Here is a 54,257-nt window from a genome sequence, read left to right on the forward strand (position 1 = left end):
CGCAAATTCCCAACCCGAAAGGGAGATAAAATGACCGCCATCGACCCGACACCCGGTGCATCAAAGCCCGTCACCCTGCGCGTGCTCTTCACTCTGAACGCGCTGAAAATCCTTTTGGCCTTTGGCTTCTTTGCCGCCTTCAAGTTCTACGGGCTGCAGGTCGGAGAGCTGGCCGGACCGCAAGCCGCCAACCTGATGCTCTATACGATGCTGGGGTACATGGTGACTTTTACCTGCATCATCACCTCCATCCTCAAGCGCAGCATGATTGGCATCCGCGCCGCGATAGCCGTTGATTTTCTGGTCTCGATCCCGGCGACCGCGGTCATCGGCTTTATCATCGCGATCATCAGCATGGGCCTGACCTTCACTGCCCCTGTCCGCGCGTATTTCGCGTATCGTGGTTAAGATGCGCGTCCCGCCCCGCGCGGCATGACGAGGCGCTGGGTTTGATCGAAGAAACAGGCAACGCAGAAAGGACGGCTCCATGACCACCGAACCGGGGATTTCAACCGACTTCCCGTTTGACTCGAAATATGTCGAGGTGAACGGCCAGCGCATCCACTATGTCGACGAAGGCGAAGGCGCGCCGGTTCTGTTTCTGCATGGCAATCCGACCTCGTCCTATCTGTGGCGCAACATCATCCCCTATGCTGCCAGGCAGGGCCGCGCCATCGCCCTGGATCTGATCGGCATGGGGAAATCGGACAAGCCCGACATTCCGTTTGGTACCTGACGAAGTTCACCCATCTCAAACCACTATGACGCATTCCTATGACGTCCCTAGCCGCCTTGTGCGCCAAACCTGCTTATTTTGCCACGACAAAACCCCAGTTTTGTTGATGTGAGGGCCTCGGTTTCTCGGCCATTATCCCCTTGGGAATTCGTTGATCGCAGCATATCACCGGATGCAGTGTGCGTTGTTTTGAGTGCAAAGCTTGTGACTGCGTTCATGAGTGGGAAGAGTTGAACTGATGCCGGCGGACCAAGGCAGAAACAGCGTTCAGGACAAGGGAAGAAAACGAATTCCCGGACATCAAGCTATAGTGGGTGCGTGAGGCGGTAAATCAATCACCGCCTCGCACAGAAGCTTAAGATTAGCTGGCAGTTTCGTGTGCCAGCGCGTCCATCAGCGTGCCGAGGTTGTGCTGGAACATCGCGAGATAGCTGGTCGCAGGGCCACCGCGTTCGGACAGGGCGTCCGAGAACAGACGACCGCCGATCACAATGCCGGTCTCCTCCGAGATTTGCTGCACCAGGGCCGGGCTGGTGATGTTCTCGACAAACAGCGCCGCCGCGCCTTCGGCCTTCAACTGATCGATCAGGACAGCGAGATCCTTGGCTGACGGCTCGGCCTCGGTGTCGATTCCAACCGGAGCCAGAAAGGTCAGGCCGTATGCGTCCGCCAGATAGCCGAACGCATCATGCGCGGTCACAACGGTGCGACGGTTCGCGGGCAGGTCGGCCAGTTTTGACTTGGTTTCGGCATCCAGCGATTCCAGCTCGGCGATGTAGGCGTCGGCGTTGGCGGCGATCTCGTCAGCGTGCTCGGGCATGGCCTCTTTCATCGCGGCGGCCACGTTGGTCACGTAGATCACGCCGTTTGATAAAGAGTTCCACGCGTGCGGGTCGGTTATCCCGTCAACCTTGACCGGCGTGATGCCGGCGGTGGCCACGTGGACGGTTGCTTCGGTTCCGGATTCCGAAATCAAAGTGTCGGACCACGTCTCGAAACCCAGGCCGTTGACGAAAATGATGTCCGCTTGAGCCACGGCGCGCGCATCCGCGACCGAGGGCTGATAGACATGCGCGTCCGCGTCAGGGCCCACGATGGTCGTCACAGTGGCCAGATCGCCCACGACCTCTTCGACCATGTCGCCCAGGATCGAAAAGCTGGCGACGATCTTGACGTCGTCTTCAGCAGCGGCCGGCAGTGCGGCCAGAGCAAAGGATGCCGTAGCAATACCGGCATAGAGGGATTTCACAAGAGTCATTTGGCTCTCTCTTCTTGATGGATTTGCGCAACGGTGAGGTCTTTTGAAACGGACGGTCTGCGCAGCCGTCTGCCAAAACCAAGGGGGCCAAAAATGGCCGAAACGAAGAAGAACCCGCCCGCGACCAGCACAATTGCCGGACCGGATGGGGTGTCCGGGAACAGGTACGACAGGGTCAGGCCAATCCAGCAACTGGACAGGGCAAAAAGGAAGCCCAGAACCAGTTGCCCCGTGATCGTGCTGGCCCAGTAGCGTGCCGCCGTTGCGGGCAGGATCATCAGGCCAACCGCCATCAGCGTGCCCAGCGTCTTGAAGGCCGCCAGCAGGTTCAGCACCAGAAGCAGCATAAAGCCCTGATCGATCAGCCACGGACGGCGCGTTTGGGTTTCAAAGAAAACGGGGTCACAGGTGCTGACGATCAAAGGCCGCAGCAAGAAGGCGAAAGCAACCAGTGTGACGGTGGCGACCCTGCCCACCAGCAGCATTGAAGCGTCGTCTATGCCGAGGATCGATCCGAACAGGAAGCTTTTCAACGGAACCGCAGACCCTGCGGCCGACAGGATGAAGATACCGACCGCAAGTGCGATCAGGTAAAGCGAGGCAAGGCTGGCATCGCTGCGCAGGATCGTCCGGCGCGCCAGAAAGGCCGTCAGAATGGCAACCCCCACGCCTGCGATCAGACCGCCAACCAGCAGCGACATGACCGACAGGCCCGCCGTGACAAACCCGATGACGATGCCGGGCGTGATGGCATGGGCCATGGCCTCGCCCGCCAGTGACAAGCGACGCAGGACAAGGAACGCGCCCACCGGCGCCACCGAGGCCGACAGGACCGTGGTCGCCACAAAGGCACGCCGCATGAAGGCAAAGCTCCACATTTCGCTGAGGAGGTCAAACATGAGCGTGCTCCGATGTTGAACGGTTGCCCCGGAACATCCAGGAGGCCTGGCTTTCCGAAAGATATCCTTGGGCCACCAGCCGGTCCGGGGTCAGCACGTCGCTGACCTTGCCGTAGGTTGCCTCTTGCCCGCCCAAAAGCAGGGCGTGGCTGCAATGATCCAGCACAGACGACAGATCATGCACCACCAACACAACGGCACGGCCCTCGCCGCGCCAGCGTTCGATGATCGACAGCAGATGCGCCTCGGTTTGTTGATCGACGGCCGCAAAGGGTTCATCCAGCAGGACAAGCGGAGCGTCCTGCATGATCACTCGGGCAAACAAGGCGCGCTGCAATTGCCCGCCGGACAGCATGTGCAAGGGCCGGTCCGCGATGTCCAGAACGCCGGCTTCATCCAGAGCAGCGGTCATCCGGTCACGCGCGGCATTGTCCAGCCCGGAACGGAGGCCAAAGCCGCGCCATGCGCCCATTGCAGCCAGATCCCGCACGCGGATGGGGAAACGCCGGTCAAACTCGGTCATCTGCGCCAGATAGCCGATTTCACGGGGGCGGCCTTGCGGCCAGTCAACGCTGCCCGAAAGCGGGTCGATCAGACCCAACAGCATCTTCACGAATGTGCTCTTGCCCGAACCGTTGGCCCCCAATACGGCCAAAGTCGTGCCGGCTTCGACATCCATGGACAAGCGGCGGAACAGGGTCAGGTCGCGGTAGCCAAGGGTCAGATCGCGGATTTGCAGAACAGCTGACATCAGATCACCGCGTAAATCGCAAGCCACAGAAGCGCCGACAGAGCCAGAGCGCCCGCAACCAGCACCGGTATGCTGTATTCCGTCAGGCAGCGGCCGCGGTGCGCAACGTCATAGTCGGTCGAACGGCGCGTCATCGGGCTGCCTCGCAGGACACAGAAATGCCAGACTGGGCCGAGGTGACATTCACCCCACGCGTTTTGCAGGGTCGGGATTCAGAATTCCGCAATGACAATGACTTCGCCTCCTCAGCTTGGACGAGGGCAAAGCGAGTGCAAGGTTCTGAACGGCAAAGGCCGCGTGAAACATTGTCATCTCCCTCTGGGACACCCCGCCCAGGTTAGTAATAATTCGGATGGCAGGTCTCCTGACTTGCGGGTCAACGCTATCCCGATCCTTCCCAGGCGTTTGCCCAGTGGCCGATCTCGGGTCGCTCACCGCCTACAGTTGCGGGGGCAGTCACGGAATTGGCCTTTTCAGTGCCGCACCGTATTCCCTTTTATCCCAAACCGCAGAACACGGTCGGGAACCATCCCGGTCACAAAACACAAATCAAGTTGATTCGACAATAGAGCGCGCTATCTACAGCGGTTGATCGCTTGAACTTCACAGGGCGTTTGAGCGGTTTTATGGCCGCCGCCATACGACCGCCAGCCCTATGCTATGCAGAGTTCTGAAGGCATTCGAAACCGCGCAGCCATGCTTTGGCCAAACGCGCCGCATCCGGCCCCGCCCGGTGCGGTGGCGGCCCCGCACTTTCCAACGTGTGATAGACGCATTCGATCGCTGCATGGTCGGTCAGGCTCATCCGGACATAGCTGTCAAAATCCAGAAGCTGGACTTTGGGAAATGGCATGTCCGTCTCCAGCAGCCGTATCAGCCACCGCCGCTCAAACTCTGGATTGTCTGTCACGGCAATTCCGGTGTTTTCTGCCTTGAACCATTGTGCGACTGCTTTGGGATCCTCGCCCTCTGCTTCAAGATATGCGCGGCTTAACCCGTGGATTCCGGCACTGACATCCGACCAGCCCGCCGCATCCCAGTCCGGATGGGGTTTGATAAGGCGTGATGCGGTGATCACCTTGCTCTGGACCACGCGCGAAATCCCGATCTCGATCGGCCAACTGATCGCGCTGAGAGAACTGGCTTCGAAATCGAGGAAATAGGCAGGCTGGGTTCGGACCAGATTCTGTGTTCGTTCAGTCAAAACGGGCTATCCAATCTTGTTGCGATAGGCTCAACGGGTAGGTGTCACGCATCAAATGTTACTTCGATTGTGTGGTGGCATGTTATTGCCATTGCGTTTCGGCGGATAGGCGTAGCATGGCTCAATCCCCGGATTTGAAAAGAACTTCCGGGTTTTCCCCTTTGCATCCGGTTAGATTTGACCCATCTCGGCGACACATTTTCCAAAGGAGAGACACATGTCGCGTACTATCGTATTAGCTGTAGCCATCGCCGCCATTGGCGCCGGCGCGTATTATTACCTTACTCAACCCGAACCCACGCCCGCCGAACAATTGCAATCGGCGGCGCAAGATGCTGGCGACGCGGTCAGCGAGGCAGCCCAGGACGCAACCGATGCGGTCAGCGAGGCTGCAAGCTCGGTCACGGAACAGGCAGCCGAAGGCGCCTCGTCCATTGCGGCACAGGCCACTGACGCGGCCGAGCAGGCCGGAGAAGCGGCCACGGACCTAGCCAATCAGGCCGGTGAGGAAGTCGCCGCATTGGCGACCCAGGGTCAGGACCTGCTGAACTCGTGGGTCGAGAACGGCGCGCTGAGCCTTGAGAATTTCGACTATGACACGATGGTGACCTCAATTCAGGAAAGCGATCTGGCGCAGGACCTGAAAACACAGGCCATTCAGATTCTGGATGACATCAAGGCTTCACCAGAAACGATCGCGGTTAAGTTCCAGGAACTTCGCGACCTGCTGTCGGGACAGTGAAGCAAACGGGTCGCCCGGTTCGGGCGGCCCCCTATTGGACGTGGCGTAGGCTCCATCCACGTCAGGGCGTCGGTCGATTGACGCGCACAGGCGCATTTGTTTGGCTGTCATCGAGTTAGAAATAAACCCAAATTCATCTGTTACACGGGGCGTCCTTATGGTGCCGCTAGTGACTGGGTTTTGGCAACGATACGCGCAGTTCAGAAACAAGGAACGACCATGACCACCCTGCCCCAGACCATGTTTGCAACCGTTCTTTTGCACGACGGTTATTCCGGTGAAGCCACCGGTCCATATATCGAAAACGCCGGAGATTGGCTGGCCGAAGCCGAACTGCCGGTTCCTGAACCCGGCCCCGGGCAGGTTCTGGTCAAGTTGCGCGCAGCCTCGGTGAACCCGTCCGATATCCATTTCATCAAGGGCGAATACGGGCAGCCCCGCGTCAAAGGGGCGGCCGCCGGGTTTGAGGGCTGTGGCGACGTCGTCGCGACCGGTCAAGGTTCCGAGGCGCTGATGGGTCAGCGCGTTGCTTTCATCACCGCCGGTTCCGGTGCCTGGGCCGATTACGTGCTGGCACCGGCGATGATGTGCATCCCCCTGCGCACCGAGATTTCCGACGAAGACGGCGCGGCGCAGATCGTGAACCCTCTGACCGCCATGGCGATGGTTGATATCGCCCGAGGCGCCGGGGACGCGTTCGTGGTTTCGGCGGCCACCAGCCAGTTGGGTAAACTGATGTGCGGCCTCGGGCGCGACCTTGGCCTGAAACCGATCGCTCTGGTCCGGCGCGGCGAAACGGTCGACATGTTGAAAGACCACGGAGCGGCAGAGGTTCTGGTGACCACCGATCCGGAGGTCGCCCAGAAATTTGCCAATGTCAGTCAGGCTCTGAAGCCCCGCGTGTTCCTGGACGCTGTGGCCGATCAACTGTCCGAGCAGGTGTTCTGCGCCATGCCCAATCAGGCGCGCTGGGTCTGCTATGGCAAGCTGAGCGCCGAACTGCCGAAACTGACGCAGATGGGCCAGCTGATCTTTATGGGCAAGCAGATCAAGGGCTTCTGGCTGACCAATTGGGTGACCTCCACCCCGCCGCAGGATCAGGCGCGTGTCGTGGCCGAGGTTCAGGCCCGCTTTGCCGATGGCCGCTGGAAAACCGATGTTTCCGAACGGCTTGCACTGAATGAGTTGGTGCCAAATCTGGCCGAAGCCCTGAAAAAGAGTGACGGAAAGGTGATTATCACGCCATAGTAGAACAAAGCCCCGGGTGACGGAGGATCTCCGGGGCGTTTAAAACGCCGGGCCCACCGGCTGGGAGGGTGAAATTGGACAATGCGCAGCTGCTGATCAGCGGGCTGGCAAATGGCTGTGTCTATGGCCTGATCGCGCTTGGTTTTGTGTTGATCTACAAAGCGACCGAGGCGGTGAATTTCGCTCAGGGCGACTTCATGATGCTGGGGGCCTTTGTCACCATCGGGCTTACCAATACCGAATACATGGGGCTGCCCTTCTGGCTGGCGCTTCCGATCTCGCTGGGGATCATGGGCGCGCTTGGGTATCTGCTGAACCGGCTGATCATCCGTCGTCTGTTTGGGGAAAGCCAGACTGCGGTGGTGATCCTGACGATCGCTCTGGGCTTTGTGATCCGCTTTGTGGCCGGGCTGATCTGGGGGCACGAGCCGCAAACCTTGCAGAGCCCTCTGGCCGGAAAGGAATTCCGGTTTGGAGGCATTGTCCTGGGCATGGAGGATGTGGCCGTCATCGTCGTCACCGTTTTGCTGACGTGGGGGATGTATGTGTTCTTCAACCGGACAAAACTTGGGTTGGCGATGCAGGGTGCTTCGCAGAACCAGTTGGCGGCTTATTACATGGGCATTCCGGTCAAACGCGTTCAGGGGTTCATCTGGGCCTTGGCCGGTGTGGTCGCCGGTATTGCGGGCGTGTTGTTCGCCGCCAAAGGCGCTGTTGATCCAACAACCGGCCTTTTGGGGATCAAAGCCTTCGCTGCTGCAGTGATCGGCGGGCTTGGCAGCTTACCGGGCGCACTGGCCGGAGGGTTGATCGTCGGCGTCATCGAACCCTTTGCCAGCCGTTACATCGCTGCGGGCTACAGTCAGATCGCGCCTTACGCGCTGTTGCTGGCGGTGCTGATCTTCCGCCCCAACGGCCTGTTCAGTCAGGTTCGGGTCAAGAAGGTCTAGGTCATGCGGATCGTGTTCAAAACCGACTATCTGCAGGATATCCGCCCCTGGAAGGATCGCTATCAGCTCAGCCTCTACCTGATCCTTCTGACCGTCGTGGCCGCCGCGCCGTGGTGGCTAGATGATTTCTATCTGGGAGAGCTGACAAACGTCCTGATCTGGGCCATCGCCGGGCTGGGCCTGATGGTCCTGACAGGCCATACAGGACAGGTCAGTCTGGGTCATGCCGCCTTTCTGGCCTTTGGGTGTTATGCCAACGTCATCCTGATCGAGGCTGGCGTGCCCTTTCTGGTCGCCTTCCCGCTGGCCGGTGTCCTGACGGGCATTGCCGGAGTGACGGTCGCCATCCCTGCCCTGCGCTTGCACGGTATCTACCTGGCGATCTTCACCATGGCCTTGTCGATCCTGATGGATGACGTGATCGTTCTGGCCGAGCCGATCACCGGCGGCGTGGCGGGTAAATATCTGGGCGGGGTCGAGGTTTTCGGCCATCTGGTTGATCGATGGGCCACGCCTGATCAGTTCTTCTGGTTGGTTCTTGGTGTGGCCGTTCTGGTCACCCTCGGCTATATCAACCTGCTGCGCGCACCATTGGGGCGGGCGTTCATCGCGGTGCGCGACTCCGAGATTTCGGCACAGGCGATGGGGATCGATATTGCCCGCACCAAGATGATCTCGTTCGCCTTATCTTGTGCCATCACCGGCTGGGCCGGAGCGCTGATGGGCATGTACGCAGGCGCGTTCAACAACGAGACCTTCAGCGTTCTGATCTCGATCCAGTTGCTGATGATGATCGTGATCGGTGGGTTGGGGTCGATCCACGGCGCATTTCTGGGCGCCATCGTGATCGGGTTCCTGCCGCAGTTCCTGTCGATCTCAAAGGAATACGTGAGTGCGCTGTTCGGTGGCAACACGGTGGCCATTCCGGGGTTGGAGTTCGGAATCTTCGGAATGATCCTGATCGCCTTCATCCTGTTCGAACCGATGGGCCTTTATGGTCGTTGGCTGAAGATCCGCACGTGGTTCGAGCTGTTCCCCTTTTATCGAAAGGACATGTTCAAGCGGCAGAAGTCCTACCTCAAGACGGAACGCCTGCGATGAGCCTGTTGGAGTTCGAAAACGTCACCCTCAAATTCGGCGGCCTGATCGCAGTCAACGATTTGTCCTTCTCGGTCGAACAAGGTGAGGTCTTTGCCATCGTCGGCCCGAACGGCGCGGGCAAGTCCACCGTCTTCAACCTGATATCGCGGTTCTATGATCCATTTGCCGGGGCGATCCGCTTTGACGGCCACGATCTTCTACAGGCCAAACCCTCGGCCGTGGCGGCCTACGGCGTGGCCCGAACGTTCCAGAATATCGAGCTGTTCGAACACGCAACCGTTCTGCAGAACCTTCTGGTCGGACGGCATCGGCATCGCCGCACCAACATGCTGTCCGAGGTGCTGTTCCTACCCTCCGCCCGGCGGCAAGAGGTCGAAAACCGCGAAAAGGTCGAAGAGATCATCGATTTCCTCGACCTGCAGGCTTACCGCGATAAGATGATCTCGGGCCTGCCGTATGGCGTGCGTAAGGTGGTCGAGGTTGCGCGCGCGCTGGCCACCGATCCCAAGCTGCTGTTGCTGGACGAACCGGCCTCGGGGCTGTCGGTCGAAGAGACCACGGATATGCGCTGGTGGATCGACGATATTCGGCGGCAGATGGGTATCACCGTGTTGATGGTCGAACATGACATGGGGCTGGTCTCGGGCGTATCCGACAGGGTTCTGGCCATGGCCGACGGCGCAAAACTGGCGCTTGGCACACCCGCAGAGGTTCAATCCCACCCCGCCGTGGTCGAAGCCTATCTGGGGAAAGCCTCATGAGCGATCCCGTCCTGACCATCCGCAATGTCGAAAGCTTTTATGGCCCGATCATGGCCATCCGCGGCGTGTCACTGGACGTGCATCGCGGTCAGATCGTCTCGATCCTCGGGGCGAATGGCGCGGGAAAGACGACCCTGATGAAAACCGTCTCGGGCGTGATGGACCCAGAAAAGGGTAAAATCACCTTTGATGGTGTCGAAATACAAGGGTCGGAGCCGCACAAGGTTGTTGAAATGGGCATCGTCCACGTCCCCGAAGGGCGCGAGGTTTTCCCCCTGATGACGGTTGATGAAAACCTCAACCTTGGCGCTTATACCTTGGCCGACAAGTCCCGGATCGATCACAACCGGGAACTGGTGTTTGCTTACTTTCCCATCCTGAAGGAACGGCGCAGCCAAGAGGCCGGCACCCTGTCGGGCGGTCAGCAACAGATGCTGGCCATCGGGCGCGGCCTGATGGCGGACCCCAAGATCATGCTGCTGGACGAGCCGTCTCTGGGCCTGTCCCCCCTGCTGGTGCAGGAGATCTTTGGCATCCTCAAGCGCCTGAACGACGAGCAGAACATGACCATGATGCTGGTTGAGCAGAACGCCAAGGCCGCCCTTGAACTGGCCCAGCACGGTTATGTGATGGAGGTCGGACGCATCGTCATGGATGGCGCCGCGGATGTGTTGATGCAGTCCGACGACATCCAGAACTTCTATCTGGGCGTGCAAGAGGAAGGCGCGCGGGAAACCCGCCGATGGAAACGTAAGAAGACGTGGAGGTGAGCGGTTGAATATCAGCACCCTGCCCCCTCAGACCAATATCAACGGCGTCTGGCTCAACGCCACTGCCGGACAGCGCCCGGTGCATGTGGATGAATGCACCACCGTCACTCAATTATTCCAGAAACGCTGCGCCGCGCTGGGGGACCGCACCGCCCATCGTGAAAAGGACCTTGGGATCTGGAAATCCTATTCGTGGTCTGACTATTGGCAACACGCCAAATGGATCGGGCTGGCGCTGCGGAAGCTGGGTCTGAAACGCGGTGAGGTCGTCTCGATCCTGTCCGAAGACCGTAAGGAATGGGCGTGGTTCGACATGGGCATTCAGGCCGTTGGTGGAATTGCATCGGGCGTCTACACAACGGACTCGGCCAACCAGTTGAAATACCTGGTCAATGACAGCGACAGCCGGTTCCTGATCGTCGAAAACGAAGAGCAGCTGGACAAGTATCTTGAGGTTGAGGTCGAGGTACCAAATCTGCTGAACGTCATCATTCTTGAGGATGAGGGTCTGCACGACCTGACCCATCCCCGCTGCATGATGATCGACGAATTGTACGCGCTGGGACAACATGTCGAGTCCGAGGACCCGACACGGTTCGAGGCTGAACTGGCGCTGGTATCGCCTCAAGACACGGCGCTGCTGATCTACACCTCTGGCACCACCGGCAAGCCCAAGGGGGCTATGCTGAGCCATGAAAACATTCTGGCCGCCATCGAAAGCGGGGCCCGCGCCCTGCCCGCCTTTGAAACCGACGAACAGCTGTGTTTCCTGCCGCTCTGCCATATCCTGGAACGCGCGGTCTCGATCTATTTCCCGCTGGCCGCCAAGTGCGTCGTGAATTTCGCCGAAAGCCCCGAGACCGTTTTCGCCAATCTGCAAGAGGTTTCCCCTACCACATTCGTTGCCGTGCCGCGCGTGTGGGAGAAGATTTACTCTCACGTCCAGATCATGGCGCAGGACGCGACCCCTGCAGGTCGGGCCGCGTATCGGATGGCGCTGAAAGCCGGGTACGCGCGGGCTGAGTACTTATGCGCAGGCCAACCCGTTCCGGCCGGTGTTTCGGCGCGGTTTTGGCTGTGGGATCGTCTGGTGCTGCGCAACCTGCGGCGAATGCTGGGGCTGGACAAAATGCGCCGGGGCGGCACCGGGGCGGCACCGATCTCGCCCGAGTTGCTAAGATGGTACTGGGCCATCGGCGCGCCGCTGATCGAAGGGTTCGGGATGACCGAAACCTCGGGGCTGGCGACCATAAACAGCATTGAGACCAACAAGATCGGCACCGTTGGCCCGGCTATTGCCAGCAATGACATCCGCATCTCAGACGAAGGTGAAATCCAACTGAAGGGGCTGAACATCTTTCAGGGCTATTGGCGCAACAACGCCAAGACGGCCGAGACCTTCACCGCCGATGGCTGGCTGCGGACCGGCGATCTGGGGCATATCGACGATCAAGGCTTTGTCACCATCACCGGACGGCTGAAAGACGTCATCATCACCGCGGGCGGCAAGAACATCACCCCGGCCGAGATCGAAAGCCGTTTGAAGTTCAGCCCCTATATCGCGGATGCGGTGATCATTGGCGATGCTCGAAAATACCTGACCGCCCTGATCATGATCGATCAGGAAAACGTCGAGAAATACGCGCAGGATCAGAAAATCCCGTTCTCGAACTTCGCCTCGCTGTGTGCCGCGCCCGAGGTCAGGGATCAGATCGGGGTCGAGGTCGCCACAGTCAACAAGGAATTCGCCCGCGTGGAACAGATCAAGGATTTCCGCCTGATCGACGTGCTGCTGACCGCTGATGACGACGAACTGACCGCGACGATGAAACTGAAGCGCAGCTTCGTGGAACAGAAACACGCCCATCTTATTGAAGACATGTATAAATAAGGAATTCACAGGGAGGAGAAGTTATGACCAAAGGGATCAAAGGCCTAGCCGCCGCAGCCGCTTTGACGGTGTCCGCGTCCTTGGCATCGGCGCAGACACAGGGCGTCACGGATGATGAGATCGTCATCGGTTCGGTCAACGATCTGAGCGGTATCTTCGCCGCTGTTGGCGTTCCGGCGACAAAGGGCGCAAACGTGGTGTTTGACCGGGTCAACGCCGCGGGTGGCGTGCATGGTCGTACCATCCGCTATGTGGTCGAAGACAACGGCTACCAGATGCCGCGCGCGATGCAGGGCTATAACAAGCTGCTGAACCGCGACAAGGTATTCGCCATGCTGCAATCGCTGGGCACCCCGATGAACCTGGCCGGGTTCAAGCTGCTCGATCCCAAGGGCATTCCGAACGTTGCCCCTCTGACGGCATCAAGCCAGATGCTGCAGGAGCCGATGAAGAACAAGTTTACCTCGTTTTCCACCTATTTTGACCAAAGCCGTGTCGGCGTGAAATATCTGGCCGGTCAGTTCGGGGCGCAAAACGTCTGCACCATGTACCTGCCGACGGATTTCGGAGAGGAGATTCTGGAAGGCAGCAAGGCCGGGGCCGAAGAGGCCGGTATCGCCTTCGTCGCCGAGACGACGCACAAGCCCGATGAGACGGACTTTGTTGGTTCCCTCAGCAAGCTCAAGGAAGAAGGCTGCGATATCGTCACGATTGCCCTGGGTGTGCGTCAGGCCATCACGGTTGTGGGTACGGCCAAAAAGATGGGCCTGACCGATATGAAGTTCATGGGCACCGCAGCAAGCTTTCTGACCGTCGTCGCGCAAGTTCCGGGCGGGGTAACGGATGGGTTCTACGCCGCCGCCTCATGGCAGGACCTGTGGGCGCGCGCCGAAGACCCTGCCCCCGCCGCGTTCATCGAGGAATACAAGACCGCAACTGGCGAAGACCCCGTCGGGTTTTCAATGCTGGGCTATTCCGCCGCTGAAATGATGGTCAGGGCGCTGGAGGCCGCAGGACCCGATCTGACTCATGAAAGCTTTATCGCTGCTATGGAAAGCCTGGACTATGATGACGAACTGGTTGGAAACCGCCTGACCTATAGCCCGGAGGATCATCAAGGGGCCGACACCGTCTTTGTCAATGTGGTCGAGAACGGGGCTTGGAAACTGATCTACGAGGAATAGGGTCAGACGGAATCGCCCGCGCTTTCACAGTGTTTGGGTCGGCTTCAGCATGTTTTGCCGTGTCACAAAACTGTTATATTTTGCGGCATGACAACCGCTCGAATCGAAAACGTACTGAAGCTGACCAACTGCGAAGTCATTGCGCAGGGCAATCGGCAATTCGTTTACCAACACCCCGACGCGCCGGATACGCTTCTGAAAATACCTCAGCCCGACACGATGGATGGGCAGGCCAACCTTTTGTCGGACACGTGGTTTGATAGAACTTTCCGTCGATCCACAGTCTTCAAAGGGTTCCTGCGCGAGTTTCACGAATCCTTTGATCTGATGGTTCGATACCAGAATAGCGATGACCCTATTCCGGTTTGCGAGGTTCGTGGCGTCATTCAAACGGATATGGGCCTTGCGCTTATGTATGAACGGATTTCCGAGCCGGATGGACAGCTTTCACCCAGCCTGAAAGAACTGGCCAACAGCAGGCGCCTTACACGTGAACATCTGACCGCACTGCACAAGCACTTTGACCAGTTGATCGAGCAACAGGTCCTGATCAGCAACAAGAACACGGGTAACCTTGTGTACCAGACGTTTCCCGACAGATCGGCACGATGGGTTTGGATCGACAGTTTCGGCTGCAAGCAGCTCATTCCCGTCCGTCGCTGGTTCGGGTTTCTGAACAGGCGCAAGATCGATCAGATCAGAGACAGATTTACCAAAGTCGCCGAGACGGCTTTGCGCCAATAGTCGGTCCTTGAAACATGCTTTGCTGGTCGTTTTACGACCCCACAAAGTAAAACGGCCGCAATCTCTTGCGACCGTTTGAAATTCGTATTCCGCAGCGATTAACGCTTCGAGAACTGGAACGAACGACGCGCTTTGCGCTTACCGTATTTCTTACGTTCCACAACGCGGCTGTCGCGGGTCAGGAAGCCAGCAGCTTTCAGAGCGCCACGCAGCGACGGATCGTACAGTTGCAGGGCTTTCGAAATGCCGTGCTTGACCGCACCGGCCTGACCGGTCAGGCCGCCGCCTTTGACGGTTGCAACGACGTCGAATTCGCCTTCGACACCAGCAACCTGGAACGGCTGGCGCAGGATCAGCTGCAGAACCGGACGGGCAAAGTACTTGTCCTGATCCTTGCCGTTCACGGTGACCTTGCCGGAACCCGGCTTGATCCAAACGCGGGCAACAGCGTCTTTACGTTTGCCGGTGGCGTAGGAACGGCCCAGTTCGTCACGCACGGGGTCGCGCACGATGACTTCTTCGGCCACGGTTTCAACGCCTGCGACGGCGCTCAGCTCTTCGAGAGTATTGATCTGATCAGCCATCGGTCATTAGCTCCGGGTGTTTTTCTTGTTCATGGACTTCACGTCCAGAACTTCGGGGGCCTGGGCTTCGTGCGGGTGCTCGGCACCGGCATAAACGCGCAGGTTGGTCATTTGCTGACGCGACAGGCGGTTACCCGGCAGCATGCGCTTGACCGCTTGGGTCACGACGCGCTCGGGGTGTGCACCCTCGAGGATCTGCTGCTTGGTGCGCGACTTGATGCCGCCCGGGTGGCCGGTGTGCCAGTAGAAGTTTTCTTCGCGCTTCTTGCCGGTCATCTGGATTTTGTCAGCGTTGATCACGATGACATTGTCGCCCATGTCCATGTTCGGGGTGAACGACGCTTTGTGCTTGCCACGCAGACGCATGGCGACGATCGAGGCAAGACGGCCCAGAACAACGCCCTCGGCGTCGATCAGGATCCATTTCTTGTCGATGTCTGCAGGTGTTGCAGAAAAGGTTTTCATGGCAGGATAGTCCTGTTTGATGTGAAAGACCGCCCCAAGACAGAGCGGCCCGAATTCGATGGATGGGGTTCTAGACGCGTGACGTTATTGCGTCAATACTTGCAATTTGCAAATTACAAATTAATAACAATGGCTTATAAAATAGGTATTATTTTACCCCACATTCAAACGCTGATTTGCTCGGGTGGATTGTCCAGCAACCTGCGCAACTGTTGCATTGCGTCCTCGAACCGCTCCAGCGACACATGGCCATTCATCGCAATGCGCACAGCATTAGGCGCCCGTCCGTCACGCAAGGCAAACTCGTCCGCGGACCGGAGTTGTATCCCCTCCCGCTCGGCCGCGCGTGAGAACGAACCGGCACGCCAGCCGGATGGCAGGTTAAGCCAGACAAAGGGCACGTCAGGCGCCCAGTTCAGGTCGAACCCACCTAGCGCATTTACGGCAACACGAACATAGTCCCCCATTCGAACGCGCACATCCCTGGCGATTTGGCGGGTTCGGGGATCGGACAGCAGCAGCCGGGTCAGCTCCGCCAGAGGCTGCGCCAGCCCGAAATACCCGTATTCAGCCGAGCGCCGCAAATCGACGCTCCGTTCTCGTGGCGCAATGGCAAAGCCAACACGCAGCGATGGCGTCAGGATTTTCGAGATCGAGGATACATGCCACCCCCGTTCGGGCGCCAAAGCCCGATAGCTGGGCTCACGCGCGTCGCCCATCCGATAGCAGTCGTCCTCGATGATCTGCAGGTCAAAGCGCCGGGCAACCTCGACAACCTCTTTCCGGCGCTCCAAAGGCGTGTGTGAGCCAGTGGGATTTTGCACCTCAGGCGAAACGCAGACAGCCTGCGCTGCCGTCTGACGCAACAGATGTTCCATCGCCTTGGGATCGATCCCCCATTTATCCATCTTCACGCCAATCACATCGGCGCGCATCAATTCCCCGGCGCGGCGGAACCCGGCGTAAGACAGGTCTTCGACCAGCACCACAGGCTTGGCCCCGCGCAGAATGGTTTGAAACACCAGACACAACCCGTTCTGACCGCCATGTGTCAGTACAATGTCGTCGTGAGTCAGCGCGCCCAGCGGCAAGTCCGACAGCCACTCGACCACCGCCTGGCGCATGGGTTGATAGACGTCCCGGGTCGGATAGTTCAGAAACAACCCCGGATCAGCTTGTGACACTTTCTGCAGGCACTCCCGGATGAGCGACACCTGCCCCACATCTGGCAAACGCGGGCTGAACAGGCTGACATTGGCGTTGTACTTGTCGTCGCGCAGATGCAACTGCCTAGCCCACACATCGTCCAGTATGGGTGATTTCGGAGGGGCCACAAATGTACCACGCCCGACCTCGGCTTGTAGCAAGCCCTCATCAGTCAGAATCGTGTAGGCCCGTGCGACGGTACCCGGTGTGATTTGTAATCGATACGCCAGTTCCCGCACCGGAGGCAGCTTTGCACCAATCTCGAGCAGGTTGTTATCAATGGCTTTTCGGATCGTATCCGCGACCAGAGTGTATTTCGGTCCCTTGGATTTCGGCAGCGCCTCTGGCCAAATTGTATCCATTACAATTCTTCCTTTGATTTTGACACAATCCTGAATGTATCAATCATTTATACCGAACAATAACATTTTGTGTCAATACAATTGGAAAGGATACCCACTATGACACGCGCAATGCACAACCCCGCCCTCATGCTGCTGAACGACAGTCCCCGGCTGCCGCTGATCGCCGCGCTGGCCGTGCGGTTTGCGGCAATCGTGACAAAGTGGGAACGCCAACGCCGCAGCCGAGTCAATTTGTCCAATCTGGACGACAGGCTTCTGAAGGATGTCGGTCTGACCAAAATTCAGGCCCGCAATGAATACACCCGCTATTTCTGGCAGGATTAAGTATTCCCCAGTCCCTTGACGGGACCTCTTCCTGGCCGGGCTTTGCCCCGGCCTTTTTTATCCGAATGACGCGGCGGCGGACCCTTCGGGCGGCAGTGAATAGGTCATCGTGGCCCGCGCAACGGGCTTGTCGGACCCTTCCGAGAACATCAGAACATCTCCGACCGCCAGGCTGCGGCCCAGCTTCAATAAGCGGCAATGGGCGATCATGTCCTTTCCGCCCTCAGGCTTGCGCAGAAAATCCAACGAACTGCTGGTGGTCACCGCCAGTGACTGACGCCCCTTGCGGGCCAGCACCAACGCATAAACGCTTACATCTGCAAGTCCGAACATGGATGGCCCGGATACGGTTCCGCCGGGGCGCAAATGCCTGTCTTCGACCACCAGCCGCATGACAATCGAATCTTCGGTCAGGTCCTCGACCACAAAATCCCGATGCACCTGAGGAAAGATCTGCCTCATATACTCCATCAGGTCGTCCCGACCCATTGCCAACGCCATGCTTCCCCTCCTCGGCTTGCCGACCTAGAGTTGGCCCGACATCAGATCGGAGGGCAAGATGGCAATTCTGGAACGTAACGACAAAGACGCGGTCGCGACCCTAAAAATGAACGCGCCCGAGCGCCTGAATGCCCTGAGCGATGAGATGCTGGCCGCGTTGCAATTCGAGTTCGACGCCCTGCGGGATGACAGCTCGATTCGCGCGGTGATCCTGTCGGGAGAAGGTAAGGCGTTTTGCGCGGGTCATGATCTGAAACAGATGACGGCCGGGCGTCAATCCGAGGATGGCGGCAAGGCCTATTTCCAGGACCTGTTCTCCAGATGCGCGCAGATGATGCTGTCGATTCAGTCCCTGCCCCAGCCCGTCATCGCGCAGGTTCATGGAATAGCCACGGCGGCGGGGTGCCAATTGGTCGCCACCTGCGATCTGGCGGTTGCGGCCGAGGGCACCCGGTTTGGCGTCAACGGGGTGAATATCGGGCTGTTCTGCTCGACGCCGATGGTTGCGCTCAGCCGGAATATCCCGCGCAAGCGCGCGTTCGAGATGTTGACGACCGGCGATTTCATTTCGGCGGAAAAAGCGGTTGAACTGGGGCTGATCAACCGCGTGGTGCCTGAAATGTTGCTGGAACACGAAACGGCAACCCTTGCAGATCAGCTTGCGGACAAGCTGGGATCAGCCGTGAAGATCGGCAAACAGGCGTTCTACACGCAATTGGATATGTCGATTGAAGAGGCCTACGCCTATACCGGCGAGGTAATGGCACAGAATATGCTGCACCGGGACACCGAAGAAGGGATATCCGCATTTATCGAAAAAAGACCGCCAAATTGGCATCAATAGGGCGATTGTTGTCAACATTTTTAAAGACTGTCCTCATTTTTGCACTTTTCAAAAAGGCGACACTGTGGCAAAGCTGGGACAGAGCGTATGCTCTGGAGACACTTTTGGGTCGCCGTGGGCGGAAGGTCCCTCCAAGCTGGTTTCTCTCACCGGCGTCGACATTCCCGCAGCGGTGACCCCAAAATCCCTTTAAATCATAAACGATGCGCCCCGTGTTGCGTTGCGCGGTGCTGTGCCCTATGTGGCAGCGCATGACACAGAAATTGCATATCGTGGGCGGCGGCATGGCCGGGTCCGAGGCTGCATGGCAGGCGGCGGAGATGGGCGTGGATGTTGTGATCCACGAAATGCGGCCCAAGGTGGGCACTTTCGCGCACCAGACCGGCAACCTAGCCGAGATGGTGTGTTCGAACTCGTTCCGCTCGGACGATGACGAACAGAACGCGGTTGGTCTTTTGCATTGGGAAATGCGCCAAGCCAACGGGCTGATCATGACAACTGCGGACGCGCACCGTCTGCCCGCCGGTGGCGCGCTGGCCGTGGACCGCGATCCCTTTGCCGAAGCGGTCACTGAAAAACTACGCGCCCATCCTCGGGTTGAGGTCACGGGCGAAGAGGTGACCTCCCTGCCCGAAGACGGGCACTGGATCTTTGCCACCGGTCCCCTGACCTCGGCCACGCTGGGTGAGGCTATTCGGATCGAGACCGGCGCCGAGTCCCTTGCGTTTTTCGACGCCATCGCCCCCATCGTCTATGCCGACAGCATCGACATGAGCAAAGCCTGGATGCAGTCGCGCTATGACAAGGGCGAGACCGAGGAAGAACGCACAGCCTATCTGAACTGTCCGATGGACCGCGAACAGTATGAGGCGTTCATCGATGCCCTGCTGGCCGCCGACAAAACCGAGTTCCACGAGGGTGAAACCGCCGGCTATTTCGACGGCTGCCTGCCGATCGAGGTGATGTCGGAGCGCGGGCGTGAAACCTTGCGCCATGGTCCGATGAAACCGGTTGGTCTGACCAACCCGCATCAGCCGGACGTGAAACCTCATGCGGTGGTGCAGTTGCGCCGGGACAATGCCCTGGGCACGCTGTTCAACATCGTGGGCTTTCAGACCAAGATGAAATACGGCGCGCAGACGGAAGTGTTCCGCATGATCCCGGGCCTTGAAAACGCCAGTTTTGCACGTCTAGGCGGCATCCACCGCAACACGTTCATCAACTCGCCCACCCTGCTGGATTCGCAGATGCGTCTGAAATCCAAGCCGAATATCCGGTTCGCCGGGCAGATTACCGGGGTCGAGGGCTATGTCGAAAGCGCGGCCATGGGGCTTCTGGCCGGTCGTCTGGCCGCGGTCGAAATACTGGGCCGTGTGTTGCCCGAAGTACCGCAGGACAGCGCAATGGGAGCCCTGATCCACCACATCACCGGCGGGGCCGAGGCCAAGACCTTTCAGCCCATGAACGTCAATTTCGGCCTTTTCCGCCCCGTTGACGGATTAAAAGGCGGACGCCGGGGCCGAAAGGACCGTTACAAGGCCTATACCGATCGGGCCAAGGCCGAATGGACAAACTGGCTGGCGCAGTGTTGACTGGACGCAGCCCGGCCTGACGTCCTAACATCCGTGAATGAGCGATAATAAAATCAAAGATAGCTACGGCTTAGAAACGCCCGAGGCTTCACGCGCGCATTATCAGAAATGGGCCTCTTCATACGATGCCGAAGTCGGTGCACACGGTTATGCCACCCCCGGACGCGTGGCCGAGGCGCTCTGGTCCAAAATGCCCGAAGCCCAGACGCCCGTTCTGGACTATGGATGCGGAACCGGCCTGTCAGGAGAAGCCCTGCACGCCGCCGGTTTTCAGGTGATAGACGGTGTCGATCCGACCCCCCAAATGTTGGAGGGGGCCGAGGCCAAGGGTATCTATCGCAAGCTCTCTACGTTCGACATAACGGACCCGGACCCGTTGGAGGAAGGGGCCTACAAGGCCATCGCCGCCATCGGCGTGATCAGTGTTGGCACGGCACCGCCCGAGGTGTTTGACATGCTGATGCGCGCCCTGCCCCAAAATGGCTTACTGGCTTTTTCCTTCAACGATCATACGCTTGTGGATAAGTCCTATACCGTTCGGTTGAACGACTGGCTGGATATGGGGGCCGCGCGGCTTCTGTTCCGGGAATATGGTCCTCACCTACCGGGCATGGACCTGAAATCTGACGTATATGTAGTTGAAAAAGCGTGACATTCAAAACCCGTTTCGCGCCATCGCCCACTGGCCCTTTGCATTTAGGTCATGCCTATTCGGCAATGCTGGCCCATGATCTAGCCAAGGTTAAGAGCGGACAGTTCCTGCTGAGGATCGAGGATATCGACCGCTCGCGGTCGCGCTCCCATTGGGAAGATCAAATCTCTGACGATCTGCGGTGGCTGGGCCTTCACTGGCCCGAACCTGTGATGCGGCAATCGGATCGCTTGGCAGAATACGACAAGGCGCTGGATGATCTATGGGCGCGCGGGTTGCTGTACCCCTGCACCTGTAACCGCAAGGATATCGCCGCCGCCGCCAGTGCGCCGCAGGAAGGCACGCCGCTGCACGGGCCAGACGGGATTATCTATCCCGGTACATGTCGGGCGAAATGGCAGCCGAGCTTTGCACATGACCCGCGCCCCAAAGACATACCGCTGCGCCTGGATGTGGCTGCGGCTGGCCAACTGCTTCTGACCCGCGGGCAATCCGACACCGTCGTGGGATCGTTTCGGGAAGACGGCGTTGGACCCAATGGCGAGGCCGGTGCCATCACGTTCACTCTGGATGAACTGACGAAAACCATCGGCGATGTGGTGTTGTCCCGGCGCGATATGGGGACGTCCTATCATCTGTCGGTGGTTTTGGACGATGCCGCGCAAGGCATCACCCATGTGATACGCGGTCAGGACCTGTTCGAGGCAACACGCATTCACGTCGTGTTGCAGGCCCTGCTTGGTCTGCAGGCACCACATTACCTGCATCACCGGCTGATCCGGGATGACGCCGGCAAACGCCTGGCAAAACGAGACGACGCGCGGGCGATCTCGAAATATCGGGCCGAAGGGGCCTCACCTGCGGACATCCGGGCAATGGTCGGCTTGTGACCGGGTCACTCCATCGGTGACATCAGCTCGACCTCGGTTCCGTCACGAACGGCAGTGTAAAAGCAGGTGCGGCGATTGGTGTGGCACGCGGCCCCGGTCTGGCGCACCTGAATCAGCAGACAATCGCGGTCGCAGTCAAAGCGGAAATCAACCAATTCCTGCACATGGCCCGAGGTTTCACCTTTGATCCAGAACGACTGGCGAGACCGCGACCAATAAGTGACGCGTCCGGTTTCCAGCGTTTTCTCAATGGCTTGGACGTTCATCCAAGCCATCATCAACACCTCGCCCGAGCTTTCATCCTGAGCGATGGCCGGGATCAGACCGGCCTCGTTGAACTTCAGCGCAGAGGGGTCAAACGTGACAGTAGCGGACATAAGAAAAACCTTTTGCATCCCGGTGGATGCTCACTATGTATGGGGAACAGACAACGAGGGAAAGCCATGTCCGGCGAGAACGATCTGATAAAGCTTTATTCCGGCCGCATTCTGGCGCTGGCCGCGGATATTCCGCATCTGGATCGGCTTGACGCCCCCGACGCCACCGTGAAAAAGCGGTCGCCCCTGTGCGGCTCGACGGTGACCGTGGATGTGAAAATGCAGGACGGTAAGGTCACGGAATACGGGCAGGACGTGAAAGCCTGCGCGCTGGGTCAGGCCTCGGCCTCGGTTGTCGGCAATGCCATTGTCGGAGCGACACGGGCGCAGGTGGAAACCGCACGCGACCAGTTGTCGGCCATGCTGAAAAAAGATGGCCCGGCGCCCGTAGCACCCTTTGACGGGCTCGAAGTGCTGATGCCTGCGCGGGAGTACAAGAACCGCCATGCCTCGATCCTTCTGGCGCTGGAAGCCGCGGCTGAGGCCATGGAACAGGCCGAACAGGCCAATTGCGCCTGAACGTAGCTTTCTGCTGCAAACCCGTCTAACCTCAGCAGAAATTTGGGGGAGAGACTGGTTTGAACAATCTGCTTGAGCATTTCGTTACCCTTTGGGTCGTTATCGATCCCATTGGCACGATCCCCGTTTTCATCGCGGTCACGGCCACCCTGACCACGTCCGCGCGCCGCAAAACCGCCCTGTTGGCCGCACTGGTCAGCGCCGGTGTTCTGCTGTTCTTTCTGATTTTTGGTCAATTGCTGATCGAGGCGCTGGATATCGGCCTGAACTCGTTTCAGGTCGCGGGCGGTATCATTCTGTTTCTCTTCGCGCTGACGATGATCTTTGGCGAAAGCAAACAGGTCGTCGAACAACACGAAGCCGAGGAAGAACTGGAAAGGCCGTCACACCGCCCCAACCCGGCTATCTTTCCTCTGGCGGTTCCCTCCCTTGCCTCCCCGGGGGCGATGTTGGCCATTGTCATCCTGACCGACAACAATCGGTACAGTGCCGCAGATCAGGGCATTACGGCCTTGGTGATGCTATCCGTTGTGTTGATCGCCTTTGTTTTGATGCTGCTGGCCGACCCGATCATTCGCCTTATTCGGTATTCGGGTGCTGCCATCATCAGCCGTGTCATGGGGATGATCCTGGCTTCGGTCGCGGTCAATTCCGTGCTGTCGGCAATGATTGAGATCATCAAAACGGGTGAACTTTAAAAAAAACCGCCGCGCCTTCCGGGCGGAAAGGGCGGCGGCAGGTTGTGCGTGTCTCGTGTGGGGTCCGGATAGCCGCGCAGGGCCGAGGCAGGCCCTTCAAGGGAAATGGGACAGGCAGGTCACCCTTGACTGAAATGGGGATGACAGCGCGGTATGATCGGCACGAGATCGCAGGCAGAAAGGGTCAGAACGTTCCCGGCAGGTGAAGCGCCACCATCAGCATGACCACCAGAGACACGGCCCCCACAGCATCCTGCAACAAAGTCGATTGCGAACGGCTAATAGCGGTCTTGATCTGGGTCAGCATGGTCTCACCTCCGGTCAGAGCTTTAATCCTTTGTTGACCTTTTGTTCTCATATTTCACTGAGTCGGTAAAGAACTTTTTGAGAACATTTGTGAACTTATGAGAACGTAGTCGCTAACCCACTGAAATCAAACGGATTGCCTGATCCTGTTTCATCAACCATAAAAGAACACGTGCCGCCTGACCCCGGTCCGATTTCAGTTGCGGATCAGCCGACAGCAGCGCGCGGGCGTCGGTTTGAGCAATGGCCATCAATCCGGCCTGTCGCTCAAGGTCTGCAATTCGGAATTTCGGCAGACCGGACTGCGCCGTGCCGATCAGGTCACCCGCCCCGCGCATTTGCAGATCGGTTTCCGAGATTCTGAAACCGTCTTCGGTTTCGCGCAGCACCTCTAGCCGTTTCCGACCGCCTTCGCTGAGCGGCGGTTGGTACATCAGCAGACAGGTGGAATCCGCCTCACCCCGTCCAACACGGCCGCGAAGTTGGTGCAGTTGCGCCAGGCCGAAAATCTCGGCCCGTTCGATCACCATGATCGAGGCATTGGGAACGTTGACCCCAACCTCAATCACCGTCGTGGCAACCAGAACCTTGGTCTGCCCCTCCTGAAACGCTTTCATCGCGGCGTCTTTGTCAGCCGACGGCATTTGGCCATGCACCAACCCGACCGTTCCTTCGCCCAGTATCGCGCGCAGGCGTTTGAACCGTTCCTCAGCCGCCGTCAGGTCGGAGACCTCGGACTCATCGACCAGAGGACAGACCCAATAGCACTGGCGCCCTTCGTCGATGGCACGGCGCAGATGGGATACGACCTCTTCCATGCGTTCGGTGCTGACAATGGCCGTTTTGATCGGTTTCCGACCGGGCGGTTTTTCGTCAAGCACCGAGACATCCATGTCGCCATACTGTGCCAGCGCCAGGCTGCGGGGGATTGGCGTGGCTGTCATGACCAGAACATCCGCGCCCTGCCCTTTTTCAGACAGTTCCATCCGCTGCCGGACGCCAAACCGGTGCTGTTCATCAACGATGGCAAGACGGAGCGCTTTGAATTCCACATCGCTTTGGAACACGGCATGGGTGCCAACCAGAATATGAATATCGCCGTTCTTCAGTGCCACCAGCTTGGCGCGGCGCTCAGCCCCTTTGTCGCGGCCGGTGAGGATATCCAAAACAACGCCAGCTTCTTCTGCCAAAGGCCGCAGCCCTTCCAAATGTTGCCGGGCCAAAATCTCGGTCGGGGCCATCATGACCCCCTGCCCGCCTGCTTCGACCGCGACGAGCAGCGCCATGAACGCCACCAGTGTTTTTCCCGCGCCGACGTCACCCTGCAGCAACCGGTTCATCCGCGCATCCGAGGCCATGTCGCCAGCAATGTCATCAATCGCCCGCATCTGCGCGCCGGTGGGCTTGTACGGAAGACTGGCCAGTACCTTGGCCTGCAACGTTCCGGTTCCGACACTGACGATGCCGCGGGCCTTCCGTTCTCGCTGCCGCGCCAAAGCCAATGTCAGTTGGTGCGCAAAAAGCTCATCATAAGCCAGGCGTTCCCGCGCGGGCGCATGAGCAGCAACATCATCCGCCCCTTGTGGATTGTGCGCAGCCGCAACTGCATCGGACCAGCTTGACCATCCCTGTTTCGACATCAAAGCCGGGTCGATCCATTCCTTTAGATCCGGCGCACGGGCCAAAGCACTGCGCGCAGCCTTGTAGGCCGTCTTTTGCGTGACCCCCTGTGTGAGATGATACACCGGCTCAAAGTCCGGAATGTCCCGCGCCTCTTCCACTGGCAGCATATGATCCGGGTGAACCATCTGCGCCATGCCGTCGAACAGTTCGAGCTTGCCCGATATCATCCGCCGTGACCCCTGTGGCAGAACCCGTTTCAAATAGTCGCCACGCGCATGGAAGAACACCAGTTGGAAATCTGCCTGACTGTCCTCGACATGCACCCGGTAGGCGCCGCCCTTGCTACGGGGCGGTCTGTGTGCGCCAACGGTCACCTCAACCGTCAGAGTCCTGGGCAGGTCGGCACCCTGAATGGTGTCACGGCGCCTGCGGTCGATGACGGCGTAGGGCAAGCTGAACAAAACGTCGCGCGGCGAGTCCGTACCGGCCTGCGCCAGAACCTGAGCCGTCTTCGGCCCCACGCCATCCAGCGTTTCAAGACCCGCGAATAACGGGAACAGCTGTTCGGGACGTCCGCTCATGCGGTTCCGATCAGCTGCAACCAGCCATCCTCGTCCAGCGTTTCAATCCCCAGTTCAGCGGCCTTTTTCGCCTTGGACCCTGCCCCGGGACCAGCCACCAGGATATCGGTTTTCTTGCTGACTGAACCCGAGACTTTGGCCCCCAACGCCTCGGCCCGGGCCTTGGCTTCGGCGCGAGTCATCTTTTCCAGCGTGCCCGTGAAGACAACGGTCTTGCCCGCAACAGGGCCGCCGGTGGTGTCGGGGCGTTTCGCTTCTTGCACGTCCAGTTGCGCAACAAGCGCGTCGATGCTGGCGCGTTCAGCCTCCTGCGCAAAGGCGGACACGAGGGCACGGGCCATGATTTCACCAACGCCATCGACGCTCAGTAGATCCTCCCATTCGGGACCTTCGAAATTCACCGCTGCCGTCACGGCGCTTTCGAAATCGGGCCAAGCGCCATAATGGGTGGCGATCAGGTTCGAGGCCGCCTCGCCCATATGTCGGATGCCCAACGCAAACAGCAACCGGCCAAACGGTATCTTACGCTTTTCATCGATCGCGGCCCACAGGTTGCCGGCACTTTGCGCTCCCCACCCTTTGCGGTTGGCCAGCTTGTTCAAATTCGCCGCATCGCGCTCTTGCAAGGTAAAAATATCAACCGGAGCTCTGACCGGCAAATCGGGATCGTCATAGAACATCTCGATCTGTTTGGCGCCCAACCCTTCGATGTCGAAAGCCTTGCGTGAGACAAAATGTTTCAGCTTTTCCACCGCCTGCGCCGGGCAGATCACGCCACCGGTACAGCGCCGGACGGCGTCACCCTCGTCGCGCACCGCATCGCTGTTGCATTCGGGGCAAGTCGTGGGAAAGTCGAAAGGCTCGGCGCCATCGGGGCGCTTTGAAATATCCACATCGGCCAGTTTAGGGATCACGTCGCCGGCGCGATAGACCTGCACCCAGTCGCCGACGCGGATGTCCTTGCCGTCGCGAATTGTACCGCCTTTGGCATCGCGGCCTGCGATGTAATCCTCGTTGTGCAGCGTGGCGTTCGACACGACCACTCCGCCCACGGTCACCGGATGCAGCCGGGCAACAGGGCTGAGCGCACCAGTCCGGCCAACCTGAATGTCAATCGCTTCCAGCCGGGTCCAGGCCAGTTCAGCCGGAAATTTATGTGCGATGGCCCAGCGAGGGGTCGTGGACCGGAACCCCAGCCGCGCTTGCAGGGACAGGTCATTCACCTTGTAAACAACACCGTCGATGTCATAGCCAAGCGTAGACCGCTGAACCTCGATATCCCGATAGTGGCCCAACATCTGCCCGGTGTCTTCACAAAGCCGGGTCAGCGGGTTGGTGGCAAATCCAAAGGTGCGCAACCGGTCAATTGCGCCGATTTGGGTGTCGGACAGCGGCTCGGACACCTCGCCCCACGCGTAGGCGAAAAACTTTAGCGGACGCGAACGCGTAACCTTCGAATCCAACTGCCGCAACGACCCAGCCGCCGCGTTTCGCGGGTTGGCAAAGGGCTTTTCACCGGCCTCTTCCTGCCGTGCGTTCAATGCGTCGAAGTCTTCATGCGACATGTAGACTTCCCCACGCACTTCCAGAACCTCAGGTGCATCCGCGATGGATTGAGGAATGTCCGAAATTGTCCGGGCATTGGCGGTGACGTTCTCTCCGACCTCGCCATCGCCGCGGGTGGCGGCCTGAACCAAAGTTCCGTTTTCATACCGCAATGACAGCGACAGGCCGTCAATCTTGGGCTCTGCGGTGAAGGACAACGGCTCTGCCTCATTCAACCCAAGGTACTTCCGGATCGAACGATCAAAGTCCTGGACATCTTCGTCATCAAACGCATTGCCCAGCGACATCATGCGCACGGCGTGGGTGACTTTGGAAAACCCGTCAGCCGGGCGCGCACCTACCTGATCCGAGGGGCTGTCGGCCCGTTTCAGCTGCGGGAAACGCGCTTCAATCTCGGCATTGCGGAGTTTGAGCGCATCATAGTCAGCATCGGAAATCTCTGGTGCGTCTTCTGCGTGATACAGCGTATTTGCCCGCGCAAGCTGTTCCGCAAGTTGCGCCAATTCTGCCCGCGCCGCGTCCTCTGTGAGGTCAGATACCGGAATCAATTTGCTCATGGCCTCGCCCTGTCACGTATTCTTGGATGTCAGTGATAGGGCGAGGTCATGGTCAGGTCCAGATGTGCTGTTCAGTGAGTGAGGGAGGCTGCCCCGGACCGCAGGCGACCGTGTTCAATTCAAGCGCCGACGGCCATCCGCGTTTCGTCGACGCTGTTGCTTTGCGGATCGCGCAGGACATAGCCCCTGCCCCAAACGGTTTCGATATAATTATCGCCGCCGGTCGCGTTGCTGAGCTTTTTGCGCAGTTTGCAGATGAATACGTCGATGATCTTCAGCTCGGGCTCATCCATGCCGCCATAGAGGTGGTTCAGAAACATCTCTTTGGTCAGCGTCGTGCCCTTGCGCAGGCTCAGCAGTTCCAGCATCTGGTATTCCTTGCCGGTCAGATGCACCGCCTTGCCTTCGACCTCAACCGTTTTGGCATCCAGATTCACCGCCACCTGTCCGGTGTGGATGATCGATTGCGAGTGCCCTTTCGAGCGGCGGATGATGGCGTGGATACGGGCCACCAGTTCCTCGCGATGAAACGGCTTGGTCATGTAGTCATCGGCACCGAAGCCGAAACCCTTGATCTTGCTTTCCGTATCATCCGCGCCCGACAGGATCAGGATCGGCGTTTCCACCCGCGCAATGCGCAGTTGGCGCAGCACTTCATGCCCGTTCATGTCCGGCAGGTTCAGGTCCAGCAGGATCAGATCGTAATCGTAAAGTTTCGCCAGATCGATGCCTTCCTCGCCGAGGTCCGTTGCATAGACGTTGAGGTTGGCGTGCGTCAGCATCAGCTCGATGCTTTTCGACGTGGTCGGATCATCCTCGACAAGAAGTATACGCATTTACTGCTCCAATTCGGGTCAATTTACCAATTTCAAATTGAGCCTGCTCAAAAATGGTTAATCTGACGTTACCGTTGAATCATTTATTCACTTTCATCTTTAGGTTGTCGATATTTTTTTAGCGCTGTGACTTTCAGAGCGTCCGTTCCGTGCTCTGCAACCGCCGAAACCCACGCGTTGAACTCCTCATCACTCAGCCCATAGCGCTTTTTGGCGTCCGACAGCGTGATCAGCCCGTAAATCACGCCCCGAACGACAATCACCTTGCGCGAGGCAACCCAACGCGTCGTATCCTCGGGCGGCAGATCGGCGCGCGATAAAACCGTTCCATCCGGCAGGGTTACCGACCTTGGTCCTTCTACTTTGTGCAAATACATCTCTCGGTCCTCTTCGTGCTGCGACAAAGCTGACACCAGCCTACTTAATGCAGGGTGAAACCGCCCCTTGAGAGTGTGTAGAATTTTCCTATATTCTGCCGGTCTTTCTTAACCCGCACTGGAATCGTCATGGCCCTTGACACCGAGACACCGCTGAACTCGCTTGGCTTTGCCAAACCCCCGTCGGAAACGCGGGTGGTTGTGGCCATGTCCGGCGGCGTGGACAGTTCGGTTGTGGCCGCGCATCTGGCCGACCAGGGTTATGACGTCGTTGGTGTGACGTTGCAGCTGTATGACCACGGCGCCGCGCTGGCCAAGAAAGGCGCGTGCTGTGCCGGAATCGACATTCATGATGCGCGTCGCGTGGCCGAGGAACGTGGCTTTCCGCACTATGTTCTGGACTACGAGAATATCTTCAAGGATGCGGTGATTGACGAGTTCGCCGACAGCTATCTGGCCGGTGCAACACCAGTGCCGTGCATTCGTTGCAACGAACGGGTGAAGTTCAAGGACCTGCTGGAAACGGCCAAGGACCTTGAGGCCGACTGCATGGCAACCGGTCACTATATCCAACGCAAGATGGGGCCGAATGGCCCGGAGTTGCACAGTGCCGAAGATGCAAACCGGGATCAGTCCTACTTCCTGTTTTCGACCACACCCGAGCAGCTGGACTTCCTGCGCTTTCCGCTGGGCCATCTGCCCTCGAAAGACGCAACCCGCGAGATGGCGGCGCAATACGGGCTGGCCGTGGCCGACAAACCCGATAGTCAGGACATCTGCTTTGTGCCCGATGGCAACTATGCCAGCGTGATTGAGAAACTGCGCCCGGGTGCTGCGGAACCGGGTGAGATCGTGCACGCCGATGGCCGTGTCCTGGCACAGCATAATGGCGTCATTCACTATACGATCGGTCAGCGCCGCGGGCTGGGGATCGGTGGCCTCAGCGAGCCGCTCTATGTGGTCAAGCTGGACGTCGACAAGAAACAGGTCGTCGTTGGGCCCAAAGAGATGCTGGCCACCCGCACCATTCCGGTACGTGAGATAAACTGGCTGGGTGACGAGCCGTTCACCTCGCGCGATGAATGGCATGTATTGGTCAAGGTCCGCTCGACCCGTCCGCCGCGCGAGGCGATCATTCGCCCGCTGTCCGACACCACGGCCGAGGTCGAATTGCTGACACCCGAGGAAGGTGTTTCGCCGGGTCAGGCCTGCGTATTCTATGCTTCGGAAGGCAGCCGCATCTTTGGAGGCGGCTGGATCTGGCGCGGCTACTAAATCGCGTCGGTCCACGAGTTGCTGAGGATATAAAGCCCGGCGCAGATCATTACATAAGGCACCAGACGCTCTAACCGCCGGGCCAAAGCACCGCTCATGAACGGGGCTTTTGATCCAAGCAGAGCAACCGTGGCCAGACAAGCTGCGGCAATCACAGCACCAATCACGCCAGCAGTTCGGAAGCTGGGGGCGGAATCCGCCAACAGCGGCGCCAGAACCGCGAAGGTGTCCATTGACAGGCTGATGAACAGCAACGTGACCATGATCACCGACGCTCCGGTATCCAGGTTGGGGTTTGCCGCGGTTTCTTTCCCGCTTTTCCTCCGGATCAGAGCCAGAATGCCAAGGCTCAGCGGGATCACCCCCAGATACCCGGCCCAGTGCGGCACCACATCTTCGACCCCCATCGCCAGCAAAAGCGCCGCACCGATCACGATCATCTGTGCCATCAGGAACCCGAAGATCGACCGCTTTGCCCCCGAGACCACCGTCAGCGCCAGAAGCGCCGCCAGATTGTCCAGATTGGTCATGATCTGAGCCATAAAGGCAGACAGACCAAAAAGCGCAAAGTCCAGCATCACGTGTTCATCCGCGACAGAACCGCTTTGGCCGCGCGCAGTCCGGGCGCTTCGCCGCCGCGTCCCAGACGCTCCATCGTTGTCACCATGGCCTCGCACTGCGCATTCGGGTTCGCAGCCACCTGTGACAGGGCGTCAGCGATCTTGTCCGGCTGACAGTCGTCCAACAGGCATTCGGGAACGGTGCGGGTCTCTGACACCAGATTGACCAGCGTCACCGTGTCCAGCTTGACCATGCGCTTGGCGATCCGGGTCGTAAGCCAGTTGAGGTTATAGGCAATCACCATCGGTGTGGCCTGCGCGGCCAATTCCAGCGAGACGGTGCCCGACGCCGCCAGCGCCAGCTCAGCCGTTGCAAAGGCGGCCCGCTTTTGCGCAACCGCTTGGTCCGAGGGCATGTTGCGCGGATCGACCACCACCGGTTTGCCCGGCCAGCTTTGCACATGCTGCGCAACGGTATCGACCATATGCGCCACCGCTGGCACCACGACCCGCACGTCCGGCCGGTCTTGCAGGTAACGCTGCAACGCTGCACCAAAGATCGGGGCCAGACGTTCGACCTCGCCCCCGCGCGAACCAGGCAGCGCCAATAAAATCGGTGCGTCGCCCAGATCATGGGCGGTGCGGAGCGTGCGGATATCGTCTTCGGTCGCAACCGGTTCAGTGGCAACCGGGTGGCCGACGAAATCGCATTCCATACCGGCGCGCTCCATATAGGGCGGCTCGAAGGGCAGCAGCGCCAGAACGTGATCGATCACCTTGGCCATCTTGTCGGCCCGGCTCGGACGCCACGCCCAGACACTCGGGGCAACGTAATGCACGGTTCGAATATCGCTCTGCGCCTTGACGATCTTGACCACGCGCAGTGAAAAATCAGGGCTGTCTATGGTGATCAGTACATCCGGCTGCGTGTCCAGAACCGCATTCGCGGTCTCGGCAATCCGGCGTTTGAGGTGGAAGAACTTGGGCAGAACCTCGACCAGCCCCATCACTGAAAGTTCGGACATCGGAAAGCGGCTTTCCATGCCCTGTGCCTGCATCAACGGCCCGCCAACGCCGTCAAACTGCACATCGGGAACGAGGGTTCGAAGCCCCTCCATCAGCGCACCGCCCAAACGGTCGCCCGACGGTTCTCCGGCGACCAGAAACACCCGCATCAGCTGGCCCGCTCGCGTACGTAGAGGAACAGACCAAGGCGGTTGCATTCGTCGAGAACACGATCCTGTTGCAGAACGATGACGCCGCCCTTTTCGATGACGATCCCCGCAAGCCCGGCGGCCACGGCAGAGGACACGGTACCCGGCCCAATGGTCGGCAAGTCCGCCCGACGATCCTGATCGGGTTTCGGAGCTTTGAACAGAACCCCGCCACCGGCATCGGGGCGTTGGGTCAAAGACTGCAACATCCAGTCGGTGCCAAAGATACTTTCAACCGCCAGTGCCTGCCCTTTGGACACGGCGCAGGCCTGCCCGATATCCGCGCCCCCCATGGCCCGCAGGATACCGGCGGCCCGATGTGCATCAGCCAGATCAGCCTCAGACGGTTGCGCTTCGGTCAGGCACCCAAGCTGCGGCAGCAACGTGGGTGCAATCTCATGGGCCGCGCGAACGGTCAGGCCGGATTCTTCGAAAATGCCGATCACGGCACGCAGGGCGCCATCATCGCCGGACATGAGCGCCTGTTGCAACACCGGCACCAGCGGCATCGTCGCCGCATCAATGCGTGAAGGATCAATCGCCGGTCGCCGGACAGCGCCTGCCAGGCAGATGTCGGTTACACCGCGCGCTTTCAGATCACCAATGAAACTGCCCAGCTGTTCCAGCGGAAACACGATATCTGCCGTCAGAGTGTCGGGCGTGAACCCCTCCATCGCACAGACCACCGGGCGATCGGCAAGGTGTTGCACCACTTCGCCCGGCAAGGCACCCGTTCCAGCAATCAGCGCCAGCATCGGTTTACTTCCTCGGTGTCAGGAAAGAGCGATCCGACTCTCCGGTCACGAAATCCACGATCCGCTGCACGTATTCGCTTTCGTTTTCTGCCCCCACCCGATGAGCGCGCTCCATGAACGTCCCCTCACCCGATGACAATTCGCGGAACGCAGCCCGCAGGGCCGCGATATCCTCGCGCGAAACACCACGCCGTTTGAGACCCACCAGATTCAGGCCGTCCAACTCACCCCGAGGGGCCTGAACCAGGCCGTAGGGGATCACATCATTGGCCACCATCGTCAGCGCGCCGATGATCGCACCACGACCCACGCGCACCCATTGGTGCAGGCCCGAGATGCCGCCGACGATCACGTCGTCCTCGATGACGCAATGCCCCGCCGCGCCGGCATGGTTGACCATGATCACCCGGTTGCCGATCTGCACATCATGCGCCACATGCACACCGGCCATCAGCAGGCAATCATCACCGATCCGGGTCACACCACCACCGCCTTCGGTGCCGGTGTTCACCGTGACATGCTCGCGGATACGGTTGCGTTTGCCGATCTCCAGCCGCGTGTCTTCGCCGCCGAACTTCAGGTCCTGCGGAATCTCTCCGATCACCGAGAAGTTGAAGATCACGGTTTCATCACCAACCGAGGTATTCCCGGTCACGACAACATGCGATTTCAGCTCAACCCGCTCGCCCAGCTTGACCTGCGCACCGACATAGCAGAATGGCCCGATGATGCAGCCTTCACCGATCTGCGCACCGTCTTCGATAATCGCGCTTGGGTGGATGCCGCTCATGTTGTTTTTTCCATGTCCCAGTCGACATAGGCCGAGAATTCGGCCTCGGCCGCGATCTCGCCTTCAACGGTCGCTTTGCCGCTGAACTTGAAAATCTTGCCGCCCTTCTTGCCGCGCACGGTTTCGACATGCATCTCAAGCACGTCGCCCGGGATCACCTTGCGGCGGAATTTGCATTTGTCGATATTCATGAAATAGATCAGCAATTCGCTGTCGATCACATCCATACCCACGCCCAGCATCACGCCAGCGGTTTGAGCCATCGCCTCGACAATGGTGACGCCCGGCATGATCGGAGTGCCCGGGAAATGACCCTGGAAATGCGGCTCGTTCATGGTGACGTTCTTGATGCCAACCGCCGACTGATAGCCCGAGATATCAACCACCTTGTCGACCAGCAGAAACGGATAGCGATGCGGCAAGATCCGCTGGATCAGCTGAATATCTGCGCTTTTGGTTTCCGTGCTCATAGTGTCGTCGTCCCGTAATGGATTTCTGTTTGCGGCGTGGTAGCAATACCGCGCCGTAAGGGCAAGCAAACCTATTCGTCGGTCTCGCTTTCGACTGTGCCGCCATCGCCGATCACCGCGTCGATCCGGCTGATGGCCGCATCGGTGATGTCGGTACGGTCCGAGCTGAGAAAGACGCTGGATCGTTCGATGATAATCGACGCGCCGGATTCGCGCAGCAGATCAATCAGAACCGGCTGTACCAGTTCAAAGAACCTTTGACGCGCCTCTTCACTGCGCCTTGCCAAAGCGTCCAGCTTGGCACGTTGCCCCTCGCGGTGGGACTGGACCTTTTCGTCGAACGCATCGGCCAGCGGGCGGAATTCATCCGCTGTCATGGTCGCACGGCGTTCAGTCAAAAGCTTTTCTTCCCGGCTCAGCTCAGCCACGATCCGTTCGTTTTCCTCACCCAGCAGGATACCTTCGGCCTCAATCTCGCTCAGGATACGCCGACCAAAGGCCGAGTCAGAAAACAACCGGTCGCTGGACAGGGTCACAACGCTGCTTTGCGGTACGCCCAGTTGCTGCGCCACGGCCGGGGCTGCGCAGGCAAGGGCCAGAAAAACACACAGGGCCCCAAAAGGGCCCTGCAGTTTCATGAACATACGCTTCACCATTCAGGATCAGAACCGGGCCTGAACCGTCAGGTCAAAGTTCTGCTCCTTGTCGAAGTCCTCTTTCTTCAACGCTTTCGAGAAGTTGAAGCGCAGCGGACCGAACGGTGTTTCCCACAGAACCGAGACACCGATCACGTGACGGATCGAGCCGTCTTCGCCAACGATGTCCGCGCCCGCGGTGTTCACGTCATTGAGGTTGTAGAGGTTACCAAAGTCATAGAACACACCACCACGCAGACCCAGCTCTTCGGGCAGGCCCAACGGGAAGTCCGATTCCAACCGCGCAACCCAATAGTAATTGCCACCGATCGCGTCATCCTGACCGTTCGACAGATCGCGCGGACCGATACCCGCAGGCTCGAACCCGCGGAAGACGCTCGGCCCCAGAACAAAGCGATCGAGTGTGCGGCTGAAGTCATCGCCGCGCCAGTGCAGTGCACCCACTTCGAGCGATGCACGCAGTACAACCTCTTCGTTCCAGACGCGGGTCTGGGCGATACCACGGGCGGTGGTCTTGTAGAACTCATTGTCTCCACCCAGACCGGCCGCATCGATACCGGCTTCGAACAGCACACCTGCGTTCGGATTCAGACCGCCAAGACGGCTGTCATATACGTAGGACACGCCCAGTGAACTGGTCGAACGCTCACCCTGATCGATTTCCGAAGAAATGACAGCGCCGTTGACCTCATCATCCTGCTGGGTCATTTCGCTGTTTTCCCAGCCGTAACGCAACTGCAGCGACGACAGCTCGCCAATGGCGTAGCTCAGCTGAGGCCGGAAGAACAGTGTCTCGGTGTCATAGCTGGCAAAGCTCGAGTTGGTCGACGACAGACCAAGCCCCAGATCAAAGCGCAGTTTGCGCCCCAGAAGATAGGGTTCGGTGAAGTTCAGCGTATATTGCTCGGCATCCTGCGCAGTCGACAGTGTCAATCCAACCGTCTGACCGCGCCCAAGGAAGTTGGTTTCCCGCAGCCCGATCGCGATCCCGAAACCGTCGGAAACCGAGTAGCTACCACCCAGGCTCAGCGAGCCGGTCGGCTGCTCTTCGACGTCAACGTCCACGATCACCTGGCTGGGCGTCGATCCTTCACGCGGCTCGACATCCGCCACCGCAAAGAACCCCAGCGCACGAATACGTTCGGCGGCCTGACGGATTTCGCGCGGGTTGAAGGGATCGCCTTCTACCGTGTCGAACTGACGGCGGATCACACGGTCCAGCGTCGTGGTGTTGCCTTCGATATCGATCCGCTCGACAAAGATACGCGGTCCGCGGGTCAGGACAAACTGAACGTCCAGCGTCAGATCTCGCGCATTGCGGGTGACGCGCGGTTCAACCCGCAGGAAATCGACACCTTGCTTGATCCCCAAACGCTCCATCCGGGCAATCGAGTTTTCAACCAGAGAAGGCGTATAGGTCACGCCCGGCCGGATTTTCAGCGCATCCTGATACGGAGCCGGGTCCACGCCCGGAATTTCGCTGACCGTGCTGATTTGACCGAACGAGAACTTCTGCCCTTCGGTGATGTTCATCACCAGGAAAAACGCGTCTCGTTCGCGGGTGAATTCGACGTTCGCGCTGTTGATTCGGAAGTCCACATAACCGCGGGACAGATAGAAATCCCGAATGACCTGTTTGTCGAACTCGATCCGGTCGGCGATGAAAGTGTCGCCGCGCAGGAAAGTCCGCAGAACGTTGGCCTGCTTGGTTTCCAGAACCCGGCGCAGGCGGCGGTCTGAATAGGCACGGTTGCCGACAAAGCTGACGCGCTCCACCTCAATCGTGGTGCCTTCGGCGACTTCGAAAACCAGATCAACCCGGTTGTCGCTGCGGCGGATGATGCGCGGAATGACCGTTGCGGACACCCGCCCTTGCGACGAGTAGATTTCTGCAATCAGATCCGCATCCGTTTCCGCGACCTGAGGCGTAAAGACACGCCGCGGCTGCGAGGTGATCGCCTCGAGCAGGACGTCGTCCTTGACCCGCTGGTTTCCCTCGATGCTGATCTGGTTGATGGTCGGATATTCCTCAACCTCGATCAGCAGCGTATTGCCGCGCGGTGTCAGTTCGACTGTCTCAAAAACACCACTGTCAAGCAAACGCTGATAGGCATCGTTCAACTGACCGGCGGTTACCGACTGGCCCGGTTCGATGCCGGTCCGTGCGATAATGGTCGAAGTTTCGATGCGCCGGTTGCCTTCGACGTCGAAGGAATTGATGACAAAGGTCTGCGCCCATGCAGCCTGCGGTGCAGGCAGGAAACTTACCAATGTCAGAAGGAAAAAAAACGTTAGTGACCGCCACAAAATCTTGTTTTCCGGCTTTTGCCCCCCGCAGGATGTGCCCGCGCCTCGCCTTTCAGTCATATTTTTCACTACCCAATTTTTTTGGACTTTATAGCTGAGTAGCGAGATTATTAATTCTTGTCAAAAGACCAAAAAAGAAAGCGGCCACTTGGGCCGCCTCGTGGGGTTTTCACAACAGGTGATGAGAATCACATGGTGATCAGGTAGGCCCAACCGCCCATCGCGACTGCGGTCGCGCCAAAAAACAGCAGCATGTCCCAGTTCAACACGAACAGGTATCGAACACTTTCGGCTGATTTACGCAAGGCTTTGGACATAACAACCTCTGACACGGTTAACATTCGGGTCTGAAATCTACGCGTGAATTGAGGCGGAATTGCGGCTTTTCCATGCACTCCCCGCCACATTCAGCAGAACAGATCGTTTGTCACCGAAAAGATCATCAGCCCTAGGATCAGTGATACGCCGACCCCCATCAGAACACCCAGAACCTTGTCGCTGGGCGGTTTGCCCGTGACGGCTTCGTAAGCGTAGAAGACCAGATGGCCGCCATCCAGCGCCGGAATCGGAAACAGGTTCAGAAGCCCAACGGCAGTCGACAGAACCGCGATGAAGAAGATAAAGCTCTGCGCCCCCTGACTGGCCATTGCGCCCGAAGTTTCGGCAATACCGATAGGACCGGACATGTTGCAGGTACTGATCGCGCCGGTAATCATGTGCCAGACGCCTGACAGCGATCCGTCAATGATGCGCCAGGTCTGCCTTACGCCTCCGGACAGCGAGTCTACAAGGCCCGCCGGTTCCGTCGCCGGTTCCAGAGCCATGCCGCCGACGATTCCGATCCGCCAATGGGTCACGAATCCGCCTTCGGGTTGCGGTTCATCGGTGCGGCGCGGAGCCAGCGCGAATTCAAGCTCGGCCCCGTCGCGCCAGACATCCAGCAGCAGGACCTTACCGTCCGAGCCTTCCACATGTTCCTTGAGCTGCCCGAAGGCAAAGACCGGCTCACCGTTGATCGCCGTGATAACATCGCCGGATTTGAGGTCGATATCCATCGCGGCGCTGCGCGGAGCAACCTGCTGGATCAGCGGTGGAAACAACCAGGGACCGGACACATCCATCGTCTGCCCGTCGCGGATCACCGTGTAATCCAGGGCGGGCTCAACCGGCAGAGCGTCGGTGAAATCGGACCAGGCCCCCTGCTGATCAAAATCAGGCACCGTGATGCCCGCAATGGCCACGATCTCATCACCGTCCTGCAATTGCTGTGCCGTCCCGGGCAAAGGATACAGCTTGCCAACAGTCAAAGGTTCCCGGGTCACGCCCTGAGAAAAGAAGATCAGGCCGAACACCAGGATGGACATCACAAAGTTGAACGCCGGGCCTGCGGCAACCGTGGCCGCCCGCGCCCACAGGGGCGCGCCATGCATGGTACGGCGCAGCTCTTCGGGGCTTTGCTTGGTGATTTCCTGCATCGCCTCTTCGTCCTTGCCGGACGCGGCGTTTGAGTCGCCCAGAAACTTGACATATCCGCCAAATGGCAGCGCGGCGATCTGCCAGCGGGTGCCGCGCTTGTCGACGCGGCTCCACAACACCGGACCGAACCCGATCGAAAACACCTCGGCATGGATACCGGACCACCGACCGACGATATAATGGCCGTATTCATGCACCGCGACGATGACGGACAGCGCGATGACAAAGGCAAAGATGGTATACAGCAGGTTGCCGAATTGAGGGATCAGAGAGAGTAGGTCCAAGTTTTTATCCTGCTGTCTGGATGGCGGCCTCATCGGCCCACTTACGTGCCAGATGGTCCGTTTGCAGCACGTTATCAAGGTTTAATGAGGCATCAAAAAGGCCGTCTGACGACTCGAACCTATTCAGAACGGCCTCGACAATATCAGCCATCTCAAGAAAGCCGACGCGACGCGCGATAAAGTGATCCAGCGCGCGTTCCTTGGCGGCGTTGAAAACCGCGCCGGACAGGCCGCCCCGCTGCATCACATTGCGGGCCAGACGCAAGGCCGGATAGCGTGCTTCGTCCGGTTCCTGAAACCGCAACTGACCCAGTTTGGCAAGGTTCAGGCGTTCGACCGGCAGGTCGCGCCGTTCGGGCCAGTGCAAAGCATAGCCGATCGCGTGACGCATGTCCGGCGCACCCATATGTGCCATGACCGCCCCGTCGTTGAACCCGACCAGCGAATGTACGATGGATTCTGGATGGACAAGCACCTCGATCTGATCTGGTGAGACGCCAAAGAACTCTTTGGTTTCAATCAGCTCCAGCGCCTTGTTGAACATCGAAGCGCTGTCGATTGTGATCCGCTGCCCCATGTTCCAGTTGGGATGGTTCGAGGCCTGCTCGACCGTCGCGCTGGCCAGATCGCTCAGCGGCCAGTCGCGGAAGGCGCCACCGCTGGCGGTGATGATGATCCGCTCGACAGCGTCCATATCCTCACCGACCAGAGCCTGAAACACCGCCGAATGTTCGCTGTCCACGGGTAATAGGCGCGCGTTATGCGCCCGCGCGGTTTCCAGCACCAGCGCCCCGGCACAGACCAGCGTTTCCTTGTTGGCCAGCGCCAGCGTCGCGCCCTGTTTCAACGCTTCAAGCCCCGGCGGCAGTCCGGCGGCCCCGACAATGGCGGACATGACCCAATCAACCGGGCGCGCCGCGGCCTCAGTCAGGGCCGCCTGCCCCGCAACGGCTTCGACACCGCTGCCGGACAATGCGGCGCGCAGATCCTCAAGCCGATCCTCATGCGCGGTCACGGCCACATCAGCATTCAGGCGGCGCGCATCTTCGGCCAGTTTTTCGATATTCGCCCCGCCGGTCAGCGCCACAACGTCGTAAGCCGACGGATTCCGGTCGATCAGATCAATGGTGTTCTGCCCGATCGAGCCGGTCGCGCCAAAAATCGAGACTTTGCGCATCACATGCCCCCGGGGGAATAGATCAGGCCCGCGATCAGAACAAACAAGGCCGCTCCCATCATGCCGTCGAACCGGTCCAGAAAGCCGCCATGGCCCGGGATCAGGTTCGAGCTGTCCTTCACGCCAAACTTCCGCTTGGTTGCGCTCTCGACGATATCACCAGCCTGGCTGGCCATTGACGCCATCACCGAGATCACGACAAACATGAAACCGAACCCGGCATGGATGGCGAACATGCCACCAACGATGGCTGCGGCAGCCCATCCGCCGGCAGTGCCGGACCATGTTTTCTTGGGGCTGACCTTGGGCCAGAATTTCGGGCCGCCAAAGGTTTTACCAACGAAATACCCGGCTACATCCGTCGCGACCACCACCGAGATCAGCCAGACCATCCAGCCAAAGCCCATATTCTCGCGGATCGAGATGAACCCCAGCCCAGCCGCTGCAATCCAGATCGCAAACAGCGCGTAGGTCGTCTTGGACCGGCTGATCTGCCCCGCCCCTACCAAGGCCGGAGCAATCAGAACCGGCAGCTTGTAAAGCGGCGGCAGATGATAGCTCAGCACAACCGCCACCCCGGTTAGAATGCCAAGCTGTATGGCTGCCCCGGTTTTGTCCGGGTCGATCATCCGCACCAGTTCCCAGGTCATCAGACCACAGGCGATCCCGATGAAGGCTTCGAACCACAAGCCGCCCAGCCAGACTTCGACAGAGCCGACAAGGACCAGCACAGCCGCAGACAGAACCCTTGCGGTCAGGTCAGACCATCGGCCGTCACTCATGCGGGAACTGCCCCGAAGCGGCGTTCACGGGACCCGAAGTTGCGGCACAACCGTTCCAGTTCCGCTGCGGTGAAATCGGGCCACAGCGTGTCGATGAATTCATATTCCGAATAGGCTGACTGCCACAAAAGAAAGTTTGAAATCCGCGCCTCACCACTGGTTCGAATGACCAGATCCGGGTCAGGAACAACGTGCGTATCCAGATACTTGGGCAGAGTTTCTTCATCCACGTCTTCGGGCCGCAGACGCCCCTCGGCCACGTCCCGTGCCAGTCGTTTGGTGGCGCGCGCAACCTCATCCCGCCCGCCATAGTTCAGGGCCACCGTCAGATGAACCAGATCGTTGTCCTTGGTTTCCTCTTCCAGCGTATCCATCAACTCGGTCAGCTTCTTATCCAGCCGCACCCGATCCCCGATAAAGCGCACCCGAATCCCGTTTTTTTTCAGGGTCCGGGTCTCCTTGATGATGTAGCGCCGGAACAGGCTCATCAGCCCTGCAACCTCGGCCTGTGTGCGTTTCCAGTTCTCGGTCGAAAAGGCAAAAACCGTCAGATACTTGATCCCAAGCCCCGGGCAGGCCTCGACCACTTCGCGCACCCGCCGCGCACCGGCGTGGTGTCCGAACAGCCTTGGCCGGCCACGCGCCTGCGCCCAGCGACCGTTCCCGTCCATGATAATAGCGACATGGCGCGGCCCGTTCGCGGGCTCAGTATGTGGGGCGTTGAGCATATCCCGGTCTCAGACCTGCATAATCTCGGCCTGCTTGGTCTCAAGCGCGGCATCAACGGATTTGATCATCTCGTCGGTCAGGTCCTGAACTTCGGTTTCCCAGAACTTCTGATCGTCCTCGGACATGCCGTCGGCCTTGGCTTTCTTGATCTGATCCATCCCGTCGCGGCGGACGTTGCGGATCGAAACCCGGGCGTGTTCGGCATATTGACCAGCGACCTTGCCCAGCTCACGGCGGCGCTCTTCGTTCAGTTCGGGAATCGGCAGCATGATGATGGTACCGTTCAGCTGCGGGTTGATCCCCAGACCGCTTTCACGGATTGCCTTTTCAACCTTGCCGACAAGCCCCTTGTCCCAGACATTGACGGTAACCATGCGCGGCTCGGGCACATTGACTGTTCCGACCTGATTGATCGGCGTCATCGATCCATACGCATCGACCATGACCGGCTCCAGCATCGAGGCTGACGCCCGCCCGGTCCGAAGCGAGGCAAATTCGGTTCTGAGATTGGACATGGCGCCTTCCATGCGCCGTTTCAGATCATCGGTATCCAGTTCGAAATCGTCAGACATGCTGCTCACTCCCCGTCTTCAGGTGCTGTTTGCATGGCTCATAAGCCATCGCAGGTGGGATGTATAGCAATCATGATGCGGAAATGCGCCAATGGCCAGAGGTGTTTCCGGCATTTTCCGGGCGTTTCAGAGACAAAAAAAGACCGATCGGCACATGGGCCGACCGGTCTCGAGGTTCGTCTTGCCGATCAGGCGTTTACGTCAACAACGACGCGGCCCTTGACCTGACCTTTCAGGATATCGGCACCCAATTGCGGCAGGTCACCCAGGGTTGCGCGGTGAACCATCGCTTCCAGCTTGCCCATGGGCAGGTCCGTTGCAATGCGCTGCCAGGCGCGCACCCGGTTTTCATAGGGCTGCATGACGCTGTCGATACCCAGCAGATTGACCCCGCGCAGCAGGAACGGAATCACCGTTGCAGGCAGGCCCGCACCGCCGGCCAGACCAACCGCGGCGACCGAAGCGCCGTATTTCATCTGACCCAGCACGCGCGCCAGCATCTCGCCCCCCACCGCGTCGATACAACCCGCCCAGGTCTCGCTTTCCAGCGGGCGTTTGGTGGTCTCGTTCAGTTCCTCGCGCGGAACGATTGTGGTCGCACCCAGAGATTTCAGGTAATCACCCGTTTCCGGGCGCCCAGTGACAGCCGCAACCTCATAGCCCAGATTGGCCAGAATGGCTGTTGCCACCGAGCCCACACCACCCGCGGCCCCAGTCACCAGAACCGGGCCATGGCCGGGCTGCATACCGTGATCTTCCAGCGCCATAACAGCCAGCATCGCCGTGAAACCGGCCGTACCCACCGCCATCGCCTGCCGCGCGTCCAGCCCCTCGGGCAGAGGCACCAGCCAATCGGCCCGAGCGTTTGCCTTTTGCGAGTAACCGCCCCAATGGGCCTCGCCCACACGCCAGCCGGTCAGAACCACCTTGTCGCCGGGCTTATAGCGATCGTCCGAGGACGCCTCGACCGTACCGGCATAGTCAATCCCCGGAACATGCGGGTACGAGCGCACCAGACCACCCCCCTTGGGAGAGGTGCATAAACCGTCTTTGTAATTCACGGTCGAGTACTCGACGGCTACCGTGACCTCACCCTGAGGCAGATCATCCAACGAAAGCTGTTTCACCACTGGGCTGGCCAGCCCGCTTTCCTCGTCCTTTTCCATGACCAATGCGTTGAACATCTTATTTCCTTTCGCTTCTTCAAGGCCAGATCGCGATCGTCACCTGGCTAAAAATACCTCGGGGGAGACGCGCAGCGACGGGGGCAGCCCCCCCGCCGCGCTCAATTCCAAAACCGCTCCTGAACCGTTGCGCGGCGCATACCGTCCGGTGTTTCGACCTCGACGACCGTTCCGGCATCCCAATGGCTCAGCCGCAGCATTCCAATTGACACATTTGTCGAAAAGTCCGGAGACCACGCCGCCGACGTTACCTGCCCCACCCGTTTACCACCCGCAAAAACCGACCACGGACGATCACAGGGAGGTACGGCATCGCCCTCGATGGAAATCGGGCGGATCTGTTGCACGGGGCCTTCCTTGGCCACACGCAACAAGGCATCGCGGCCAATACAGCCGATGGCCGTGTGCGTGTTGCAGAACTTGCCCAGGCCACATTCATGCGGCGTGTTGTCGTCGGTCATGTCATTGCCATAGGACAGCAATCCGCCTTCGATCCGTTCGATCAGATTGGGACAGCCTGCACGCACCTGCAGGTCCTCCCCCGCGGCGAACAGAGCATTCCACAGCGGCATCCCGATGTCAGAGCCTTCGACATAAATCTCGAAACCGCCCTGTTTGGAATAACCCGACCGCGCCACCGCCAGATCGCGGCCCTGAAATTCGAACATGTCGAACTTGAAGAACCGAATATCGCGTACGCGGTCGCCAAAGACCCGCGCCATCAGCTCATCCGCCTTTGGTCCCTGAATGGCCAAGGGCGACACGTCCGGTTCGTCGACCAGAACGTCCAGCCGATAGCCGTTGGCGATACCCTTGACCCACAGCAACAGGTCACTGTCCGCAATGGATATCCACCAGCGGTCATCGGTCAGTTTCACCGCCACCGGGTCGTTCAGCATCCCGCCGGTTTCATCGACGATGGGCACATAGAAACACTGCCCCGGCAGCATCCCCCGCAGATCGCGCGGTGTCAGCATCTGCATCAGCCGCGCCGCATCCGGGCCGCGCAGCTCGACCTGCCGCTCGCATGAGACATCCCACACCTGAACATGGGACTTCAGATGGCGATAGTCAGCCTCGACGCTTTCAAAAACCGTCGGCAACAGCATACGGTTGTAAACGGAGTACCCTTTGACCCCGGCGGCCTCGACCCCGTCGGAAAACGGTGTACGCCGCAACCGGCGAGACATGGAAATCTGCGGCATTCAAGCCTCCTTGGGCATAAAGACCAGATCACTGACAGGCGCGGCCGATCCGGTTTCGGTCAGCATCTGGTGTAACTGTCCCCGATGATGGGTCTGGTGGTTGAACATGTGGATCACACACTGCGCGTAAGGCAATGTAACATCAGTCTCTTTTGCGGCTGAAAACCAGGTGAATTCCCCGGTCAGCGGCGCGTCTTCCAGGGAGCCAGCCCAGTCCGAGATACGGGCATCGACGGTTTCACACAGGGGCAGCCAATCGGCCAGATCGGTACACAGCGAGACACTTTCGGGGATACCACCGCCCGGACCTTCACCCTTGTCAAAGCGGGATACCCAGATCCAGTTGCCCCACAACAGATGGTTCGCCGTCCCCATGATCGAGCCAAAGAACGCACCGCGCTCCTTGGACAGGTTCTCAGGCGACAACGCTTGCAGAAACCCCGATAACTGTTTGTTTTGCCATCGGTTATACCGCGCCATTTCCTGTGCATAGGCGCCGGTGATCATCATTTTGGACCGTGCCAGTCGATCGGGCAGATTTCCGCAGACTTGCCCCCGAAATCCCAAACACGACCATAGTCGCGCACCTTGGACTTGGTGCCGCGCGCCACAATAATGTCGGGACCCATCCAGTATTTCGAGTTCGAGACCATCACCGGGTGCTCAGGGTCCTTGCCAGCCAACATCTCGATCTCGCCCTGAATCTTGCGGCCAATCACGATCCGACGCTTGTTGCCGTCACGCTCGATCTGGACCGGAGCCCGCTCGGCCCCGATGATCTCACTCACCAGCATGGTGAACAGGCCCGTGGTGCCACCCGCCTGGCCGCTGAAGATTTGCAGCAGCCCATTATAGGCCTTGCCGCTGGCGCGCTCGTCTACGTAGGCGGCAACTTTCCACTGGCCCTCTCCCATACGGCCCGGAATATCGACCAGCAGACCCACGTTCAGGCCCGACAGGTCCTCGCCCTCATAATGACCTTCGTCGATAATGACGCCCATCCACGCATGGCAATGCCCCTCGGTCGGCGGGTGCGCGCCCAGCGACACGACGCAGGGGCAGAACACATCGCATGAACAGTTCAGGATCAGTTCACCCTTGATGGTCCAGTCTGTCGGACTCATTTCGCGCCGTTTGGGATTGGGCATACGGCTGTCAATGCGCTGGCTGATCGGCAGCCTGTCGGCCTCGGGTTTCCTGTTTTTTGCCATATACTTATCCTCCGTAAGTAAAGGGATAGACCAGCAGGGCAAGCCCCCCTGCGATCAGTGCAAACCCCATTGGCCGCGTGACCGCGTGACCGATTTGAGGCAGTTTTTCCAAAACCATGAACAGTGTCGCGAGGCCCATCCACAACAGGCTCATGACACCGCCAACAAACCCAAGCGCCATGAAGCCCCAGCAGCATCCGACGCAAAACGCGCCCAGCCCCAGCCCCATGCGCAGACCGCCCGCGAACCCGGTTTTCCAATGGCCGAGGAAATAGGTCATCGGTGCGTGGCAGACGCCGTGGCAGACCTCTTTCGCGCGGGTGAATTGAAAGGCTCCGACCGCGATCATCAGTCCGCCCGCGAACCAGCCGGATTTCGCAATGCCCAACATGTCAACGACACCGCCAAACAGCAGGCCCAGTTGTACTCCGGTGATCAATGCGGCAAACCCAACCCATACGATGAAATACCCGGTCAAAACGCCGATCCACCCCGCCCGGGTGCCATTGGCGCTGCGGATCAGGTCTTCGTAACTGCGCAGGGTCGGCACCAGCGTCGGCAGCATCATGGCCGCCATCATGATCGCCCACATCCAGAACAGTGGGCCGAATTCGGCCATGGGCATATACATGTCCATGCGCGGGTCCATCGCGGCCATCGCCTGCCCCATCGGGCCGGGCCGGCCGATCCAGTCCAAATCCATGTCGCGGCTCATGGTGAACATCATCCACCACGCCCACAGGATCAGAATGAAGAATCCCAGCCACAATCCGCTGCGTAGAACTGCGCGACTCACGCTTCCCTCCCGACTCAGTCCTTGCTTTTCAAATGTCAGACTTTTAAATGTCAGACAAATAAAAATTTCACCGACGGGCTCCGGAATATGAAAATCGACCCTCAAAAACCTGCGGATTTATCAGCCCAGATCGCTCAGGCCATACGCGATGCTATCATATCGGGAGAGTTGATCGTCGACGAACGCTTGCCATCCGAAGCTGAGCTGTCCGACCAGTTTCAGGTGTCGCGCCCAACTGTACGCGAGGCTCTCAAGCGTCTGGCAGCACAATCGTTGATCCGCACCCAGCGCGGCGCCAGCGGTGGTGCCTTCGTGAACCGGATCAGCTTTGAAGACGCCTATTCGCAGCAAATTACCACCTCGACCTTGTTGCTGTCGATGAACGCGATCAGCTTCGACACGGCCTGCGAAGCCCGCTTTGCGCTGGAACGCGCCTGCGCCCCGCTGTCGGCGCAGCGTCGAACCGCTGATCAACTGGCCACCATGCGGGCCGAGATTTTCCGGCAGGCACAACCCGGCCTGACGGATGAGGCATTCTGTTCTTCGGACGTCGCCTTCCACCGTGCTCTGGTTGATGGGGCCGGCAACCCGGTTCTGTCCTATCAACTGGCCGGGGCTGTTGAGGCGATGCAACCCTTGATGAACATGATCACCTTTACAGCACGGTCCCGCGAAGAGATCATCGGCCTGCACAATCGCATTGCCGACGCGTTGGAGGCACGCGATGCCGGAAAAGTTGACGCGGCATTGGTTGAACTTGAAAACTATACGCGCAAACTGGCGCAGGATGTGGCCCAGCAACATAGCAAGCCTGTGGTGGCGGAGGAATGATGGTAACAGCGCTGAACGTAATCGCCGCTTTGTTGACGATTGGCTTTGGCCTGTTCGGGTTCTTGGCCCCGGCGTTCACCGCCGCGTCTTTGGATCTGGCGCCGACCGACAGCAATATGGGTCTTAGCGAGATGCGCGCCTCGGTCGGCGGTTTGTTCGTGGTGACCGGTGCAGCGGTGCTGTGGCTGAACAACCCGATGGCTTACGCCATGCTTGGGGTCGTCTACGCGGGGGCAGCGCTGGGTCGCTTCGTCTCGGTCGTTCTGGACAATCCCCCCATGGTCAAGGCGGTGACATTCGGAGGAATCGAGCTGGCCCTGGCGCTGTGGCTGATCCTGGCGAACTTCAACAGAACCGCCTAAGCATTTGTTTTTAATAGAACCGAATTTCATAAATCCCGGTTTGCATCCGCGCGTCTGCTCACCTATATAGGATATGTCCTTCGGGACTATGGACATAAACGCGCTCGTAATAAGCGGATCGGACCCGGGGGCGGTACCCGGCGGCTCCACCAACCATCCTTCGTTTGAGGATTCTGGGGCCGAAACAGGATCGACGAACGTCTAAAGGGGTTAGCTTTGTCTCGGCTGTCTGCCACCGTTATCGGCGAAACTAGTACAATTGCAAACGACAATCGTGCTCCGGTTGCAGTTGCTGCGTAAGCAGTAACAAGACCGAAACTTAAGTCCTTGCGCCTAGCCGCGTAAGGCGGGGTTCGCAGGTACCTGGCAACAGAAACCTGCATTTCCCTCTTAATGTCTGCGGTTTATCTCTGATCTTGTTCACGTTCAGGGTTTCTTCACCCTTTCGTTTCATTCTCAGCCCAACAGGAAAAGGAGAGCTGGGATGTCACACGCCGATATACTCAGAAACTGGTATGCCGAGGTTTGGGAAAACGGAAACGTTGATGCCATCGACCAGTTCTTTGCCCCCGATACCATGGCCGAGGGGCTGATCCCCGAAATGCAGGTTGGCGCGGATGACTTTCGCGATCTGGTCATGGCCTTTCGGCATGTGCTGGGGGATATCAAGGTCGATCTTCCGAAGATCATCGAAGACGGTGATTGGGTGTCCGGTATTCTCCATGTCAGCACCACCCGGGCAGATAACGGGGCGCCGTTACAGGCTACCGGCAGCGTCATCGCGCGCTTCAAAGATGGCCGGATGGTCGAGGCGTATAATCAGTTCGACTTTATCTCTCTGTTCGAACAGCTCGGGCAATTTCCGCAAGACACCCTGCCCGTCTGCATGACCGGGCAGAGGCTGGATTGGGCGTGACGCACACAACGCAATCTTGACCCCTTTGGCGCTTGATCGTAAGCAGAGGTCATGGGGTAAGATTGCGAACGCCCCGTGAGGCGCCAGCCCAAGTTTCGCATGTATCCGTTTGCATCAGGAGACATGCCATGCCCGCGCCCAATTCAATCACACCGAAACAGTTGCTACGCCTGATCGGAACTCCGCAGGCGCCGGTCTTGATCGACATTTGCCTGGATCCGGATTTTGAAGCCGATCCCTTTCTGATCCCCGGTTCCGTTCGCCATCCTGCCATGGATATCGACGGCATTGCCCGCAAAGTTGGTGAACAGAACGCCGTCATCATTTGCCAGAAGGGCAAGAAGCTCAGCCAAGGGGTCGTATCCTGGCTGCGCAGCAATGGGTGTAAGGCCGAATTTCTGGAAGGTGGAATGTATGGTTGGCGTGACACAGCGGATGCGCCGCGGATACCCGCCTCGGCCTTGCCGAAGCGTGCCGATGGCCGAACCGTTTGGGTTACGCGCCACCGGCCCAAGATCGACCGGATCGCCTGCCCTTGGCTGATCCGCCGTTTCGTGGCCCCAGACGCGCAGTTCCTGTTCGTGGCCCCGTCCGAGGTCGACGCCACCGCTCAAGCCTTCGATGCGACCCCATTTGATATCGAGGATACGTTCTGGTCCCACCGAAACGACCGCTGCACCTTCGACACCATGCTGGACGAATTTCAGTTGCACAGCCCTGCCCTCGACCGGCTTGCCACGGTGATCCGCGCCGCCGATACCAATCGCCATGGCCTTGCGCCCGAGGCGGCCGGTTTACTGGCGGTTTCAGTGGGCCTCTCGCGCCAATACCGGGACGACCATCAGAACCTTGAGGCGGGTCTGCACCTGTATGACGCCCTGTATCGTTGGGCGCGGGACGGTTTCGAGGAACACCACGATTGGCCGACGGATCGCAAATCATGACTCCATCTGTTGCGGAGCTTGTCCGCGTGTTCGGTCGTATCGGCCTGCTATCCTTCGGCGGCCCTGCAGCGCAGATTTCGCTGATGCATCAGGAACTGGTCGAAAACCGCCCGTGGCTGGATGAGCAAACCTATCTGCGGGCCTTGTCGCTGTGCATGTTGCTGCCCGGCCCCGAGGCAATGCAGCTGGCGACCTATGCGGGTTGGCGTCTGCGCGGAGTGACCGGTGGTTTGATCGCCGGGACGTTGTTCGTGCTGCCCGGAGCCTGCGTTATCGCAATTTTGGTCGGTCTGTACGCAGCCTTCGGTGATCTGCCTTTGGTTCAGGCGGGATTTCTGGGGGTCAAGGCCACAGTTATCGTGATCGTCCTGCAGGCGCTTCGGAACCTGTCGCGCAAGGCGTTGACGGATACACAGCACCGCGCCATCGCCGGACTTGGTTTTCTGGCCATCTTTGCGTTGAACCTACCCTTTCCGCTGATCATTCTGGCCGCCGCGATTTGGGGGTACGTTACATTCGGCGGTCAGGCATCAACCGAAGAAAAGCCCCCCGCCCCGAAAGCCTCTGGCACGTTCCGAACCGCTGCGTTCTGGCTGGTTTTGTGGCTGGGGCCTCTGGTCGCGCTGAGCGTTACGGGGCAAAAACTGCTGAGCGATCTGGGCTGGTTCTTTGCCCGTCTCGCCGTTGTCACCTTTGGCGGGGCCTATGCGGTGCTGGCCTACATGACCCAGACCGTCGTGGACAAGTATCACTGGGTCAGCACGGACCAGATGATCGATGCGCTGGGTCTGGCCGAAACAACTCCGGGGCCGTTGATTTTGGTGACACAGTTCGTCGCCATGCTGACCGGCCAGATCAATGGCGGCGCACCACTGGCCATTGCCGCCGGAGCTGTTGCCTTATGGGCGACCTTTGTTCCCTGTTTTCTTTGGATCTTTCTTGCGGCACCGTATCTGGATCAACTGGCCGCCCGTCCCAGATTGTCCGCCGCTCTGCACGGGATTACCGCCGCTGTCGTGGGTGTGATTCTCAACCTGTCCGTATGGTTCAGTCTGAACGTTCTGTTCCAGAAAATCCCACAAGCATCATGGGGACCAGTGACATTACCCTGGCCCGACCTGACAAGCCTAAACCCGGCAGCCCTGGCCCTGACATTGCTTGCTGGCCTATTGATTTTTAAGTTTAAATTTGGAATGGCAACCACATTGGCGATCATGGCCGCAATAGGAACGGGACTGTATTTCGTTTAAACAATCCTCACACAGGCGGTCTTTCGTTTCCGATGAAATCCCCTATGCTGAGGGTAACCACTTTTGAGGATGACACATGTCGCAAGACATCGACTATGGGAACCTGATGCACACCGCCATGCGCGGGCTCATCAAGACCGTTCTGACCAGCGTTTCCGATAATGGCCTGCCTGGGGCGCACCATTTTTTCATCACTTTCGACACCCGTCAGGACGGCGTCGAACTGGCCGATTGGCTGCGTGAGCGGTACCCCGAGGAAATGACCATCGTCATGCAGCACTGGTTCGAAAACCTTGAGGTTGGCGATGACGGGTTTGCGATCACGCTGAACTTTGGCGATGCGCCGGAACCGCTGTATATCCCCTATGCGTCGATCAAAACCTTCGTCGACCCCTCGGTCGAATTCGGGCTGCGGTTCGAAAGCCCCGACGACGAGGATGAGATTGAATCGATCGTCGAGGACTCGATTGAGGTTGAAGAAGAACCCATGCACCACGATGCCGAGGTGGTCTCGCTGGACAGTTTCCGAAAGTAACCGCCCGGCGCTACTGCTTTTTCAGAAACGTCTCGACCGAGCGTGATTTCACCCCGTTGCGGAACCGCGAAAACGACAGGTTTAGACCGCCCTCGGCGAGGGTGCGGTCAAATTGCTGCAGCTCATAATCCCCGGTCTCGCCGATAAACAACGAGAACACGGTCAGAGTGTCACCTTCGATCCGGCCCCAGACAAACGGCTCGCCCTGCATCGGGTCGAGCGGGACTTCATGCCCGAACACGTTGCGCTTCATGGCTGCCGAGAAGACGTCACTCCGGTCTGACTGCTTGAAATCTATCGAGAATTTCTGATCCTTGATCCGTCCGTCCGCCTTGTAGGTTGTGGTCGTCCAACTGACGTTGAAGCCATTTTTCAACTCTTTGATCGACACGCTCATGTCACGTGGCGTTTCGCTTCCGTCTTCATCCACAACATTGGCGGACCCGACGTAGCTGCCCACAAAGGGCGCAATATCCGCAGCGTGGGCTTTTAACCCCGTCAGAGCGAACGAAAACAATATGCCCAATGAAAAGGCAATGATTTTCAGGGGATAAGCTCGAACTAATGTGCCCACCTTAGCCTCCATCAAGTTGATCCGTCTATTGTAGCTGACCCGATAGCGCGCACAATGCGTTTCGGACCGAATTTACCAATCCCTTCCGGCTATACCTCTGGCGCCCTTGAGTTTATGGTGCGCGCAACTGGCCGATTGCACGATGACTTTGTTACGGGTAAACGGCATACGACTGCATACAGACCGGAGTGACAGATGTCTCAAACCCGCACCGAATCCGACAGCTTTGGCCCGCTGGAAGTCCCCGCCGACAAGTATTGGGGCGCCCAGACGCAGCGTTCGATCATGAACTTTCCCATTGGCTGGGAAAAACAGCCCGTCGCCATCGTGCGCGCGCTGGGCGTGATCAAGAAGGCCTGCGCGATGGAGAACAAGGCCATCGGCAAGCTGGACGCGAAAATCGCGGACGCCGTCATTCAGGCCGCCGGAGAGGTCATCGAGGGCAAGTTTGACGACAACTTCCCGCTGGTCGTCTGGCAGACCGGATCAGGCACCCAATCGAACATGAACTCGAATGAGGTGATCGCCAACCGCGCGATTGAGATTCTGGGCGGCGTGATCGGATCCAAAGACCCGGTACACCCGAATGATCACTGCAACATGGGTCAGTCCTCGAACGACACCTTCCCCACCGCGATGCACATCGCCACCGCCATGAGCGTGCGTGACGTACTGCTGCCTGGCCTTGAGAAGTTCGCCGCGGCGCTGGAGGCCAAGGCGAAAGAGTTCACAGGCATCATCAAGATCGGTCGCACACATACACAGGATGCAACGCCGCTGACGCTGGAGCAGGAATTTGGCGGCTATGCGCATCAGATTCGCCAAGGTATTGCACGCGTTCACGCGTCGATGCCCGGGATTTACGAGCTGGCCCAAGGCGGTACAGCCGTTGGCACCGGTCTGAACACCCACAACGGCTGGGATGAGGCCGTGGCCAAGAACATGGCAGACATCACTGGCCTGCCCTTCGTCACCGCACCGAACAAGTTCGAAGCGCTGGCAGCCCATGACGCCATGGTCTTCCTGTCGGGTGCTTTGGCGACCATCGCAGGCTCTTGCTACAAGATCGCCAACGACATTCGCCTGCTGGGCTCTGGCCCCCGCTCGGGTCTGGGTGAACTGATCCTGCCGGAAAACGAGCCTGGTTCTTCGATCATGCCAGGCAAGGTAAACCCGACCCAGGCCGAGGCGCTGACGCAAGTCGCCGCGCATGTGATGGGCAACGACGCGGCGATGAAATTCGCCGGCTCGCAGGGGCACTTTCAGCTGAACGTCTATAACCCGATGATGTCCTACAACCTGCTGCAGTCGATCCAACTGCTGGGTGACGCCACCGACAGCTTTACCGAGCGGATGCTGCTGGGCATCAAGGCAAATGAGCCGCGCATCGACAAACTGATGAAGGAGTCGCTGATGCTGGTGACCGCACTGGCGCCGACCATCGGCTATGACAATGCCACTACCGTCGCAAAAACGGCGCACAAAAACGGCACGACCCTCAAGGAAGAAGCCATCGCGCTGGGTTTTGTCGATGAAGAGACCTTTGACGCCGTTGTCCGCCCCGAGCAGATGATCGGCCCGAAAGACAAATGAGCAAACCGGTCAATCTGAACCGGTATCGAAAAGAAAAAGCGCGGGCCGACAAAAAGGCCCGCGCGGACCAGAACGCTGTCAAATTCGGCCGCAGCAAGGCTGAAAAGATAGAAGATAAATTCAACCAAGACAAACAGCGCCGCGACATCGACAATCACGAGTTGGACGAATGAGCGGCCGCCCGGTCAAGCGATCTCTGACCCTGAAGGGGCATCGTACATCGGTGTCTCTGGAAGACGAGTTCTGGCAGGCCTTTCGCGACATTGCCAAAGAGAAGGGCATGCCGATCAACGCCTTGGCGGCTGAGATTGATGTAAATCGCGACCCCGAGATTGGTCTGGCCTCTGCCATTCGTGTTTTTATCCTGCACTGGTATCGCGACTGACCCTTGCGCCCATTACGGCGATGCGCCTAGAGTGAATGAGAACAAAAAGGGTACATTTATGAACCAGACTGTCCTCGGCCCGGATGGCCAGCCACGCTGTGCATGGTGTCAGGCGGCACCCGAGTTCTTTGAATACCACGACAATGAATGGGGTTACCCGGTGGCTGACGATCGGCGCCTGTTCGAGAAACTGTGTCTGGAAAGCTTTCAGTCGGGCCTCAGTTGGCGCACAATTCTCGCCAAGCGCGAGAATTTCCGTAAAGCGTTTAATCACTTCGATTTCAACGCGGTAGCCGAATTTGATGAATCGGATGTCGAACAC

Annotated in this window: 63 protein-coding genes, 1 other RNA gene and 1 riboswitch (1 of these 65 running past the window's edge); of the genes, 30 read left to right on the top strand and 34 right to left on the bottom strand. The window is 59.0% G+C overall.

Annotated features, from left to right (window positions below; all coding sequences use genetic code 11):
• The first annotated feature begins 30 nt into the window (after nt 1–30).
• Entirely contained in the window at nt 31–408 is a 378-nt protein-coding gene (locus ACR0DO_RS00005) for a hypothetical protein (RefSeq protein WP_480556069.1), read from the top strand.
• 79 nt (nt 409–487) lie between these two features.
• Nucleotides 488–736 (top strand): alpha/beta fold hydrolase, encoded by a 249-nt coding sequence (locus tag ACR0DO_RS00010; protein ID WP_480556070.1) that lies wholly within the window; start codon nt 488–490, stop codon nt 734–736.
• A gap of 361 nt (nt 737–1,097) precedes the next feature.
• Here the strand turns inward: ACR0DO_RS00010 and ACR0DO_RS00015 are convergent, their stop codons facing one another.
• The 5 genes from ACR0DO_RS00015 to ACR0DO_RS00035 form a co-directional block, all read right to left on the bottom strand.
• Nucleotides 1,098–1,994, bottom strand: coding sequence for a metal ABC transporter solute-binding protein, Zn/Mn family (locus tag ACR0DO_RS00015; RefSeq protein WP_480556071.1), 897 nt, complete (start codon nt 1,992–1,994; stop codon nt 1,098–1,100).
• The gene (locus ACR0DO_RS00020) at nt 1,991–2,893 is read right to left on the bottom strand and encodes a metal ABC transporter permease (RefSeq protein WP_480556072.1); all 903 of its coding nucleotides are present in this window, start codon (nt 2,891–2,893) and stop codon (nt 1,991–1,993) included. The genes ACR0DO_RS00015 and ACR0DO_RS00020 overlap by 4 nt, the downstream gene beginning before the upstream one ends.
• Nucleotides 2,886–3,644 carry a metal ABC transporter ATP-binding protein gene (locus tag ACR0DO_RS00025; protein WP_480556073.1) on the bottom strand — a complete coding sequence of 253 codons (759 nt, stop codon included), beginning with the start codon at nt 3,642–3,644 and terminating at the stop codon, nt 2,886–2,888. Before ACR0DO_RS00025 ends, ACR0DO_RS00020 begins: the two co-directional genes overlap by 8 nt.
• Complete coding sequence (locus ACR0DO_RS00030) at nt 3,644–3,778, bottom strand: hypothetical protein (RefSeq protein WP_480556074.1); 135 nt, start codon at nt 3,776–3,778, stop codon at nt 3,644–3,646. Before ACR0DO_RS00030 ends, ACR0DO_RS00025 begins: the two co-directional genes overlap by 1 nt.
• Nucleotides 3,779–3,981: 203 nt before the next feature.
• Nucleotides 3,982–4,190, bottom strand: a riboswitch (cobalamin riboswitch).
• A 112-nt stretch (nt 4,191–4,302) separates the two neighbouring features.
• Nucleotides 4,303–4,848, bottom strand: a complete 546-nt coding sequence (locus ACR0DO_RS00035) for a hypothetical protein (protein WP_480556075.1) — start codon at nt 4,846–4,848, stop codon at nt 4,303–4,305.
• Nucleotides 4,849–5,065: 217 nt separating this feature from the next.
• On the opposite strand from ACR0DO_RS00035, the gene ACR0DO_RS00040 reads away from it, so the two are divergent.
• The 9 genes from ACR0DO_RS00040 to ACR0DO_RS00080 all read left to right on the top strand — a co-directional run bounded on the left by ACR0DO_RS00040 (nt 5,066) and on the right by ACR0DO_RS00080 (nt 14,239).
• On the top strand, nt 5,066–5,590 hold the full coding sequence (locus ACR0DO_RS00040) for a hypothetical protein (protein ID WP_480556076.1): 525 nt from the start codon (nt 5,066–5,068) through the stop codon (nt 5,588–5,590).
• A 219-nt stretch (nt 5,591–5,809) separates the two neighbouring features.
• Nucleotides 5,810–6,838 carry an alcohol dehydrogenase catalytic domain-containing protein gene (locus ACR0DO_RS00045; RefSeq protein ID WP_480556077.1) on the top strand — a complete coding sequence of 343 codons (1,029 nt, stop codon included), beginning with the start codon at nt 5,810–5,812 and terminating at the stop codon, nt 6,836–6,838.
• Nucleotides 6,839–6,912: 74 nt separating this feature from the next.
• Nucleotides 6,913–7,788: a branched-chain amino acid ABC transporter permease gene (locus tag ACR0DO_RS00050; protein WP_480556078.1), complete on the top strand. Its 876-nt coding sequence runs from the start codon at nt 6,913–6,915 to the stop codon at nt 7,786–7,788.
• Between the two features lie 3 nt (nt 7,789–7,791).
• The gene (locus tag ACR0DO_RS00055; protein ID WP_480556079.1) at nt 7,792–8,889 is read left to right on the top strand and encodes a branched-chain amino acid ABC transporter permease; all 1,098 of its coding nucleotides are present in this window, start codon (nt 7,792–7,794) and stop codon (nt 8,887–8,889) included.
• The gene (locus ACR0DO_RS00060) at nt 8,886–9,650 is read left to right on the top strand and encodes an ABC transporter ATP-binding protein (RefSeq protein WP_480556080.1); all 765 of its coding nucleotides are present in this window, start codon (nt 8,886–8,888) and stop codon (nt 9,648–9,650) included. The genes ACR0DO_RS00055 and ACR0DO_RS00060 overlap by 4 nt, the downstream gene beginning before the upstream one ends.
• The gene (locus ACR0DO_RS00065; protein ID WP_480556081.1) at nt 9,647–10,420 is read left to right on the top strand and encodes an ABC transporter ATP-binding protein; all 774 of its coding nucleotides are present in this window, start codon (nt 9,647–9,649) and stop codon (nt 10,418–10,420) included. Before ACR0DO_RS00060 ends, ACR0DO_RS00065 begins: the two co-directional genes overlap by 4 nt.
• 4 nt (nt 10,421–10,424) lie before the next feature.
• Nucleotides 10,425–12,311 (top strand): AMP-dependent synthetase/ligase, encoded by a 1,887-nt coding sequence (locus ACR0DO_RS00070; protein ID WP_480556082.1) that lies wholly within the window; start codon nt 10,425–10,427, stop codon nt 12,309–12,311.
• A gap of 23 nt (nt 12,312–12,334) precedes the next feature.
• On the top strand, nt 12,335–13,495 hold the full coding sequence (locus ACR0DO_RS00075; protein WP_480556083.1) for an ABC transporter substrate-binding protein: 1,161 nt from the start codon (nt 12,335–12,337) through the stop codon (nt 13,493–13,495).
• Between the two features lie 87 nt (nt 13,496–13,582).
• The gene (locus tag ACR0DO_RS00080; protein WP_480556084.1) at nt 13,583–14,239 is read left to right on the top strand and encodes a YrbL family protein; all 657 of its coding nucleotides are present in this window, start codon (nt 13,583–13,585) and stop codon (nt 14,237–14,239) included.
• Nucleotides 14,240–14,337: 98 nt separating this feature from the next.
• On the opposite strand, the gene rpsI is transcribed toward ACR0DO_RS00080, so the two are convergent.
• From rpsI to ACR0DO_RS00095, 3 genes are all read right to left on the bottom strand, one after another.
• Nucleotides 14,338–14,823 (bottom strand): 30S ribosomal protein S9, encoded by a 486-nt coding sequence (rpsI, locus tag ACR0DO_RS00085; protein WP_480556085.1) that lies wholly within the window; start codon nt 14,821–14,823, stop codon nt 14,338–14,340.
• Between the two features lie 6 nt (nt 14,824–14,829).
• Nucleotides 14,830–15,288 carry a 50S ribosomal protein L13 gene (gene rplM / locus ACR0DO_RS00090; protein WP_170324880.1) on the bottom strand — a complete coding sequence of 153 codons (459 nt, stop codon included), beginning with the start codon at nt 15,286–15,288 and terminating at the stop codon, nt 14,830–14,832.
• A gap of 164 nt (nt 15,289–15,452) precedes the next feature.
• Entirely contained in the window at nt 15,453–16,856 is a 1,404-nt protein-coding gene (locus ACR0DO_RS00095) for an aminotransferase-like domain-containing protein (RefSeq protein WP_480556086.1), read from the bottom strand.
• 99 nt (nt 16,857–16,955) lie between these two features.
• Here ACR0DO_RS00095 and ACR0DO_RS00100 point away from each other — a divergent pair, with 99 nt between their 5' ends.
• A complete protein-coding gene (locus tag ACR0DO_RS00100; RefSeq protein WP_480556087.1) occupies nt 16,956–17,183 on the top strand; it encodes a DUF1127 domain-containing protein in 228 nt (75 codons plus the stop codon).
• Nucleotides 17,184–17,240: 57 nt separating this feature from the next.
• Here ACR0DO_RS00100 and ACR0DO_RS00105 read toward each other — a convergent pair whose 3' ends face one another.
• Nucleotides 17,241–17,684 (bottom strand): PaaI family thioesterase, encoded by a 444-nt coding sequence (locus ACR0DO_RS00105; protein ID WP_480556088.1) that lies wholly within the window; start codon nt 17,682–17,684, stop codon nt 17,241–17,243.
• A gap of 58 nt (nt 17,685–17,742) precedes the next feature.
• Here ACR0DO_RS00105 and ACR0DO_RS00110 point away from each other — a divergent pair, with 58 nt between their 5' ends.
• The 4 genes from ACR0DO_RS00110 to gluQRS all read left to right on the top strand — a co-directional run bounded on the left by ACR0DO_RS00110 (nt 17,743) and on the right by gluQRS (nt 21,662).
• Entirely contained in the window at nt 17,743–18,528 is a 786-nt protein-coding gene (locus tag ACR0DO_RS00110) for an enoyl-CoA hydratase (protein WP_480556089.1), read from the top strand.
• A 251-nt stretch (nt 18,529–18,779) separates the two neighbouring features.
• A complete protein-coding gene (trmFO, locus tag ACR0DO_RS00115; RefSeq protein ID WP_480556090.1) occupies nt 18,780–20,120 on the top strand; it encodes a methylenetetrahydrofolate--tRNA-(uracil(54)-C(5))-methyltransferase (FADH(2)-oxidizing) TrmFO in 1,341 nt (446 codons plus the stop codon).
• Between the two features lie 37 nt (nt 20,121–20,157).
• Nucleotides 20,158–20,772 (top strand): class I SAM-dependent DNA methyltransferase, encoded by a 615-nt coding sequence (locus ACR0DO_RS00120; RefSeq protein WP_480556091.1) that lies wholly within the window; start codon nt 20,158–20,160, stop codon nt 20,770–20,772.
• A 65-nt stretch (nt 20,773–20,837) separates the two neighbouring features.
• Entirely contained in the window at nt 20,838–21,662 is an 825-nt protein-coding gene (gene gluQRS / locus ACR0DO_RS00125) for a tRNA glutamyl-Q(34) synthetase GluQRS (RefSeq protein ID WP_480556092.1), read from the top strand.
• Between the two features lie 5 nt (nt 21,663–21,667).
• On the opposite strand, the gene hisI is transcribed toward gluQRS, so the two are convergent.
• Nucleotides 21,668–22,057: a phosphoribosyl-AMP cyclohydrolase gene (hisI, locus tag ACR0DO_RS00130; RefSeq protein ID WP_480556093.1), complete on the bottom strand. Its 390-nt coding sequence runs from the start codon at nt 22,055–22,057 to the stop codon at nt 21,668–21,670.
• 48 nt (nt 22,058–22,105) lie between these two features.
• Between hisI and ACR0DO_RS00135 the strand changes: the two genes are divergently transcribed.
• Together ACR0DO_RS00135 and ACR0DO_RS00140 are read left to right on the top strand one after the other, a co-directional pair.
• Complete coding sequence (locus ACR0DO_RS00135; protein ID WP_480556094.1) at nt 22,106–22,558, top strand: iron-sulfur cluster assembly scaffold protein; 453 nt, start codon at nt 22,106–22,108, stop codon at nt 22,556–22,558.
• A 59-nt stretch (nt 22,559–22,617) separates the two neighbouring features.
• Nucleotides 22,618–23,256, top strand: coding sequence for a MarC family protein (locus ACR0DO_RS00140; protein ID WP_480556095.1), 639 nt, complete (start codon nt 22,618–22,620; stop codon nt 23,254–23,256).
• Between the two features lie 184 nt (nt 23,257–23,440).
• Here ACR0DO_RS00140 and ACR0DO_RS00145 read toward each other — a convergent pair whose 3' ends face one another.
• The 5 genes from ACR0DO_RS00145 to sciP form a co-directional block, all read right to left on the bottom strand.
• On the bottom strand, nt 23,441–23,563 hold the full coding sequence (locus ACR0DO_RS00145) for a hypothetical protein (RefSeq protein WP_302478167.1): 123 nt from the start codon (nt 23,561–23,563) through the stop codon (nt 23,441–23,443).
• A 112-nt stretch (nt 23,564–23,675) separates the two neighbouring features.
• A complete protein-coding gene (gene recG / locus ACR0DO_RS00150; protein WP_480556096.1) occupies nt 23,676–25,766 on the bottom strand; it encodes an ATP-dependent DNA helicase RecG in 2,091 nt (696 codons plus the stop codon).
• A complete protein-coding gene (ligA, locus tag ACR0DO_RS00155) occupies nt 25,763–27,889 on the bottom strand; it encodes an NAD-dependent DNA ligase LigA (protein ID WP_480556097.1) in 2,127 nt (708 codons plus the stop codon). Before ligA ends, recG begins: the two co-directional genes overlap by 4 nt.
• Before the next feature lie 119 nt (nt 27,890–28,008).
• A complete protein-coding gene (ctrA, locus tag ACR0DO_RS00160) occupies nt 28,009–28,725 on the bottom strand; it encodes a response regulator transcription factor CtrA (RefSeq protein WP_170442653.1) in 717 nt (238 codons plus the stop codon).
• An 83-nt stretch (nt 28,726–28,808) separates the two neighbouring features.
• Nucleotides 28,809–29,102: a CtrA inhibitor SciP gene (gene sciP / locus ACR0DO_RS00165; RefSeq protein ID WP_170442651.1), complete on the bottom strand. Its 294-nt coding sequence runs from the start codon at nt 29,100–29,102 to the stop codon at nt 28,809–28,811.
• 129 nt (nt 29,103–29,231) lie between these two features.
• Between sciP and mnmA the strand changes: the two genes are divergently transcribed.
• Nucleotides 29,232–30,377: a tRNA 2-thiouridine(34) synthase MnmA gene (mnmA, locus tag ACR0DO_RS00170; RefSeq protein ID WP_170671408.1), complete on the top strand. Its 1,146-nt coding sequence runs from the start codon at nt 29,232–29,234 to the stop codon at nt 30,375–30,377.
• Here mnmA and ACR0DO_RS00175 read toward each other — a convergent pair.
• The 18 genes from ACR0DO_RS00175 to ACR0DO_RS00260 form a co-directional block, all read right to left on the bottom strand.
• Nucleotides 30,374–30,955: a cadmium resistance transporter gene (locus ACR0DO_RS00175; protein ID WP_170671406.1), complete on the bottom strand. Its 582-nt coding sequence runs from the start codon at nt 30,953–30,955 to the stop codon at nt 30,374–30,376. The genes mnmA and ACR0DO_RS00175 overlap by 4 nt on opposite strands.
• Entirely contained in the window at nt 30,955–32,112 is a 1,158-nt protein-coding gene (gene lpxB, locus ACR0DO_RS00180; protein WP_480556098.1) for a lipid-A-disaccharide synthase, read from the bottom strand. The genes ACR0DO_RS00175 and lpxB overlap by 1 nt, the downstream gene beginning before the upstream one ends.
• Nucleotides 32,112–32,906 carry an LpxI family protein gene (locus ACR0DO_RS00185; protein WP_480556099.1) on the bottom strand — a complete coding sequence of 265 codons (795 nt, stop codon included), beginning with the start codon at nt 32,904–32,906 and terminating at the stop codon, nt 32,112–32,114. Before ACR0DO_RS00185 ends, lpxB begins: the two co-directional genes overlap by 1 nt.
• A 4-nt stretch (nt 32,907–32,910) precedes the next feature.
• Nucleotides 32,911–33,696, bottom strand: coding sequence for an acyl-ACP--UDP-N-acetylglucosamine O-acyltransferase (gene lpxA / locus ACR0DO_RS00190; RefSeq protein ID WP_480556100.1), 786 nt, complete (start codon nt 33,694–33,696; stop codon nt 32,911–32,913).
• The gene (gene fabZ / locus ACR0DO_RS00195) at nt 33,693–34,166 is read right to left on the bottom strand and encodes a 3-hydroxyacyl-ACP dehydratase FabZ (RefSeq protein WP_170398715.1); all 474 of its coding nucleotides are present in this window, start codon (nt 34,164–34,166) and stop codon (nt 33,693–33,695) included. The genes lpxA and fabZ overlap by 4 nt, the downstream gene beginning before the upstream one ends.
• Nucleotides 34,167–34,237: 71 nt before the next feature.
• Nucleotides 34,238–34,822, bottom strand: a complete 585-nt coding sequence (locus ACR0DO_RS00200) for an OmpH/Skp family outer membrane protein (RefSeq protein ID WP_480556101.1) — start codon at nt 34,820–34,822, stop codon at nt 34,238–34,240.
• Between the two features lie 6 nt (nt 34,823–34,828).
• On the bottom strand, nt 34,829–37,189 hold the full coding sequence (gene bamA / locus ACR0DO_RS00205) for an outer membrane protein assembly factor BamA (RefSeq protein WP_480556102.1): 2,361 nt from the start codon (nt 37,187–37,189) through the stop codon (nt 34,829–34,831).
• Nucleotides 37,190–37,317: 128 nt separating this feature from the next.
• Nucleotides 37,318–37,446 carry a hypothetical protein gene (locus ACR0DO_RS00210; protein WP_421599880.1) on the bottom strand — a complete coding sequence of 43 codons (129 nt, stop codon included), beginning with the start codon at nt 37,444–37,446 and terminating at the stop codon, nt 37,318–37,320.
• 90 nt (nt 37,447–37,536) lie between these two features.
• Complete coding sequence (gene rseP / locus ACR0DO_RS00215) at nt 37,537–38,889, bottom strand: RIP metalloprotease RseP (protein WP_480556103.1); 1,353 nt, start codon at nt 38,887–38,889, stop codon at nt 37,537–37,539.
• Nucleotides 38,890–38,893: 4 nt separating this feature from the next.
• On the bottom strand, nt 38,894–40,066 hold the full coding sequence (dxr, locus tag ACR0DO_RS00220) for a 1-deoxy-D-xylulose-5-phosphate reductoisomerase (protein WP_480556104.1): 1,173 nt from the start codon (nt 40,064–40,066) through the stop codon (nt 38,894–38,896).
• Nucleotides 40,066–40,848, bottom strand: coding sequence for a phosphatidate cytidylyltransferase (locus ACR0DO_RS00225; RefSeq protein WP_480556105.1), 783 nt, complete (start codon nt 40,846–40,848; stop codon nt 40,066–40,068). Before ACR0DO_RS00225 ends, dxr begins: the two co-directional genes overlap by 1 nt.
• Nucleotides 40,845–41,576: an isoprenyl transferase gene (locus ACR0DO_RS00230; RefSeq protein ID WP_170671393.1), complete on the bottom strand. Its 732-nt coding sequence runs from the start codon at nt 41,574–41,576 to the stop codon at nt 40,845–40,847. The genes ACR0DO_RS00225 and ACR0DO_RS00230 overlap by 4 nt, the downstream gene beginning before the upstream one ends.
• A gap of 9 nt (nt 41,577–41,585) precedes the next feature.
• Complete coding sequence (frr, locus tag ACR0DO_RS00235; protein ID WP_170442610.1) at nt 41,586–42,149, bottom strand: ribosome recycling factor; 564 nt, start codon at nt 42,147–42,149, stop codon at nt 41,586–41,588.
• A gap of 188 nt (nt 42,150–42,337) precedes the next feature.
• Nucleotides 42,338–43,333: an acryloyl-CoA reductase gene (acuI, locus tag ACR0DO_RS00240; RefSeq protein WP_480556106.1), complete on the bottom strand. Its 996-nt coding sequence runs from the start codon at nt 43,331–43,333 to the stop codon at nt 42,338–42,340.
• 101 nt (nt 43,334–43,434) lie between these two features.
• Nucleotides 43,435–44,538, bottom strand: coding sequence for a dimethylsulfoniopropionate demethylase (locus ACR0DO_RS00245; RefSeq protein WP_480556107.1), 1,104 nt, complete (start codon nt 44,536–44,538; stop codon nt 43,435–43,437).
• Nucleotides 44,539–45,048, bottom strand: coding sequence for a DinB family protein (locus ACR0DO_RS00250; RefSeq protein ID WP_480556108.1), 510 nt, complete (start codon nt 45,046–45,048; stop codon nt 44,539–44,541).
• A complete protein-coding gene (locus ACR0DO_RS00255) occupies nt 45,045–45,749 on the bottom strand; it encodes a DUF1326 domain-containing protein (protein ID WP_480556109.1) in 705 nt (234 codons plus the stop codon). Before ACR0DO_RS00255 ends, ACR0DO_RS00250 begins: the two co-directional genes overlap by 4 nt.
• Before the next feature lie 4 nt (nt 45,750–45,753).
• The gene (locus tag ACR0DO_RS00260) at nt 45,754–46,545 is read right to left on the bottom strand and encodes a DUF2182 domain-containing protein (protein WP_480556110.1); all 792 of its coding nucleotides are present in this window, start codon (nt 46,543–46,545) and stop codon (nt 45,754–45,756) included.
• A gap of 87 nt (nt 46,546–46,632) precedes the next feature.
• Between ACR0DO_RS00260 and ACR0DO_RS00265 the strand changes: the two genes are divergently transcribed.
• The 7 genes from ACR0DO_RS00265 (at nt 46,633) to ACR0DO_RS00295 (ending at nt 51,383) form a co-directional block, all read left to right on the top strand.
• The gene (locus ACR0DO_RS00265; RefSeq protein WP_480556111.1) at nt 46,633–47,376 is read left to right on the top strand and encodes a FadR/GntR family transcriptional regulator; all 744 of its coding nucleotides are present in this window, start codon (nt 46,633–46,635) and stop codon (nt 47,374–47,376) included.
• Nucleotides 47,376–47,738 (top strand): DUF4345 family protein, encoded by a 363-nt coding sequence (locus ACR0DO_RS00270; protein ID WP_170671599.1) that lies wholly within the window; start codon nt 47,376–47,378, stop codon nt 47,736–47,738. The genes ACR0DO_RS00265 and ACR0DO_RS00270 overlap by 1 nt, the downstream gene beginning before the upstream one ends.
• A 36-nt stretch (nt 47,739–47,774) precedes the next feature.
• Nucleotides 47,775–48,122, top strand: a transfer-messenger RNA (tmRNA) gene (gene ssrA / locus ACR0DO_RS00275).
• Nucleotides 48,123–48,222: 100 nt separating this feature from the next.
• A complete protein-coding gene (locus tag ACR0DO_RS00280) occupies nt 48,223–48,654 on the top strand; it encodes an ester cyclase (protein ID WP_480556112.1) in 432 nt (143 codons plus the stop codon).
• Between the two features lie 128 nt (nt 48,655–48,782).
• Nucleotides 48,783–49,598, top strand: coding sequence for a chromate resistance protein ChrB domain-containing protein (locus tag ACR0DO_RS00285; protein WP_480556113.1), 816 nt, complete (start codon nt 48,783–48,785; stop codon nt 49,596–49,598).
• Nucleotides 49,595–50,848 carry a chromate efflux transporter gene (gene chrA, locus ACR0DO_RS00290; protein ID WP_480556114.1) on the top strand — a complete coding sequence of 418 codons (1,254 nt, stop codon included), beginning with the start codon at nt 49,595–49,597 and terminating at the stop codon, nt 50,846–50,848. Before ACR0DO_RS00285 ends, chrA begins: the two co-directional genes overlap by 4 nt.
• A 76-nt stretch (nt 50,849–50,924) precedes the next feature.
• Entirely contained in the window at nt 50,925–51,383 is a 459-nt protein-coding gene (locus ACR0DO_RS00295; protein WP_170442595.1) for a ClpXP protease specificity-enhancing factor SspB, read from the top strand.
• A gap of 10 nt (nt 51,384–51,393) precedes the next feature.
• On the opposite strand, the gene ACR0DO_RS00300 is transcribed toward ACR0DO_RS00295, so the two are convergent.
• A complete protein-coding gene (locus ACR0DO_RS00300) occupies nt 51,394–51,900 on the bottom strand; it encodes a hypothetical protein (RefSeq protein ID WP_480556115.1) in 507 nt (168 codons plus the stop codon).
• 252 nt (nt 51,901–52,152) lie between these two features.
• On the opposite strand from ACR0DO_RS00300, the gene fumC reads away from it, so the two are divergent.
• The 4 genes in view from fumC to ACR0DO_RS00320 are tightly spaced (at most 58 nt apart) and all read left to right on the top strand, a layout consistent with a single transcriptional unit that may run on beyond the window.
• Complete coding sequence (fumC, locus tag ACR0DO_RS00305) at nt 52,153–53,550, top strand: class II fumarate hydratase (protein ID WP_170442591.1); 1,398 nt, start codon at nt 52,153–52,155, stop codon at nt 53,548–53,550.
• Entirely contained in the window at nt 53,547–53,723 is a 177-nt protein-coding gene (locus ACR0DO_RS00310; RefSeq protein ID WP_480556116.1) for a DUF4169 family protein, read from the top strand. Before fumC ends, ACR0DO_RS00310 begins: the two co-directional genes overlap by 4 nt.
• Entirely contained in the window at nt 53,720–53,935 is a 216-nt protein-coding gene (locus ACR0DO_RS00315; RefSeq protein WP_480556117.1) for a ribbon-helix-helix domain-containing protein, read from the top strand. Before ACR0DO_RS00310 ends, ACR0DO_RS00315 begins: the two co-directional genes overlap by 4 nt.
• 58 nt (nt 53,936–53,993) lie before the next feature.
• On the top strand, nt 53,994–54,257 hold the start of the coding sequence (locus ACR0DO_RS00320) for a DNA-3-methyladenine glycosylase I (protein WP_170442585.1). 339 nt of this gene lie beyond the right edge of the window; only the first 264 of its 603 coding nucleotides appear in the window; it begins with the start codon at nt 53,994–53,996; its stop codon lies beyond the right edge, outside the window.

The organism is Ruegeria sp. AM9, from assembly GCF_056540565.1.

What these genes read in the sequence shown, in the direction of transcription:
- ctrA (WP_170442653.1), bottom strand. Translation starts at nt 28,725, where the DNA reads ATGCGTATACTTCTTGTCGAGGATGATCCGACCACGTCGAAAAGCATC.
- ACR0DO_RS00285 (WP_480556113.1), top strand. Translation starts at nt 48,783, where the DNA reads ATGCCCGCGCCCAATTCAATCACACCGAAACAGTTGCTACGCCTGATC.
- ACR0DO_RS00280 (WP_480556112.1), top strand. Translation starts at nt 48,223, where the DNA reads ATGTCACACGCCGATATACTCAGAAACTGGTATGCCGAGGTTTGGGAA.
- ACR0DO_RS00210 (WP_421599880.1), bottom strand. Translation starts at nt 37,446, where the DNA reads ATGTCCAAAGCCTTGCGTAAATCAGCCGAAAGTGTTCGATACCTGTTC.
- ACR0DO_RS00185 (WP_480556099.1), bottom strand. Translation starts at nt 32,906, where the DNA reads ATGCTGGCGCTGATTGCTGGAACGGGTGCCTTGCCGGGCGAAGTGGTG.
- dxr (WP_480556104.1), bottom strand. Translation starts at nt 40,066, where the DNA reads ATGCGCAAAGTCTCGATTTTTGGCGCGACCGGCTCGATCGGGCAGAAC.
- ACR0DO_RS00110 (WP_480556089.1), top strand. Translation starts at nt 17,743, where the DNA reads ATGGCAATTCTGGAACGTAACGACAAAGACGCGGTCGCGACCCTAAAA.
- trmFO (WP_480556090.1), top strand. Translation starts at nt 18,780, where the DNA reads ATGACACAGAAATTGCATATCGTGGGCGGCGGCATGGCCGGGTCCGAG.
- frr (WP_170442610.1), bottom strand. Translation starts at nt 42,149, where the DNA reads ATGTCTGACGATTTCGAACTGGATACCGATGATCTGAAACGGCGCATG.
- ACR0DO_RS00245 (WP_480556107.1), bottom strand. Translation starts at nt 44,538, where the DNA reads ATGCCGCAGATTTCCATGTCTCGCCGGTTGCGGCGTACACCGTTTTCC.
- ACR0DO_RS00055 (WP_480556079.1), top strand. Translation starts at nt 7,792, where the DNA reads ATGCGGATCGTGTTCAAAACCGACTATCTGCAGGATATCCGCCCCTGG.
- ACR0DO_RS00005 (WP_480556069.1), top strand. Translation starts at nt 31, where the DNA reads ATGACCGCCATCGACCCGACACCCGGTGCATCAAAGCCCGTCACCCTG.
- ACR0DO_RS00105 (WP_480556088.1), bottom strand. Translation starts at nt 17,684, where the DNA reads ATGGCGTTGGCAATGGGTCGGGACGACCTGATGGAGTATATGAGGCAG.
- ACR0DO_RS00200 (WP_480556101.1), bottom strand. Translation starts at nt 34,822, where the DNA reads ATGGTGAAGCGTATGTTCATGAAACTGCAGGGCCCTTTTGGGGCCCTG.
- ACR0DO_RS00020 (WP_480556072.1), bottom strand. Translation starts at nt 2,893, where the DNA reads ATGTTTGACCTCCTCAGCGAAATGTGGAGCTTTGCCTTCATGCGGCGT.
- chrA (WP_480556114.1), top strand. Translation starts at nt 49,595, where the DNA reads ATGACTCCATCTGTTGCGGAGCTTGTCCGCGTGTTCGGTCGTATCGGC.
- ACR0DO_RS00080 (WP_480556084.1), top strand. Translation starts at nt 13,583, where the DNA reads ATGACAACCGCTCGAATCGAAAACGTACTGAAGCTGACCAACTGCGAA.
- ACR0DO_RS00025 (WP_480556073.1), bottom strand. Translation starts at nt 3,644, where the DNA reads ATGTCAGCTGTTCTGCAAATCCGCGATCTGACCCTTGGCTACCGCGAC.
- ACR0DO_RS00060 (WP_480556080.1), top strand. Translation starts at nt 8,886, where the DNA reads ATGAGCCTGTTGGAGTTCGAAAACGTCACCCTCAAATTCGGCGGCCTG.
- lpxA (WP_480556100.1), bottom strand. Translation starts at nt 33,696, where the DNA reads ATGAGCGGCATCCACCCAAGCGCGATTATCGAAGACGGTGCGCAGATC.
- ACR0DO_RS00075 (WP_480556083.1), top strand. Translation starts at nt 12,335, where the DNA reads ATGACCAAAGGGATCAAAGGCCTAGCCGCCGCAGCCGCTTTGACGGTG.
- ACR0DO_RS00250 (WP_480556108.1), bottom strand. Translation starts at nt 45,048, where the DNA reads ATGATGATCACCGGCGCCTATGCACAGGAAATGGCGCGGTATAACCGA.
- rpsI (WP_480556085.1), bottom strand. Translation starts at nt 14,823, where the DNA reads ATGGCTGATCAGATCAATACTCTCGAAGAGCTGAGCGCCGTCGCAGGC.
- ACR0DO_RS00135 (WP_480556094.1), top strand. Translation starts at nt 22,106, where the DNA reads ATGTCCGGCGAGAACGATCTGATAAAGCTTTATTCCGGCCGCATTCTG.
- ACR0DO_RS00315 (WP_480556117.1), top strand. Translation starts at nt 53,720, where the DNA reads ATGAGCGGCCGCCCGGTCAAGCGATCTCTGACCCTGAAGGGGCATCGT.
- ACR0DO_RS00310 (WP_480556116.1), top strand. Translation starts at nt 53,547, where the DNA reads ATGAGCAAACCGGTCAATCTGAACCGGTATCGAAAAGAAAAAGCGCGG.
- ACR0DO_RS00030 (WP_480556074.1), bottom strand. Translation starts at nt 3,778, where the DNA reads ATGACGCGCCGTTCGACCGACTATGACGTTGCGCACCGCGGCCGCTGC.
- ACR0DO_RS00120 (WP_480556091.1), top strand. Translation starts at nt 20,158, where the DNA reads ATGAGCGATAATAAAATCAAAGATAGCTACGGCTTAGAAACGCCCGAG.
- hisI (WP_480556093.1), bottom strand. Translation starts at nt 22,057, where the DNA reads ATGCAAAAGGTTTTTCTTATGTCCGCTACTGTCACGTTTGACCCCTCT.
- gluQRS (WP_480556092.1), top strand. Translation starts at nt 20,838, where the DNA reads ATGCTGGCCCATGATCTAGCCAAGGTTAAGAGCGGACAGTTCCTGCTG.
- ACR0DO_RS00040 (WP_480556076.1), top strand. Translation starts at nt 5,066, where the DNA reads ATGTCGCGTACTATCGTATTAGCTGTAGCCATCGCCGCCATTGGCGCC.
- ACR0DO_RS00175 (WP_170671406.1), bottom strand. Translation starts at nt 30,955, where the DNA reads ATGCTGGACTTTGCGCTTTTTGGTCTGTCTGCCTTTATGGCTCAGATC.
- ligA (WP_480556097.1), bottom strand. Translation starts at nt 27,889, where the DNA reads ATGAGCAAATTGATTCCGGTATCTGACCTCACAGAGGACGCGGCGCGG.
- ACR0DO_RS00145 (WP_302478167.1), bottom strand. Translation starts at nt 23,563, where the DNA reads ATGCTGACCCAGATCAAGACCGCTATTAGCCGTTCGCAATCGACTTTG.
- ACR0DO_RS00255 (WP_480556109.1), bottom strand. Translation starts at nt 45,749, where the DNA reads ATGGCAAAAAACAGGAAACCCGAGGCCGACAGGCTGCCGATCAGCCAG.
- ACR0DO_RS00230 (WP_170671393.1), bottom strand. Translation starts at nt 41,576, where the DNA reads ATGCTCAACGCCCCACATACTGAGCCCGCGAACGGGCCGCGCCATGTC.
- ACR0DO_RS00270 (WP_170671599.1), top strand. Translation starts at nt 47,376, where the DNA reads ATGGTAACAGCGCTGAACGTAATCGCCGCTTTGTTGACGATTGGCTTT.
- sciP (WP_170442651.1), bottom strand. Translation starts at nt 29,102, where the DNA reads ATGTATTTGCACAAAGTAGAAGGACCAAGGTCGGTAACCCTGCCGGAT.
- lpxB (WP_480556098.1), bottom strand. Translation starts at nt 32,112, where the DNA reads ATGCGGGTGTTTCTGGTCGCCGGAGAACCGTCGGGCGACCGTTTGGGC.
- recG (WP_480556096.1), bottom strand. Translation starts at nt 25,766, where the DNA reads ATGAGCGGACGTCCCGAACAGCTGTTCCCGTTATTCGCGGGTCTTGAA.
- ACR0DO_RS00095 (WP_480556086.1), bottom strand. Translation starts at nt 16,856, where the DNA reads ATGGATACAATTTGGCCAGAGGCGCTGCCGAAATCCAAGGGACCGAAA.
- mnmA (WP_170671408.1), top strand. Translation starts at nt 29,232, where the DNA reads ATGGCCCTTGACACCGAGACACCGCTGAACTCGCTTGGCTTTGCCAAA.
- ACR0DO_RS00295 (WP_170442595.1), top strand. Translation starts at nt 50,925, where the DNA reads ATGTCGCAAGACATCGACTATGGGAACCTGATGCACACCGCCATGCGC.
- ACR0DO_RS00065 (WP_480556081.1), top strand. Translation starts at nt 9,647, where the DNA reads ATGAGCGATCCCGTCCTGACCATCCGCAATGTCGAAAGCTTTTATGGC.
- bamA (WP_480556102.1), bottom strand. Translation starts at nt 37,189, where the DNA reads ATGACTGAAAGGCGAGGCGCGGGCACATCCTGCGGGGGGCAAAAGCCG.
- fabZ (WP_170398715.1), bottom strand. Translation starts at nt 34,166, where the DNA reads ATGAGCACGGAAACCAAAAGCGCAGATATTCAGCTGATCCAGCGGATC.
- ACR0DO_RS00015 (WP_480556071.1), bottom strand. Translation starts at nt 1,994, where the DNA reads ATGACTCTTGTGAAATCCCTCTATGCCGGTATTGCTACGGCATCCTTT.
- ACR0DO_RS00225 (WP_480556105.1), bottom strand. Translation starts at nt 40,848, where the DNA reads ATGAGTGACGGCCGATGGTCTGACCTGACCGCAAGGGTTCTGTCTGCG.
- rplM (WP_170324880.1), bottom strand. Translation starts at nt 15,288, where the DNA reads ATGAAAACCTTTTCTGCAACACCTGCAGACATCGACAAGAAATGGATC.
- fumC (WP_170442591.1), top strand. Translation starts at nt 52,153, where the DNA reads ATGTCTCAAACCCGCACCGAATCCGACAGCTTTGGCCCGCTGGAAGTC.
- ACR0DO_RS00010 (WP_480556070.1), top strand. Translation starts at nt 488, where the DNA reads ATGACCACCGAACCGGGGATTTCAACCGACTTCCCGTTTGACTCGAAA.
- acuI (WP_480556106.1), bottom strand. Translation starts at nt 43,333, where the DNA reads ATGTTCAACGCATTGGTCATGGAAAAGGACGAGGAAAGCGGGCTGGCC.
- ACR0DO_RS00100 (WP_480556087.1), top strand. Translation starts at nt 16,956, where the DNA reads ATGACACGCGCAATGCACAACCCCGCCCTCATGCTGCTGAACGACAGT.
- ACR0DO_RS00045 (WP_480556077.1), top strand. Translation starts at nt 5,810, where the DNA reads ATGACCACCCTGCCCCAGACCATGTTTGCAACCGTTCTTTTGCACGAC.
- ACR0DO_RS00265 (WP_480556111.1), top strand. Translation starts at nt 46,633, where the DNA reads ATGAAAATCGACCCTCAAAAACCTGCGGATTTATCAGCCCAGATCGCT.